At 63.1% G+C, this 57,671-nt stretch carries 51 protein-coding genes, 1 tRNA gene and 1 pseudogene (1 of these 53 running past the window's edge); 31 read left to right on the forward strand and 22 right to left on the reverse strand.

Features of this window, described 5'->3' with window-relative positions:
• Both CR492_RS16450 and CR492_RS16455 read right to left on the reverse strand, forming a co-directional pair.
• A pseudogene (locus CR492_RS16450) lies at positions 1-806 on the reverse strand (family 2A encapsulin nanocompartment cargo protein cysteine desulfurase); the annotation flags it as partial.
• Positions 793-1,719: a family 2A encapsulin nanocompartment shell protein gene (locus CR492_RS16455; RefSeq protein WP_102844824.1), complete on the reverse strand. Its 927-nt coding sequence runs from the start codon at positions 1,717-1,719 to the stop codon at positions 793-795. The pseudogene CR492_RS16450 and the gene CR492_RS16455, both read right to left, overlap by 14 nt.
• A gap of 406 nt (positions 1,720-2,125) precedes the next feature.
• On the opposite strand from CR492_RS16455, the gene CR492_RS16460 reads away from it, so the two are divergent.
• Positions 2,126-2,203, forward strand: a tRNA-Pro gene (locus tag CR492_RS16460).
• Positions 2,204-2,564: 361 nt separating this feature from the next.
• Here the strand turns inward: CR492_RS16460 and CR492_RS16465 are convergent.
• The 3 genes from CR492_RS16465 to CR492_RS16475 all read right to left on the reverse strand — a co-directional run bounded on the left by CR492_RS16465 (position 2,565) and on the right by CR492_RS16475 (position 5,830).
• Positions 2,565-2,828 (reverse strand): hypothetical protein, encoded by a 264-nt coding sequence (locus CR492_RS16465; RefSeq protein ID WP_146030305.1) that lies wholly within the window; start codon positions 2,826-2,828, stop codon positions 2,565-2,567.
• A gap of 384 nt (positions 2,829-3,212) precedes the next feature.
• Positions 3,213-5,099, reverse strand: a complete 1,887-nt coding sequence (locus CR492_RS16470) for a hypothetical protein (protein ID WP_102844826.1) — start codon at positions 5,097-5,099, stop codon at positions 3,213-3,215.
• A gap of 386 nt (positions 5,100-5,485) precedes the next feature.
• Positions 5,486-5,830: a HesB/IscA family protein gene (locus CR492_RS16475; RefSeq protein WP_102844875.1), complete on the reverse strand. Its 345-nt coding sequence runs from the start codon at positions 5,828-5,830 to the stop codon at positions 5,486-5,488.
• A gap of 129 nt (positions 5,831-5,959) precedes the next feature.
• Between CR492_RS16475 and CR492_RS16480 the strand changes: the two genes are divergently transcribed.
• From CR492_RS16480 to scpB, 5 genes are all read left to right on the forward strand, one after another.
• Entirely contained in the window at positions 5,960-7,177 is a 1,218-nt protein-coding gene (locus tag CR492_RS16480) for a deoxyguanosinetriphosphate triphosphohydrolase (RefSeq protein WP_102844827.1), read from the forward strand.
• Positions 7,178-7,321: 144 nt separating this feature from the next.
• Positions 7,322-9,094 (forward strand): arginine--tRNA ligase, encoded by a 1,773-nt coding sequence (gene argS / locus CR492_RS16485; RefSeq protein ID WP_102844828.1) that lies wholly within the window; start codon positions 7,322-7,324, stop codon positions 9,092-9,094.
• Positions 9,095-9,393: 299 nt separating this feature from the next.
• Positions 9,394-10,761 carry an SPOR domain-containing protein gene (locus tag CR492_RS16490; protein WP_180982583.1) on the forward strand — a complete coding sequence of 456 codons (1,368 nt, stop codon included), beginning with the start codon at positions 9,394-9,396 and terminating at the stop codon, positions 10,759-10,761.
• A gap of 146 nt (positions 10,762-10,907) precedes the next feature.
• Entirely contained in the window at positions 10,908-11,702 is a 795-nt protein-coding gene (locus CR492_RS16495) for a segregation and condensation protein A (RefSeq protein ID WP_102844830.1), read from the forward strand.
• A 23-nt stretch (positions 11,703-11,725) separates the two neighbouring features.
• A complete protein-coding gene (gene scpB / locus CR492_RS16500) occupies positions 11,726-12,472 on the forward strand; it encodes an SMC-Scp complex subunit ScpB (protein ID WP_245412135.1) in 747 nt (248 codons plus the stop codon).
• 11 nt (positions 12,473-12,483) lie between these two features.
• Here scpB and CR492_RS16505 read toward each other — a convergent pair whose 3' ends face one another.
• The 9 genes from CR492_RS16505 to CR492_RS16545 form a co-directional block, all read right to left on the reverse strand.
• Entirely contained in the window at positions 12,484-13,515 is a 1,032-nt protein-coding gene (locus CR492_RS16505; protein WP_102844832.1) for a cysteine synthase A, read from the reverse strand.
• 193 nt (positions 13,516-13,708) lie between these two features.
• Positions 13,709-14,410, reverse strand: a complete 702-nt coding sequence (gene aqpZ, locus CR492_RS16510) for an aquaporin Z (RefSeq protein WP_102844876.1) — start codon at positions 14,408-14,410, stop codon at positions 13,709-13,711.
• A 425-nt stretch (positions 14,411-14,835) separates the two neighbouring features.
• Positions 14,836-16,068, reverse strand: a complete 1,233-nt coding sequence (locus tag CR492_RS16515) for a molybdopterin molybdotransferase MoeA (RefSeq protein ID WP_102844833.1) — start codon at positions 16,066-16,068, stop codon at positions 14,836-14,838.
• Between the two features lie 2 nt (positions 16,069-16,070).
• The gene (moaC, locus tag CR492_RS16520) at positions 16,071-16,598 is read right to left on the reverse strand and encodes a cyclic pyranopterin monophosphate synthase MoaC (RefSeq protein WP_102844834.1); all 528 of its coding nucleotides are present in this window, start codon (positions 16,596-16,598) and stop codon (positions 16,071-16,073) included.
• Positions 16,595-17,425: an indole-3-glycerol phosphate synthase TrpC gene (trpC, locus tag CR492_RS16525; protein WP_102844835.1), complete on the reverse strand. Its 831-nt coding sequence runs from the start codon at positions 17,423-17,425 to the stop codon at positions 16,595-16,597. Before trpC ends, moaC begins: the two co-directional genes overlap by 4 nt.
• Entirely contained in the window at positions 17,422-18,471 is a 1,050-nt protein-coding gene (trpD, locus tag CR492_RS16530) for an anthranilate phosphoribosyltransferase (RefSeq protein WP_102844836.1), read from the reverse strand. Before trpD ends, trpC begins: the two co-directional genes overlap by 4 nt.
• Before the next feature lie 10 nt (positions 18,472-18,481).
• A complete protein-coding gene (locus CR492_RS16535; RefSeq protein ID WP_102844837.1) occupies positions 18,482-19,087 on the reverse strand; it encodes an anthranilate synthase component II in 606 nt (201 codons plus the stop codon).
• 102 nt (positions 19,088-19,189) lie between these two features.
• Positions 19,190-20,707, reverse strand: a complete 1,518-nt coding sequence (gene trpE / locus CR492_RS16540) for an anthranilate synthase component I (protein ID WP_102844838.1) — start codon at positions 20,705-20,707, stop codon at positions 19,190-19,192.
• A 10-nt stretch (positions 20,708-20,717) separates the two neighbouring features.
• Positions 20,718-22,628, reverse strand: coding sequence for a peptidylprolyl isomerase (locus CR492_RS16545; protein ID WP_102844877.1), 1,911 nt, complete (start codon positions 22,626-22,628; stop codon positions 20,718-20,720).
• 141 nt (positions 22,629-22,769) lie between these two features.
• Between CR492_RS16545 and tpiA the strand changes: the two genes are divergently transcribed.
• The 4 genes from tpiA to CR492_RS16565 all read left to right on the forward strand — a co-directional run bounded on the left by tpiA (position 22,770) and on the right by CR492_RS16565 (position 27,144).
• Positions 22,770-23,561, forward strand: coding sequence for a triose-phosphate isomerase (tpiA, locus tag CR492_RS16550; RefSeq protein WP_102844839.1), 792 nt, complete (start codon positions 22,770-22,772; stop codon positions 23,559-23,561).
• A gap of 218 nt (positions 23,562-23,779) precedes the next feature.
• Positions 23,780-24,145 carry a preprotein translocase subunit SecG gene (gene secG, locus CR492_RS16555; RefSeq protein WP_102844840.1) on the forward strand — a complete coding sequence of 122 codons (366 nt, stop codon included), beginning with the start codon at positions 23,780-23,782 and terminating at the stop codon, positions 24,143-24,145.
• 135 nt (positions 24,146-24,280) lie between these two features.
• Positions 24,281-25,909 (forward strand): CTP synthase, encoded by a 1,629-nt coding sequence (locus tag CR492_RS16560; protein WP_102844841.1) that lies wholly within the window; start codon positions 24,281-24,283, stop codon positions 25,907-25,909.
• Positions 25,910-26,073: 164 nt separating this feature from the next.
• A complete protein-coding gene (locus CR492_RS16565) occupies positions 26,074-27,144 on the forward strand; it encodes an aldo/keto reductase (RefSeq protein ID WP_102844878.1) in 1,071 nt (356 codons plus the stop codon).
• A gap of 6 nt (positions 27,145-27,150) precedes the next feature.
• Here CR492_RS16565 and queF read toward each other — a convergent pair whose 3' ends face one another.
• Positions 27,151-27,612, reverse strand: a complete 462-nt coding sequence (gene queF / locus CR492_RS16570) for a preQ(1) synthase (RefSeq protein ID WP_102844842.1) — start codon at positions 27,610-27,612, stop codon at positions 27,151-27,153.
• A gap of 195 nt (positions 27,613-27,807) precedes the next feature.
• On the opposite strand from queF, the gene CR492_RS16575 reads away from it, so the two are divergent.
• The gene (locus tag CR492_RS16575; RefSeq protein ID WP_102844843.1) at positions 27,808-28,389 is read left to right on the forward strand and encodes a TetR/AcrR family transcriptional regulator; all 582 of its coding nucleotides are present in this window, start codon (positions 27,808-27,810) and stop codon (positions 28,387-28,389) included.
• 51 nt (positions 28,390-28,440) lie between these two features.
• Here the strand turns inward: CR492_RS16575 and CR492_RS16580 are convergent, their stop codons facing one another.
• Positions 28,441-29,226, reverse strand: a complete 786-nt coding sequence (locus CR492_RS16580) for a lytic transglycosylase domain-containing protein (protein ID WP_102844844.1) — start codon at positions 29,224-29,226, stop codon at positions 28,441-28,443.
• Between the two features lie 384 nt (positions 29,227-29,610).
• Between CR492_RS16580 and eno the strand changes: the two genes are divergently transcribed.
• The 10 genes from eno (at position 29,611) to CR492_RS16630 (ending at position 41,048) form a co-directional block, all read left to right on the forward strand.
• Complete coding sequence (eno, locus tag CR492_RS16585) at positions 29,611-30,894, forward strand: phosphopyruvate hydratase (RefSeq protein ID WP_102844845.1); 1,284 nt, start codon at positions 29,611-29,613, stop codon at positions 30,892-30,894.
• A gap of 119 nt (positions 30,895-31,013) precedes the next feature.
• Positions 31,014-32,249 carry an MFS transporter gene (locus tag CR492_RS16590; protein WP_102844846.1) on the forward strand — a complete coding sequence of 412 codons (1,236 nt, stop codon included), beginning with the start codon at positions 31,014-31,016 and terminating at the stop codon, positions 32,247-32,249.
• Positions 32,246-33,502: an anion transporter gene (locus tag CR492_RS16595; protein WP_102844847.1), complete on the forward strand. Its 1,257-nt coding sequence runs from the start codon at positions 32,246-32,248 to the stop codon at positions 33,500-33,502. Before CR492_RS16590 ends, CR492_RS16595 begins: the two co-directional genes overlap by 4 nt.
• Positions 33,503-33,535: 33 nt before the next feature.
• Positions 33,536-33,856, forward strand: a complete 321-nt coding sequence (locus tag CR492_RS16600; RefSeq protein WP_102844848.1) for an FtsB family cell division protein — start codon at positions 33,536-33,538, stop codon at positions 33,854-33,856.
• A gap of 186 nt (positions 33,857-34,042) precedes the next feature.
• Positions 34,043-35,077: a pyruvate dehydrogenase (acetyl-transferring) E1 component subunit alpha gene (gene pdhA / locus CR492_RS16605; RefSeq protein WP_102844849.1), complete on the forward strand. Its 1,035-nt coding sequence runs from the start codon at positions 34,043-34,045 to the stop codon at positions 35,075-35,077.
• Positions 35,078-35,130: 53 nt separating this feature from the next.
• Positions 35,131-36,519, forward strand: a complete 1,389-nt coding sequence (locus tag CR492_RS16610) for a pyruvate dehydrogenase complex E1 component subunit beta (protein WP_102844850.1) — start codon at positions 35,131-35,133, stop codon at positions 36,517-36,519.
• 100 nt (positions 36,520-36,619) lie between these two features.
• The gene (locus CR492_RS16615; RefSeq protein WP_102844851.1) at positions 36,620-37,945 is read left to right on the forward strand and encodes a pyruvate dehydrogenase complex dihydrolipoamide acetyltransferase; all 1,326 of its coding nucleotides are present in this window, start codon (positions 36,620-36,622) and stop codon (positions 37,943-37,945) included.
• Positions 37,946-37,969: 24 nt separating this feature from the next.
• Positions 37,970-39,412 carry a dihydrolipoyl dehydrogenase gene (lpdA, locus tag CR492_RS16620; RefSeq protein ID WP_102844852.1) on the forward strand — a complete coding sequence of 481 codons (1,443 nt, stop codon included), beginning with the start codon at positions 37,970-37,972 and terminating at the stop codon, positions 39,410-39,412.
• A gap of 94 nt (positions 39,413-39,506) precedes the next feature.
• On the forward strand, positions 39,507-40,496 hold the full coding sequence (gene lipA, locus CR492_RS16625; RefSeq protein ID WP_102844853.1) for a lipoyl synthase: 990 nt from the start codon (positions 39,507-39,509) through the stop codon (positions 40,494-40,496).
• A gap of 93 nt (positions 40,497-40,589) precedes the next feature.
• Positions 40,590-41,048, forward strand: coding sequence for a type II toxin-antitoxin system RatA family toxin (locus CR492_RS16630; protein ID WP_102844854.1), 459 nt, complete (start codon positions 40,590-40,592; stop codon positions 41,046-41,048).
• A gap of 4 nt (positions 41,049-41,052) precedes the next feature.
• Here the strand turns inward: CR492_RS16630 and CR492_RS16635 are convergent, their stop codons facing one another.
• On the reverse strand, positions 41,053-41,544 hold the full coding sequence (locus tag CR492_RS16635; RefSeq protein WP_102844855.1) for a CinA family protein: 492 nt from the start codon (positions 41,542-41,544) through the stop codon (positions 41,053-41,055).
• Positions 41,544-42,758: a bifunctional 2-C-methyl-D-erythritol 4-phosphate cytidylyltransferase/2-C-methyl-D-erythritol 2,4-cyclodiphosphate synthase gene (locus CR492_RS16640; protein ID WP_102844879.1), complete on the reverse strand. Its 1,215-nt coding sequence runs from the start codon at positions 42,756-42,758 to the stop codon at positions 41,544-41,546. The genes CR492_RS16635 and CR492_RS16640 overlap by 1 nt, the downstream gene beginning before the upstream one ends.
• A 175-nt stretch (positions 42,759-42,933) precedes the next feature.
• Here CR492_RS16640 and dusB point away from each other — a divergent pair, with 175 nt between their 5' ends.
• The 10 genes from dusB to hflX all read left to right on the forward strand — a co-directional run bounded on the left by dusB (position 42,934) and on the right by hflX (position 54,440).
• A complete protein-coding gene (dusB, locus tag CR492_RS16645) occupies positions 42,934-43,917 on the forward strand; it encodes a tRNA dihydrouridine synthase DusB (protein ID WP_102844856.1) in 984 nt (327 codons plus the stop codon).
• Complete coding sequence (locus CR492_RS16650; protein ID WP_102844857.1) at positions 43,917-45,062, forward strand: two-component system sensor histidine kinase NtrB; 1,146 nt, start codon at positions 43,917-43,919, stop codon at positions 45,060-45,062. The genes dusB and CR492_RS16650 overlap by 1 nt, the downstream gene beginning before the upstream one ends.
• A 106-nt stretch (positions 45,063-45,168) precedes the next feature.
• Positions 45,169-46,644 carry a nitrogen regulation protein NR(I) gene (gene ntrC, locus CR492_RS16655; RefSeq protein WP_102844858.1) on the forward strand — a complete coding sequence of 492 codons (1,476 nt, stop codon included), beginning with the start codon at positions 45,169-45,171 and terminating at the stop codon, positions 46,642-46,644.
• Between the two features lie 164 nt (positions 46,645-46,808).
• Complete coding sequence (locus CR492_RS16660) at positions 46,809-49,076, forward strand: sensor histidine kinase NtrY-like (protein WP_102844859.1); 2,268 nt, start codon at positions 46,809-46,811, stop codon at positions 49,074-49,076.
• 10 nt (positions 49,077-49,086) lie between these two features.
• Positions 49,087-50,454: a sigma-54-dependent transcriptional regulator gene (locus CR492_RS16665; RefSeq protein ID WP_102844860.1), complete on the forward strand. Its 1,368-nt coding sequence runs from the start codon at positions 49,087-49,089 to the stop codon at positions 50,452-50,454.
• A 12-nt stretch (positions 50,455-50,466) separates the two neighbouring features.
• Positions 50,467-51,036: a chromate transporter gene (locus CR492_RS16670; protein WP_102844861.1), complete on the forward strand. Its 570-nt coding sequence runs from the start codon at positions 50,467-50,469 to the stop codon at positions 51,034-51,036.
• Positions 51,037-51,044: 8 nt separating this feature from the next.
• A complete protein-coding gene (locus CR492_RS16675; protein WP_102844880.1) occupies positions 51,045-51,584 on the forward strand; it encodes a chromate transporter in 540 nt (179 codons plus the stop codon).
• Positions 51,585-51,600: 16 nt separating this feature from the next.
• Positions 51,601-52,461: a D-amino-acid transaminase gene (locus CR492_RS16680; RefSeq protein ID WP_102844862.1), complete on the forward strand. Its 861-nt coding sequence runs from the start codon at positions 51,601-51,603 to the stop codon at positions 52,459-52,461.
• Between the two features lie 213 nt (positions 52,462-52,674).
• Positions 52,675-52,926 carry an RNA chaperone Hfq gene (gene hfq / locus CR492_RS16685; protein ID WP_102844863.1) on the forward strand — a complete coding sequence of 84 codons (252 nt, stop codon included), beginning with the start codon at positions 52,675-52,677 and terminating at the stop codon, positions 52,924-52,926.
• Positions 52,927-53,036: 110 nt separating this feature from the next.
• Positions 53,037-54,440, forward strand: a complete 1,404-nt coding sequence (hflX, locus tag CR492_RS16690; RefSeq protein WP_102844864.1) for a GTPase HflX — start codon at positions 53,037-53,039, stop codon at positions 54,438-54,440.
• Here hflX and mazG read toward each other — a convergent pair.
• The 4 genes from mazG to CR492_RS16710 form a co-directional block, all read right to left on the reverse strand.
• Entirely contained in the window at positions 54,413-55,291 is an 879-nt protein-coding gene (gene mazG / locus CR492_RS16695; RefSeq protein ID WP_102844865.1) for a nucleoside triphosphate pyrophosphohydrolase, read from the reverse strand. The genes hflX and mazG overlap by 28 nt on opposite strands.
• Before the next feature lie 104 nt (positions 55,292-55,395).
• Positions 55,396-56,046, reverse strand: coding sequence for a cold-shock protein (locus CR492_RS16700; protein WP_102844866.1), 651 nt, complete (start codon positions 56,044-56,046; stop codon positions 55,396-55,398).
• Between the two features lie 364 nt (positions 56,047-56,410).
• The gene (locus CR492_RS16705; protein WP_102844867.1) at positions 56,411-57,208 is read right to left on the reverse strand and encodes an MBL fold metallo-hydrolase; all 798 of its coding nucleotides are present in this window, start codon (positions 57,206-57,208) and stop codon (positions 56,411-56,413) included.
• Positions 57,205-57,671, reverse strand: the 3' portion of a protein-coding gene (locus CR492_RS16710) for a TatD family hydrolase (RefSeq protein WP_102844868.1). Its footprint extends 337 nt past the window's final position; 467 of the gene's 804 nt are visible here — the last part of the coding sequence; its start codon lies off the right edge, out of view; its stop codon occupies positions 57,205-57,207. Before CR492_RS16710 ends, CR492_RS16705 begins: the two co-directional genes overlap by 4 nt.

Here is a 57,671-nt window from a genome sequence, read left to right on the forward strand (position 1 = left end):
GTGGGGGAGCTGCTTGCGGGGGCGTTCACGGCAGGAGCCGCCGTAGCCGCGGCGGCGGGAAGCGAGGCGTCCGGCGGGCCGCTAGAGCGCAGCGATCCCGTTTCCGGAAGCACCGGCGCATCGGACGGCTTTGCGCCGGAATGCGGAACGCCCTGCCGCGTCGCGCCGGCGTGGCTATCGCGCCCCTCAAGGAAATAGAGCGCCTCGCCGGGCAGAGAATCATCGTCAGCGGAATAACCGGCGCCGCCGAGCGCCGGATGGGTCAGGGATGTCGAGTCCGTCAACGCGCCGGGCAGGGCGGCGAGCTCCGCCTCGCTGGGGACGGCTTCCGATTGGCCGCCATATCCTGACGGCGCTGTCACGGAAGTAGCGGCCGGCGATCGGGGCTGCGAATAGGCCGCGGGGGCAAAAGCGAAGACCGTGGACGCGGCTGTCGGCAGCCCGATGTTGGGGGCCGACGCCGGCTGGCCGCCGGAAGGAAATCCGGGCGAAGATGCGAAGGCGGGGGAGACCGGAGCGTAGGGCGGCGCTCCGGCCTGTGCCGCAATATGCGAGGGCGCGACCGAGGCGAGCAGGGGATCGGGCTGCGGCGGAGCAGGTGGGAAGCGCGCTTCCGGCGCGCCCGTCGCGGGGACGTCGGCGGCGAGGGCCGGCTCTCCGGGAGAGGCCTTGAACAGAGCGTTGGCGAGGGCCGCGATCATCGCCGGATCCGGTACGGACGGCGCCGCGCCGCCCCATTGCGGCGCTGGCGATGCTGGAACAGGCGTCAGAGCCGCTGCCGCGGCGGCAGGCTCAGGCGTAGACATGATAGCGGTCGATCTCCACGCCTTCCAGAACGCCGAGGGCGTCCGGCGTCAGAATCGCCGACGAGCAGTAGAGCGAGATCAGATAGGAGGCGATCGCCTTGCGGTTGATGCCCATGAAACGCACCGAGAGGCTCGGCGCGACTTCGCCCGGAACGCCCGGCTGGAACAGGCCGACGACGCCTTGCTTGCGCTCGCCCGTGCGGAGAAGCAGAATCTTCGTCTTGCCGTCGACGAAGGGCAGCTTGTCGCTCGGCACGAGCGGCAGGCCGCGCCAGGTCAGAAACGCCGTGCCGAACAGATTGAGGGTTGGCGGGGGCACGCCGCGGCGCGTGCATTCGCGGCCAAAGGCCGCGATGGCCTTGGGATGAGCAAGAAAGAAGGCCGGCTCCTTCCAGACGAGCGCAATGAGTTCGTCGAGATCGTCCGGCGTCGGGGCGCCGCCGCGCACGCTGATTCGCATATTGGGCGCGGCGTTGGGGATCAGGCCGTATTCCGGATTGTTGATGAGTTCGCTTTCCTGCTTTTCTTTGACTTTTTCAATGAGCAGACGGAGTTGCTCCTGAATCTGGTCATAGGGCTGGTTGTAAAGGTCTGTGACGCGCGACTGGACATCGAGGATGGTCGTCACCGCGTTGAGGAAGTATTCGCGCGGGGCCGCATCGTAATCGACGAAGGTTTCGGGCAGATCGGTATCGCGCTCGCGGCTCGGGCTGCATTCGACGTCGCCCTCGCCGTCGGTTTCCTTGACCCGGTTCAAACGATAAATGCCGGCCTCGACTGGAACCCAGGGGAGAAAAGACACGAGCCACCGCGGCGTAATGCCGGACCATTGCGCTCTGGTCTTGGTGGCGTTGGCGAGTTGGCGCGCGGCGGGCTCGCTTAGCGTCCGGCGAACCTCGGTTTCATCAGCCATAGAAAATTCCTCCTGCTGCAACCGATGCGGCGTCGCGTTGCAAGCTGAACAGGCTGTAGCACCGCTTCAGGAGAATTTTGTTCTTTTTTGCATTATTGAATCTGAATATACGAATTCCAGCTTTTCAATAGTGTTATCGACTTACACTTTCGTTAGCATATATTTTTTATGGAGCTAATGTTGTTTTATTTTTGCGGCAGATACATCGCAATGTAAATTCTTTATCTAAGTTTAGCGCCAATTTTGCCTTTGCTTTCTTTGAAGAAAGCCCATTATCTGGCCGTCCGTGTTCGATGGTGGCCCACGGCGACGGGCGGACCTTGGCGGCAAGGCTTATTGGGTCGCCTGAAGACTGACCGATCAGGCGTTGCGCCGGCCGAGGGCTTTATCTATAAGACGCGGCAGTCGGAGTGTAGCGCAGCCCGGTTAGCGCACTAGTCTGGGGGACTAGGGGTCGTGGGTTCGAATCCCGCCACTCCGACCATCATATCAATAGTTTAGCGTCGAGTTGTCGCCGCTAACATCAACTGGGGCGCGCTCGGGCGCTTCCACCTTAAATTTCGGTCCCTTCCGCCCCTAAGACCGCCCGCACTTGCGCCCGATTGCCCGGGCGTTTATTTGCTCGCAGGACGCAATGTCGGCGCTCTGCCGCTGTTATGCAGTCCTCGAAGACCTCGAACCGGACGCTACCGCCAAAAGAGAGCAGGGCGCTCCTCAAAACATCCTGAGACGGGACCGTTGCGACGGCTCTCAAATCGGGAGCCTATCGGGCGACAAGGATCCATTTGGTCGGGTCGCGTTCCAACCGTCGAATTTTGAAAATCAAATTTGGTTCGATGGTCCGATCACCGCAGCAATGTCACAGAGGCTCTTTCTCCGTCCTCGTCCTTGTAGATGATTTCGTCGCCGCAAATCAGTACGTCCTCGGCCGGAAGCCACAGCCGCGTATCGACGGTGACGCCGCCCTCGACCTGATAGACATGGCCCGACTGCATCACCAGAATTTCCCCGCCGTCGGACACGGTCTCGAGCGTATCCTCATCACAAGCCGCGAAAGCTGGAGCGGCGAAGGCGACTGCGCTGAGGACGATGGCGGCTCGAGCTATCATAGCGTCATCTCCAAAGGGCTTCACAAATGGCGACCGCGCCACGCCGAGCTTCCCGCTCTGGGTGCACATCGACCGTCGCTCCGCCCCTCATCATCAGACTCCGTGCGGGGCTTCGGCGAGTTGCCGCCAGCGAGTTTCCTGCTGAAAGCGATCCCAGTCGACGACCGCCTCGCCCAAGCGCCCGGGCCGCGCTCACCTCATCGACGCCACTTCATCTCTCCGGTAAGGGCTGCTTTGCGCAGTCCGCTCCCGCTCCGCGAGGATAATCGCTTTCCGAAGCGGTGCGACGGTGCACTTGGCGTTCGCTTTGCGGACCTTCTCACCAAACAACGCCTCGGCGATCGTGAAGAGGGGGGTGATAATCCTTCGGCTTTGTGACGCGGATTAGCGGTTCGCGTAGGCGGTGATTTCGACCTTTTTCAAAAGCTCGGCGGGAGTTGCGACAAACTCCAGATCGGACACGCCGACGCCTTGCGATGAGAGCGCGATCAGATTGAAGCTTTTCGGATCGGCGATGAACTTGGCCAGCTCCGAGCCGACGAGGCGCAGCGCCGGCGCATTTCCCGCAAGAGCGGGCAACAACAGGCTCGCCTTCATCATATCGGCCTGCCGGACTTCATCGACGCTGAGACGCTGACTCTTGGCCTGCGCGGCCAGCGCCTTGTCGACGACGCCTTCATTGACGAGGGTCAAATCCACTTTCTTGACCAACACCCTGCGCGCGGCGGCCGCCGCGACCGCCTCATCATGCGAGGCGATCTCCGGCGTCACGTCGCCGAGCAGCGCGGACAGTTGGAGCGCGCCCATGTCCGCGCCCCGAAGCGAGAAGTCGCTGATCGCGAGTTCGCTCGAGGCCCGCGTCCAGACGGCGTTCAGCCGGCTTGTCAGATCGAGCTGCGAATAGCCCATGGCGACGAGATCGGGCAGGGGTCCGAGCTCGTCGAGCGCGGTTACAAAATGATCGATCGCGACGTTAAGTCCGATGCTCGCCGCCTCATTCGATTCGAAGCTTTTGACGCCGATGCGATCGACTTTGAAGGCGCCGCCTTTTCGCGCCGGTTCGTCTGCGGCGGCGGCGCGGTCGCTCGCGAGGGCCGTCAGCACGATCTCGTCAAATCTAGGCCGCAGATTTTTCTCAAGCAGGGTTTGGCCGTTTTCAGTGACGGTCAAGGGTTCGAGATTGAGCCCTCTGAGGCTGGCGCTATTTAATGAAATACGCCGGGGTCCCCGCTCGAACACAACACCCTCGAGGTCGAGGGCGTCGATGCGGCGCCCGTCAAGGCGAGCCAAAAGCGCCCGGGTCGCCGTAAAATGACCGGGCTCCTGGCCGTTATGTAGTTCCAGTTTGATGTCGGCGGCGGCAAGCTCGTTGATCTCAATCGCGTCGAGCCATTTCAGCGCGTCGGCCGTCGTCGGGTCGAGCTTGGCGGCGGCGCCAGGGGCGGACGCAGTCTTGGCCGGTGGTCTCGCGAGGACGCTGGCGAGGGTGATTGTCTTCAGGTCCAGCCCGAACTGCGCGTTCTCGACATGGGCGCCGTCGATGGCGAGCGAATTATAGAGCGGAAGCTTTTCCGTCGGCTGATCTTGCGTCTCGCTGACCATTCGCGCCGAAAGCCCGAGATCCAGATCCTTGAGGCCGATGCGGCCGTAAGCGCCTTTGACCTCGCCGGTCTTCGGATCCGACAAGGAAAAACTTGCGCCACTGGCGGCGACGTCCGCCGCCTTGCCGTCCTTGACGCCGCTGAGGACGACGTCGCGATAGGTGAAAGTCTGCGTCATCGCCCCGATGCGCGACTCGATCGTCAATTCGGGCATGGTGATCGTCGCGGCAGAAAGCGTCGCGAATCGGTCGGCGGCAGATTGCTTCTCACTGGAATCGAACAGCTTCAGAAGCTCGGCGCTGGAAATCGACGCGCCGGTGAGATCGATTTGCTTGATCTTATAGGTCGAAGAACCCGTGACGATTGTGACGTCCGTCGCGCTGGCGGAGCCTGTCGCGGCGAAGGCGACGGGGATCAGCGTCCAACCAGGCGTGGCGGCGACTTTAATTGCTCCGGCGTGAAACGACAGGCCGTGACCTCGCCAGTCGACGCTGCCAAAGCGAATTTCACCCCGCCACGGCTCGCTGGCGACGCTCTCGATTCCGAGGCTCGGGTTTGCGACAAGAGTCGCGGCGACCGCCCCGTCGAGCGCATGGCGCTCGCCGACATCAACCAGAATCGCTGCGAAACCGGCAAGACCGGCGGCGGCAAGGAAAGGCTGCAGCTTCATAACGCCTCGCAGTTTGCAATGATCGGGTTGCGCAGGAAGATATGTGGATCATGACAATTTTGGACAACAACGATCCAAAATCATGAAAGTGATTTATTTCAAATATTTAGAGCATCATGTCGGTCCGAAAAGCCTGCATCTTTTCGGCGTCGCGATGTGTGGCGAGGGCATTGCCCGAGGGGGTTCCTCTTTGCGGCGAGCCTAACTCCAGGCGAAAGCGCATCTTGCGGCGCCCGCGAGCCGCCTTCAGCCGAAGGGATTATCGAAATGACAAGGACGTTATAAGGCGCGTCAGCCCGATAGCGCGCCTCGGCGAAAAACCCGGTTGACGCGGAATCGTTTCAGTTCTTGCAGATCAGATCGATCAAAATTTGATCGGAACAGCCCTAGACCGCGAAGCTCGACCCGCAGCCACAGGAAGCGGTCGCGGCGGGATTTTCGATCTTGAACATCCGTCCCATCAGATTATTGATGAAATCAATCCGGCAGCCGCGCAAAATCTCCAGCGAGACCGGATCGATCAGCACAAGGGCGCCGTCGCGTTCAAGCACGAGATCCTCGTCGTCGCGCTGCGTCTCGATCTTGTAGGTATAGGTAAAGCCCGAACATCCGCCGCCATCAACGCCGATGCGCAGGAACGAGCCTTCCGGTTCGGTCTTGAGGATCTCGGAAATCCGCAGCGCGGCGTTTTCGGACATTTCGACGGGCGCGTCGACAGCGGTTTCGCTCATGATCAACCTCAAACAGCTTGGACGGATTGGGCGCCAGCGCGCCGCATGCTTGCCTCTCGGCTGAATAAAGAACATAGGTCGCCGCGTTCATAACTGCAACGAGCTTAGTCGCTGCGCGATCGGGCCCTTATGCCAACTTCACCCTTTCGCCCCGTCCGCGCCGCTTATGCGGCCGACGCCGACGCCAGCCGCGGGCGGCTGTTCGGCGAACCCGAATCTCCGTCCCGGACGGAGTTCCAGCGCGACCGCGATCGCATCATCCATTCGACCGCGTTCCGGCGTCTGGCGCATAAAACGCAGGTTTTCATTCCTCATGAGGGCGATCATTACCGCACGCGCCTCACGCATTCCCTCGAAGTCGCCCAGATCGCGCGGGCGCTGGCGCGCGCGCTTGGCCTTGACGACGATCTCGCCGAAGCGATCGCGCTTGCGCATGATCTTGGCCATCCGCCGTTCGGCCATGCCGGCGAAGACGCCCTTCACGTGATGATGGCGCCCTATGGCGGCTTCGACCACAACGCGCAAACGCTGCGGATCGTCACCAAGCTGGAGCGACGCTATGCCGCATTCGACGGGCTCAATCTGACTTTCGAAACGCTCGAAGGCCTCGTCAAACACAATGGCCCGCTGCGTCTGCCTGATGGTTCGCCAACGCCGCGATTTGCGAAATCGGGCGTTCCTGCCGCGATCCTTGAATTCGACGCGCTTTTTAATCTCGATCTCGCCCACTTCGCCAGCGCCGAGGCTCAAGCGGCGGCCATTGCCGACGACATCGCCTATAACGCCCATGACATCGACGATGGCCTGCGCGCCGGACTGATCGACGTCGCCGATATTGCGCAGGCCCCCTTTCTCGGCGATCTCGCCGCTGAAGTCGCGGCGCTGCGCCCCGGCCTCGAACCGGCGCGCTTCGTTCACGAGCTGGTGCGCCGCCTGATCACGCGTTTCATCGAGGACGCGATCGACGAAAGCAGGCTGCGCCTCGGAGCGGCCGGCGTCGCCAGCGCCGAAGATATCCGCGACGGCGCAGCGCCGATGGTCGCCTTCTCGCCGGCGATGACGCGGCTGGAGGCGGAGATCAAGCAGTTCCTTCTGCATATCCTCTATCGGCGCGAGCCGCTCAATCGCATCCGCGCGCAGGCGGCGGAGGTGATCTTCAATCTGTTTCCGCATTTTTTCGCAAAGCCGACAAGCATGCCGACGGATTGGGCGGCGGCGGCGCAAGCGGCGGGCGGCGACGACACGCGCCGCGCGCGGGTCATCTGCGATTACATTGCTGGCATGACCGACCGTTACGTGCTGCAGGAGCACCGCCGCATTTTCGGCGCGGCGCCGGAGCTGCGCTAGGTCCATTCGCTGAGCGTCAAGGGTGCTTTTTCTCGGGATATCGCGCCTTGCAAGCTTATCCGATAAAAGCCAATCGGACTGCCGCTCCCGTCGCAAGCTTTTGCCGTGGAGCTGGCGAATATTGCGGGATGAAGAACCAAAGCCATGAACATTTACGCCGATTTCCATCATCGCATCGCCGCAATCCTTGAGACCATCGTCGCCTCGGGACGCCTGCCGGCGGAGCTTGACCTTAATCGCTTCGTCGTCGAGCCGCCGCGCGACCCCTCGCATGGCGATCTCGCGGCCAACGCCGCCATGGTCTATGCGAAAGAGGCGAAGGCGTCCTTCTCCAATCCGCGCCAGCTCGCAAGCGAAATCGCCTTCGCGCTGGCGGAGGACCAGGACGTCGCGAGCGCCGAAGTCGCGGGACCGGGCTTCATCAATATTTTGCTTAAGCCCGAAGTGTTCGGCCGCATCCTGCGGCGAGCGCTCGAACTTGGCGCCGATTTCGGCAAGGGCGCGGCCAAAGCCGCCGGCAAGGTCAATGTCGAATATGTTTCGGCCAATCCGACCGGCCCGATGCATGTCGGTCACGGGCGCGGGGCGGTTTTCGGCGACGCGCTGGCGAATCTTCTGGAATTTTCCGGGGCCGACGTCACGCGCGAGTATTATATCAACGACGCCGGCGCGCAGGTGGATGTTCTCGCCCGCTCGGCCCACTTGCGTTATCGCGAGGCGCTCGGCGAAGCCATCGGCGACATTCCCGAGGGACTTTATCCTGGCGACTATCTGAAAAGCGTCGGCGCGACATTGGCCGCGCGCTTTGGCGACAGCCTGCTCGAGCGCCCCGAAACCGAGTGGATCGAGCAGGCGCGGGCGGCGGCGATCGAGGGCATGATGGCGATGATCCGCGACGATCTCGCCGCGCTCGACATCACCCACGCGATTTTCTTTTCGGAGCGTTCGCTGACCCGCGGCGAGGCGGGCGATCAAGTCGCTGCGGCGATCGCCGCGTTGCGCGCCGACGGGCTCGTCTACGAGGGCCGTCTGCCGCCGCCGAAGGGGCAGCCGGCGGAGGATTGGGAGGACCGCGAGCAGACCCTGTTCCGCTCGACCGCCTTCGGCGACGACGTCGACCGGCCATTGCTGAAGTCAGACGGCGGCTATACCTATTTCGCCTCGGACATCGCCTATCACAAGACGAAGATCGATCGCGGCTTCGCGCTGCTGATCGACGTCTGGGGCGCGGATCATGGCGGCTATGTCAGCCGGATGCGCGCCGCCGTCGAAGCTTTATCGCACGGGCGGGCGAGCCTCGACGTCAAGCTGTGTCAGCTCGTCAAGCTCATGCGCGCCGGCGAGCCGGTGAAGATGTCGAAGCGCTCGGGTGATTTCGTCACCTTGCGCGAAGTCGTCGACGAAGTGGGGCGCGACGCCGTCCGCTTCATGATGCTGTTTCGCAAGAATGACGCGCCGCTGGAATTCGATCTCGCCAAAGTTATCGAGCAATCGAAAGATAATCCGGTGTTCTACGTCCAATATGCGCATGCGCGCGCCAGATCGGTGTTGCGACAGGCCCATGTCAGCATTCCCGAGCATAGGCTCACGACGGCCGCCTTCGAAGAGGCCGATCTCGGGCTTTTGGTCGACCCGGGCGAGCTTCATCTGATCAAGCTAGTCGCGCAATTTCCCCGTGTAATCGAGGCGGCGGCCGGCGCCCATGAGCCGCATCGTCTCGCTTTTTATTTGCACGAACTGGCGTCCGCCTTGCACGGGCATTGGACTCGCGGCAAAGATCAGCCACAATTACGATTTCTTAATGAAGAAATGCCAAATCTAACCATTGCAAGGCTTGCTTTGGTAAAGGTATTGGCGGGGGTATTGTCTGCTGGCCTTGGAGTTTTGGGGGTCAGCGCTCCAGACGAGATGCGCTAGAGCCTATTCTGGCCGGGTCGGCAGCATCCCGCCGACCTTGCTAGGCTCAAGGTTTCGACTTCGGCGTGAATTCTAGACCGCTGCAGGTTCATCTCAGGGAGAACGCTAGCCGGGCAAAGTCGTGTAGATGGCGTCGACGCGCGGACTATTGCATTCAAGACACCAGGATCCGCGCCGGCAGAGTTGGTAAAGACGGGTTCGCCCCCGCGGGGCGACCCACAGTAAGCGTATCGAACGCGGGCATGTTTTGTCCCGCGCTCTGTCCGCTTGCAGAGTGGCGGCGGGAGGGTAGGATGAGTATGCGTGAGACTGTTGCTAAGCGGCGCCCGATGATCGACCTCGAGCAATTCGAGAAGCGCCTGCGCCAGACGAACCCTCCAAGCCGGACCGACGATGATCCGCTTGCCGAACTCGCGCGCTTTGCCGGCGATCGGGATGATCCCTACAAGGCGGTTTTCGAGCATAAAGCCGCCCGCCCCACGATCGAGGATCGTGATGCGCAGGGCGGCTATGAGACGCAAGCCGAGCATGACTCATGGCCGCAGGCGGAGCCGGATCCCTTCGACCCCCGTCACCCCTATGCCAGCGCCGCCTATGCCCCAGAGAGCGGAGACTTTCCGCATCCGGGCGAGCGCCAGCGCGACCGGGACGAAGGAATTTCCAATTATTCGGCGCCCTTCGACCAGACGCAGGAATGGCGCTATCAAGAAGAAGCGCCTTACGCCGCTCCGGACTATGAGGCGGAGCCACGGTCGCGGCGCCCGCTCTATATCATGGCCGCCATCATCATCGCCGGCATAGGCGGGATCGGCGCGACCTTCGCCCTCAAGGGCGGATCGTCGTCCCATACGATCGCCTCCATCAAGGCCGTTGACGGGCCAGTCAAGGTCCAGCCGGAAACGACCGGAGGCGTCGACTCGCCGAACCAGAACGCCTCGATCCTCGACCGGACGCCCCAAGCCTCTCCGGTCGCCGTCGCCGATGGATCCGAGCAGCCGGTGGACCTCTCCCGGATGCCCGACCGCGCGCCGCGCGTCATCGCCATGAACGGGTCCGGTTCGGGCGCGGCCAGCGTCGCCGCGCCGCCGCCGCCGGGACGGGCGCAAGCCCCACAAGGGGGCGAGGAACGCAGCATCGCCAATCTGATCGAGCCCAAGAGAGTCAAGACGGTGTCGGTGCGGCCGGACGGCAGCGTGATCGCCAATGATCCCATCGCCGCGGCCGCCGCAGCGCCGGCTCCAGAGCATCACTCGGCTACGGTCGCCGCCAAACCGGCGACGCCGAAAACGACCACGCGCGCCGCGACGACGCCGAAACCGGCCGCGCCCGGCGACGTCGCCATCAATGCGGCGGCCAAGCCGGCGGGCAAGGCGCGGGCGATCGAGGTCGCCAGCGCCGATGCGCAGGCGGCGCCCGCAGCCGGCGGCGGCTATGCCGCCCAACTGGCGGCGCCGACCTCCGAGGCCGAGGCGCGCGATATCCAGGGCAAGCTGATCAAGAAATATGGCGCGCAGATCGCCGGCTTCCATCCTTCGATCCGCAAGGCGGTGAGCGGCGACAAGACGGTCTATCGCGTCCGCTCCGTCGGGCTTTCGAAGGAGGACGCGACGAGCCTCTGCCAGAAAGTGCAGGGCGCGGGCGGGGCCTGCTTCGTCGCCAAGAACTGATTACAGCGACGGTGCGCCCATCGGCGTTCCTCATGCGAGACGAGCGTGCTGTGGACAGAATGAGCTGAACGGCAAGGCGTGTTGCGGCGTCGGTTCAATCCGGTCAATCTAATTGACTTGATCGAATCATCGAACGGGGCGGCCTTTTGGATTTTGATTTCGACCCAAAACCGGACGAAGGAGACGAGGAGCGCTCCTTCGTCGTTGACGTCGAAGGGTTCGAGGGGCCGCTCGATCTCCTCCTTGATCTCGCGCGCCGCCAAAAGGTCGATCTTGAAAAGATTTCCGTGCTGGCGCTCGCCGAGCAATATCTAGAATTTGTCGAGGCCGCCCGAAGCCTCCGCCTTGAGCTGGCGGCGGATTATCTCGTCATGGCGGCCTGGCTCGCCTATCTGAAGTCTCGGCTTTTGCTGCCGCGCGCGGATAAGGGCGAAGAACCGGAAGTCGAAGAGTTGGCCGAGGCGCTGCAGCTGCGACTGCGGCGCCTCGATGCGATCCGCGCCGCCGCCGAGGCTCTCGTCGCGCGCCCGCGGATGGGCCGCGACGTGTTTTCGCGCGGGCGTCCGGAACTCGTCGATCCCGACGGCGCGCCGCGATGGCAGGCGAGCCTCTTTGATCTCCTCGCCGCTTATGCGCAGCGCCGCCAGAAACACGCGCTGACGCGCGTGACCCTGAAGCAGCGCTTCGTCTGGTCGCTGGCGCAGGCGCGCGAGGAGCTTGAAAAGCTGATTGGACGCGCGCTCGACTGGACCGATCTCGACGTTTTCCTGATCGAATTTTGCACAACGCCGGAAACGCGGCGGACGATCCGCGCCTCGACCTTGTCCGCTTCGCTCGAAATGGCGCGGGAGGGCTCGATCCTGCTCCGTCAGGACGCGCCCTTCGCGCCGCTGTGGATCAAGACGCTGGCGCCTGACGCCGGACCGCAATCGACGCCATGACGGGAAGGGATCTACAAACGCAGATGGGAGACATCGCAAGACTCTTCCAGACCGAGGCCGCGGCGGAGCCGGATCCGTCCGCGTCGGCCAATGCGCAGCTCGTCGAAGCGATGCGGATCGCCGAGGCGATGATTTTCGCAAGCCCGGAGCCGCTCGCCGAGCAGGAGATCGAAAAGCGCCTGCCGCGCGGCGTGGCGATCGCCTCCGTTCTCGATCACCTGAAAGCGAGCTACAGCGCGCGCGGCGTCAACCTCGTGCGCGTCGGCGGCAAATGGATGTTTCGCACGGCGACCGATCTTGCCTGGCTGCTCGCCGGCGGCGAAGGCGAGCAGAAGAAGATGTCGCGCGCCGCGCTGGAGACGCTGGCGATCATCGCCTACCACCAGCCGGTGACGCGCGCCGAGATCGAAGACATTCGCGGCGTCGCCATCTCAAAGGGGACGCTCGACGTGTTGCTGGAAACGGGCTGGGTCCGGCTGCGCGGGCGCCGGCGCGCGCCGGGACGTCCGCTGACCTATGGCACGACGCAGGAGTTTTTGATCCACTTCGGGTTAGAAGCCGTCGGCGACCTGCCAGGGCTTGAAGAATTGAAGGGCGCCGGCCTGTTTGACGGGCGGCTGCCGTCGAGCTTTTCCATCCCGCAGCCAAGCGACGACGACGCCCTTGCCGCCGATGAGGATCCGCTGGAGGATGATGCGGACGCGGCGGACGCTGAGGAGGAGGCGGCTGAGCCGGATCCGGCCGGATCGCACCAGCCAATCGATGACTGACGCGCGTCCCCTCAAAGAAAATCCGGCTTGATCTGCAATGGGCGTTCCAGCCAGCCGGGCGTCGGCAAATTTTTGGAGCGTAGAAACTGCGGGTTGAACAACTTCGACTGATAGCGCGCGCCTGAATCGCACAGGATTGTCACGATGGTGTGGCCGGGGCCGAGCTCCCGCGCCAGCCGTATCGCGCCCGCGACATTCACGCCGGACGAACCGCCCAGCAGCAAACCCTCGTTCTCGGCGAGGTCGAACACCAGACGCACCGACTCCTCATCGCCAATCTGATAGGCGAAATCGATGGGCGCGCCTTCGAGATTGGCGGTGATGCGGCCTTGACCGATCCCCTCGGTGATCGACGAACCGGAGGATTTAAGCTCTCCGGTTGTATAATAGGAATAAAGCGCCGCGCCTGGCGGATCGGCGAGCGCGATCTTAACGCCGGGATTCCTGGCCTTCAGCGCCATGCCGACGCCGGCCAAGGTCCCCCCGGTGCCGACTGCGCTGACGAAACCGTCGATTCGCCCCTCCGTCTGCGCAAAAATTTCCGGCCCCGTGGTCTCGAAGTGCCCGTGGCGATTGGCGATATTGTCGAACTGATTGGCCCAGATGGCGCCTGCGGGGTTTTCCTTGGCAAGCCGTTCGGCGAGGCGGCCGGAGAGTTTCACGTAATTGTTCGGGTCGGCGTAGGGAACTGCCGGAACCTCGATGAGCGCTGCGCCCTGCAGCCGCAGCAGATCCTTCTTTTCCTGGCTCTGCGTATCGGGAATGACGATCACGGTCTTGTAGCCGAGCGCGTTGGCGACGAGGGCGAGGCCGATGCCGGTATTGCCCGCCGTGCCTTCAACAATCAGTCCGCCCGGCTGCAGCGCGCCGCGTGCAACCGCATCCGTTACGATCGCCAGCGCGGCGCGATCCTTGACCGAGCCGCCTGGGTTTTGAAACTCCGCTTTGCCCAGAATCAGGCACCCTGTCTCTTCCGACGCGTGCCGCAATTTGATGAGCGGCGTGTCGCCGATCGCCTCAATGACCGATTTTGCAAATGCCATTTTGCCTGATGTCTCGCTCTTACAAAATCGCGCGAATTAGCCTGAGCCGGCCGCAGATAAATCCATTAAAATCATAAACTGAGGCAAGCTTGGCTGTCGAGCATTGTCGGCCGCCTTGTAGCTTTTCAATGTAAAAAAGCCTGCCGGGCCAGAGGCGCGGCAGGCTCAGAAGATCAGCGGATTGCGCCTCCGCTCAAGCAGCGGGCTTGTACAGCACCCGGGAGACGATTCCGGCCAAAACGGCGCCGGCGATCGGCGCGGCCCAGAACAGCCACAACTGTGAAATATATTCGCCGCCGGCAAACAGGGCCGGGCCGGTGCTGCGCGCGGGGTTCACCGAAGTATTGGTGACGGGGATGGAAATCAGATGGATCAGCGTCAGGGTGAAGCCGATGGCGATGCCGGCGAAGCCGGCCGGCGCCGCCGGCGAGGTCGCGCCATGAATAATCAAGAGGAAGAAGAAGGTGAGCAGCACCTCGATGACGAGACAGGCCAACAGCGAATAATGGCCCGGGCTCAAGGCGCCATAGCCATTTGAGGCGAAGCCGCCGAGCTTGAACTCCGGGTGGCCGCTTGCGACGACATAGAGGACCGCGGCGGCGGCGATCGCGCCCGCGACCTGCACGACAATATAGGGCACGACGTAATTCGCGGTAATCCGGTCGCCAGCCCAAAGACCAACGGTCACCGCCGGATTAAAATGTCCGCCCGAGATCGGGCCGACGGCGTAAACCATCGTCAGGACCGTCAGGCCGAAAGCCAGCGCAACGCCGGCGAAGCCGATTCCAAGTTGCGGAAACGCCGCGGCAAGCACAGCGCTTCCGCAACCCCCGAAGGTCAGCCAAAATGTGCCCAGAAATTCGGCCATCAGCCGTTGAGACATCGAAAAATTCATGATCCCACCCCAATCATCCAAGTTCTCTGTTACAGCGGCCGTCTTCGTCGGCGCTCATTCTTCTCTCGCCCGCACCTCGAAGCCAATGCCCCTTGTGTTTCGAAGCTGCAATGTTGGGAGACGTCCCGACGTGATTGACCAACCCTCGTTCACAACAGCCGCAAGCCAGGAAACCTTGCTTGACGGCGCTAAGTCTAGACTGGGAACGGCGCACGGCTAAATGGCCCGCGCAGAAGCCGAAGACTTGAAGAGTTTGCAGGCCCAAGGATTGATAATGCGTTGCTTCGGTTGAAACTAAAACCGTCTATAGTTGGATAATACTGACTCGGGGCGTTGAGCGGGACTCAATTGGTCAGAGGCAATGCGGTTTGTCAAATGCCAGCGGTTCAAAATTCGGCAGCATCAAGCCAATGCATTGCTGTCGCTTAACTAAAGCCGGGCATACGCAAAATCCGACACGGCGCGCGGGCTTCCGCGGCTGGGGCATGCGAGGGACGAATCACAAGACATTCGGCTCGGGCAAGCACGCTGAGCAGCGATGAATCCTGCGCGTCGAATGGCGTCGCGACGGGCATGCCGTCGCCATCGCGCGCCAATGTCGCGCGCATAAAATCCTGTCTCGCGTCATTGGCCCGAACCGGTGCGCCAAGCCGCGCGGCTTCGCTTGAGTCTTTTGCTGCCGATGGATCGCCCGAAAGCGCGCGGACCAGCGGGCATAGAAAAAGGATCGCGCAAACCGTCGCCGACACCGGATTGCCGGGCAGTCCGACAACCGCCGTAGCGCCAAGCCTCCCATGCACCAGCGGAGCGCCGGGCCGCAGCAGAATGCGCCAGAAATCAAGCTCCATGCCGCGCTTGAGAAGCGCAGGCCGGACCAGATCGTGATCGCCGACCGAGGCGCCGCCGCTCGTCACCAGCACATCGCATTCAGCGTCGAGAGCGACGCCAATTGCGTGTTCGGTGGCGGCGAGATCGTCGCGGACGATGCCGAAATCGACCGGCTCGCCGCCGGCCCATTCGACTAAGGCGGACACGGTGAAACCGTTGGAGGCGACGATCTCATCGACGCCGACGGCTGCGCCGGGAGCCACGAGTTCGTCGCCGGTCGCAAGAATGCCGACGCGGGGACGCCGCGCGACGAGCAACTCGGCATGATTCATCGCCGCCGCGAGCGCGATCGCTCCCGGGCCAAGACGCGTTCCTGCCTTCAGCAACGTCGCGCCTTCGATAAAATCGAGCCCCGCCTTCCGAACATAGAGGCCGGGCGGGACGCCGCGAAGCGGTTCGATCAGCCCATCGACGACGCGCGCGTTTTCCTGGATGAGAATGGCGTCGGCGCCGTCCGGAACCCGCGCGCCGGTAAAGATCCGCGCCGTCTCCATCGGTCCGACCTTTCCCGCGAAAGCATGCCCGGCGGCGCTCTCGCCGATCTGCTTCAACCTGGCGGGCAAGCTTGAAAGATCGGCGGCGCGGACGGCGTAGCCATCCATGGCGGAAACGGGGTAGGGCGGCTGTGTCCTGCCTGCAGCGAGGTCCGCGGCAAGGGTGCGGCCGAGCGCCCTTGCGAGCGGGATCATCTCGCGTGGACGATCCGGGGAAACGCCTGCGAGGATGCGCGCCTTCGCCTCATCAACCGTCAGGGACGAGCGCCCGCTCATGGTCAGGGGCCCTTGACTTCGGAAGGCTTGGCCGGCTCGGCGTCGTCACGACGCCATTCGCCCGATTTTCCGCCGGTCTTCTGCAAAAGTTGGATCGCCTCGATCCGCATGCCCCGGTCGACCGCCTTCAGCATGTCGTAGAGGGTCAGGCAGGCGACGGAGACGGCCGTCAGCGCCTCCATCTCGACGCCGGTCTGCCCCAGCGCCTTCGCGCTGGCGCGCACGATGACGCCCGGCAGACTGGCGTCGGCTTCGAGATCGACGCCGACCTTCGTGAGCTGCAGCGGATGGCAGAGCGGAATGAGCTCATGGGCCTTCTTGGCCGCCATGATGCCGGCGATCCGCGCCGCGCCGAAAACATCGCCCTTGCTGGCGTTGCCCGACAGTGCAAGCGCGAGCGTCTCCGCGCGCATGACAATGCGGCCGGAGGCGATGGCGACGCGCTCGGTCGCCGCTTTGGCGGAGACGTCCACCATCACCGCTTCGCCGCCCGAGGTAAGATGCGTGAGGCCCGATTTGGCGACAGTCATAATCCGTGCGCGTGCTTGCCGTAGAGGGGCGGCAATTTGCCGATGAGCAGATCCTTGGTCGCCGCCTCGACGTCTTTCTGGCGCATCAGGCTTTCTCCGACGAGAAATGTCGAAACGCCATGCGCCTTGAGGCGCAGACAATCCTGATGCGAGACTATTCCGCTTTCGCTGACGGCGATGCGATCAGACGGAATTTTCTCAGCCAGCCGTTCGGTCAGTTCGAGGCTCGTCTCGAAGGTTCGCAAATCCCGGTTGTTGACGCCGACGAGTCGCGTCTCGAGCCGCAGCGCGCGGGTGAGTTCGGCCTCGTCATGCACCTCGACGAGAATGTCCATGGCAAGATCATGCGCCGCCCGCGTCAGCTGGCCCGCCTCCTCGTCATCGACGCAAGCCATGATGATCAGGACGCAATCCGCGCCATTCGCCCTTGCTTCATAGACCTGATAAGGATCGAACAGGAAGTCCTTGCGAAGACATGGTAAATTCGTTGCAGCGCGAGCTGCCTCAAGGAAGCTAAGATCGCCCTGGAACGAGGGGCCGTCGGTCAGCACGGAGAGGCAGGCTGCGCCGCCTTCGTCATAGGCGCGCGCCAACGCCGGCGGATCGAAATCGGCCCGGATCAGACCTTTGGACGGGCTCGCCTTCTTGATCTCGGCAATCAGGGCAAGCTGATTGACCGCGTGTTTTGCCTCGATCGCCTTGACGAAGCCGCGCGGCGGATCGTGGTCATGCGCCTTACGCTCGAGCGTCTCGAATGGCATTCGCACTTTGGCCTGCGCAATCTCGCGGCGCTTGTAGAGCGCAATGCTCTTTAAGATATCGGTCATGGACAAGATCCTGCGGCGACGGCGGGAAGGCTCGCCCGGTTCGAAGCTTCAACGAGTTTCAACAGGGTAGACGCTGCGCGGCCGTCGTCAATGGCGGCTGCCGCCAGCCTTGCGCCCTCGCGGAGATCGCCCGCGCGGCCGGCGACGATGAGCGCCGCGGCGGCGTTTAGGACAGCGATGTCACGATAAGGCGATTTTCGCCCCTCGAGCACGGCTTTCAGGGCGGAGGCGTTGAAGGCTGGAGAGCCGCCCTTGAGGTCCGCAAGCGCCGCGCGCTTGAGACCGGCGTCTTCCGGTGTGATGTCGAATGAGCGAATCGCGCCATTCTCCAGCGCGACCACATGCGTCGGACCGGTGGTCGTCGCCTCGTCGAGCCCGTCGGCGCCGTGAACCAGCCAGACGCGAGTCGAGCCAAGCGCGCGCAGCGCCTCCGCCAGCGGCTCCAGCAATTCTTTCGCATAGACGCCGAGCAGCTGATATTTGACGCCGGCCGGATTTGCGAGCGGGCCAAGGATATTGAAGATGGTCCGCGTTCCTAGCTCCGTGCGCGCCGCAGCCACATGGCGCATCGCCGCATGATGGGCCTGAGCGCTCATGAAAGCGACCCCGGCGGCGCCAAGACAGGCCTCGACCTCGGGTGCGCCAAGACCGATTTTAACGCCAAGCGCCGACAGCACGTCGCTCGCGCCCGACTGCGACGAGGCGGCGCGGTTGCCATGCTTCGCCACCGGAACGCCGCAAGCGGAAACGATCAGCGCGGCGAGGGTCGAGACATTATAGGTCGAATGCCCATCGCCTCCCGTGCCGACGATATCCATCGCGTCGGCAGGCGCTTCGATCCGAAGCATCCGCGCGCGCATGGCGGCGACTGCGCCGACGATCTCCGCGATCGTCTCGCCGCGAACCCGCAGCGCCATCAAGAAGCCGCCGAGCTGGGCCGGCGTCGCCGCCCCCTCGAAAATAAGGTCGAACGCCTGCGTCGCCTCCGCCTGCGTCAGGCTGGCGCCCGTCGCAAGTTTGGCGATCAACGGTTTCATGGCGTCCAATATTCAATCCTCATACGACGGCGACGCGGCGCGTTGCGTTCCAGCGCGCGGCGAGGGTGAGGAAATTGTCAAAGATCCGCAGTCCATGCTCGGAGGCGATGCTTTCGGGATGAAACTGGACTCCATGCGCCGGAAAACGCCGATGCGACAGGCCCATGATGAGCCCATCCGTCTGCGCCGTCACCTTGAGGTCCGCCGGGGCGGTTTCGGCGCGAACGACCAGTGAATGGTAGCGCACGGCGCGGAACGGCCCATTGATGCCGTGAAACAGCGCTTCGCCCTGATGCTCGATGGTCGCGATCTTGCCATGCACGGGGGCTGGCGCGCGCACGATTTCGCCGCCATAGGCCTCGCCCAGCGCCTGATGTCCGAGGCAGACGCCAAAGATCGGGATAGTGGGCGCCGCGGCCTTGATGAGGTCGAGGCAGATCCCCGCCTCAGGCGGCCCGCAGGGCCCCGGCGAGAGCACGATTCCGTCAGGGGCGGAGGCCAGGATTTCTTCGACGCTGACCTTGTCGTTGCGATGGACAGTAACGTCCGCCCCGAGGCTGCCGAGGCAATGCACGAGGTTCCAGGTGAAACTGTCGTAATTGTCGATGAGCGTTATGGCGGTCACGGGCTTTAGTCCGTCTCGTAAACCGCTCTTTTGCGGCGCGGGGTCGGCAAGGTCAAGGAGGATCGCCCGAGACGGTGAGGCGTTGCGCAAAGCGGTCGTCGTCTACTGTCCGCGTTTGGCCCGCGACGCGAAACGTACGGCCTCCTCGGCGGCGCGGAACAGAGCTTGCGCCTTGTTGACGCATTCGCGCTGCTCATAGGCCGGGTCGCTGTCATAGACGATGCCTGCGCCCGACTGCACATGCATCACGCCGTCCTTGACCATGGCGGTCCGCAAGATGATGCAGGTGTCCATCTCGCCGGATGCGCCGAAATAGCCGATGCAGCCGCCATAGACGCCGCGCTTGTCGGTCTCCAGTTCGTCGATGATCTCCATGGCGCGAAGTTTGGGCGCTCCCGAAACGGTGCCGGCCGGGAAGCCGGCGCTGAGAGCGTCGATCGCGTCATGCGTCTTCGAGAGCCGGCCCTCGACGTTCGAGACGATGTGCATGACATGGCTGTAGCGTTCGATGGCGAATTGCTCCGTCACCTTGACGGAGCCGATCTCGGCGACGCGGCCGACGTCGTTGCGGCCAAGATCGAGCAGCATCAGATGCTCGGCGCATTCTTTCTCGTCGCCAAGAAGGTCCTGCGCCAACGCATCGTCCTCGGCCTTGGTCTTGCCGCGCCAGCGGGTGCCGGCGATGGGCCGGATCGTGACCTTGCCGTCGCGCAGCCGGACCAGAATTTCAGGGCTCGAGCAGACGATCTGGAACGGTCCGAAATCAAGGTAGCAGAGGAAGGGCGAGGGATTGACCCGGCGCAGGGCGCGGTAGAGCGCGAAAGGATGCAGCCCAAAAGGGGCCGAAAAGCGTTGCGACAGCACGACCTGAAAAATATCGCCGGCGCGGACGTAATCCTTGGCGCGCGCGACCATCTCGTGAAACCGCGCCTCGCTGGTATTTGACGTCGGCGCGACAGTCGAAAGTGCGGGATCGGCCGCGACCCAGTCATGTTGAAGCGGCCCCTCCAGCGTCACGCTCACCGCGTCGATCCGCTCGCGGGCATGGTCATAGGCGGCAAGGAAGGCAACGCCGGGGGCAGGGCGCAGCGGCGTCACGACGAAAATTTCCTCCCGGACGGCGTCAAACACGACCATCACCGTCGGGCGCATCATCATGGCGTCCGGCGCGCCGAGCGGATCTGGCTTCGGCGCGCCAAGCTGCTCCATCTGGCGCGCCATATCATAGCCGAGATAGCCGAAGACGCCGGCCGCCATCGGCGGCAGCTCCTCGCTGGCGTCAATGCGGGATTCTGCAATCAGCGCACGCAACGCATCGAGCGGGGGCTCCGCGCAGGGCGAAAAACGATTGGGATCGCTCAAGGCGAATCGGTTGATTTCGGCTCTGTCGCCGAAAGCGCGCCAGACGATATCGGGGTCGAGGCCGATCATGGAGTAGCGGCCCCGCGTGGCCCCGCCTTCGACGGATTCCAGCAGGAAGATGCGTCCGACGCGCCCCGCCGACAGCTTCAAAAAGGCGGAAACCGGCGTTTCGAGATCGGCGATCAGGCGCGCCGAGACCAGGCAGGGACGACCGGCCGCATAGGCGCTCGCGCAATCCGCATGAGCTGGAAAATCCATCGCCGTCGTCTCAGTAAAGGTCAGCTGAGCCGCCCGTCGCGGCCGCGAGCGCCTGCGCGTTGATCTTCACCCCGAGCTTGTTTTGCAGCGTCCCGAGATATTGCGTCACCAGATCATCGGAATAGGATTTCTTCACTTCATTCGCCAAGGAGACGAGCGTTGCGTCAGCGAAATCGATCGGCGGCGCGGTTGCGCCGGCGACCTTGAACACGAGCCGCTCGCCGGCGTCGAGCCGCGTCGAGCCGACGCCGCCGACTCCGACGTTGAACGCCTGGGCGACAGCCGGCTGCGGAAAATCATCGCCTCCGCCGCGCCGCACATTCTGCGCCCGCTTGACCGCAAAACCGCCTTCGGCGGCGACCTTTGCCATGGGCTCGCCGGACTCGAGCCGCTTTGTCAGTTCGATGGACTTGGCCGTCATCAGCTTCGCTGTCTCGTCGTCGCGCCAGGCCTTTTCGACGGCGGGTTTCGCCTCCTCGAAGCTCTTCTGCCGCGCCCTGTCTATTTTGCCGACCTCGAACCATTGATAGCCGCCCTGCGGCAGGCTCAACGTTTCGTTGTCAACGCCAAGATCGGAGGCGAAGGCGGCTTTCAGCAATGCCGCGCCGTTTGCAAGATCGGCGATCGGGACGCCGGCCGCATCCTTGCCGCCGGCGTCAACTGCCGGAATGACGCGGACCTCGAGACTGGCGCTCTTTGCCGCCTCGGTCAGCGTTTTGCCGGACGCGCGCTGATCCTCGATGGCGTCATGCAGGCGCGCGATTTCGCCGCGCGCCCTTGTCGTGGCGATCTCTTTCTTGATCTCGTCCTTGACGTCATCGAACGGCTTTGCGCTCGACGGCTGGATAGCGGCGACGCGAATGAGCACGCTGCCGAATTGCGTCTTGACGGGCGCGCTGACCGCACTCTCGGGAAGGGCGAAGGCAACGTCTGCGACAGCCTTGTCGATCAGCTGGCTCCGCGTCACGAGACCGAGCGAAACATCCTTCATGGTCGAGCCCTGCTGGGCGACGACGTCCTCGAAGCTTGCGCCGCCATCGAGTTTTTCGCGCGCAGCCGCCGCGGCGGCAGGGTCGGAGAAGAACAGCTGATCGATCTGGCGCTTCTCGGGCGAGCCATATTTTTCGCCCTTGATTTCATCGTAACGGCGCAGCGCGTCGGCGTCCGAAACGACGTCCAGCTTTGCAACGCTCTCCGGGGTCAGGGTCAAGGTGACAAGGGCGCGGTATTCTGGTGCGGAATAGCCGAGTTTGCGATCCTCGAAATATTTGCGGAGTTCATCGTCGGACGGCAAAGCGACCTCTCCGGCAGCGGCGGCTGGCAGCACAAAATATTCGAGCGTGCGCGTCTCGGACTGGTAGCGATGAATCAGTTCAAGCATGGCTTTGGGCAATTGCAGGCCGTTCGTCATGGAATCGATCAGCTCCTGACGCAGATAGACGCCGCGCTGCTCGCGCACAAAGGCCTTTTCGGTGAGGCCATTGTCACGCAGCAGCTCCTCGAAGCGGGCGCGGTCGAATTGGCCGGTCGGCCCCTTGAAAGAAGGGTCGGCGGCAATCGTGCGCGCGATCTCGGCGTCGCTCATCGCAAGGCCAAGCGCATGCGTCTCCTGATCGAGCACCGTCTCGCTGATGAGCCGGGAAAGAACCTGGCGATCGAGGCCGTAGCGCTTGGCTTCATCATTGGTGATGGCGCGCCGCGCCTGCCGCTGCGCCCGCTGCAATTCAGTCTGGTAGGCGAAGCGGAAGGCCTCGGTCGTGATCTGTTCGTTGCCGACTTCGGCGAGCTTATTTGCGCCAAAGCCCCGGAAAATATCGCCGATGCCCCAGACCGCGAAGCTCAGAATGATGAATCCGAGCACGATCCCCATGACCGTTCGGCCGATCCAGCCCTGTGTCGCGGCGCGCATGGCGTCAAGCATTTGGTTATTATCTTTCCCGAGAGAGCTCGCGGCCAAGCTTGGGCCAAACATTTACAAATTCGGGCGGGACTATAAGAAGGTGCGCTATCGCTTGCAACGCGTCTGCGGCTCATCGTGAGCCTTAAAGCCGGAAGCTTGACAATGACAAACGGACCCTCGCGGTCGGAACGCCGTCCCCTCGTCGCCGGCAACTGGAAAATGAACGGTCTGCGCAAGGATCTTATCGAGGCGGAGAAAATTTGTGCGGCGACGGCCGCCGGCGAAGCCGGCGAGGCAGAGGTTGTGATCTGTCTGCCGGCGACTTTGCTGATTTCCGCGGCGCCCGCTTGCGAGGCGGCGGGGGTCGGGCTCGGCGGCCAGCATTGCCATGGCGAGCCGAAGGGGCCGTTTACCGGCGATCTCTCGGCGGAAATGCTGAGGGACGCCGGCGCCTCCTATGTCATTCTCGGCCATTCCGAGCGCAGAGCCGGCCACAATGAAGGCAACTCCGCCGTGCGCGAAAAAACACGCGGGGCTTTCCGGGCGGGGCTGACCGCGATCGTCTGCGTCGGCGAGACACGCGGGCAGCGCGAGGCGGGCGACGCTTTGCCGATCGTCGGCTCGCAGCTCACTGGCTCGATTCCCGGCGAGGCGACGCCGCAAAACCTCGTGATCGCTTATGAGCCGGTGTGGGCGATCGGCACGGGACTGACGCCGACGCTGCGGGATATCGCCGAGATGCACCGCTTCATCCGCGAGCGGGTCGGCGTCGATCTGCCGCGCATTCGTGACGGGATCCGCATCCTTTATGGCGGCTCCGTCAAACCGAACAACGCGGCCGATCTGATGCGCGTGCCGAACGTCGATGGCGCCCTCGTCGGCGGGGCCAGCCTGACCGCCAAGGATTTTATGGGGATCGCGAGCGTTTATCGCGACTATTGCCTGGCGTCCTGAGCCGATTGTGAGCGCTGGCGACGCGCCCGACAGGCGTCGCGCGAGTTCCGCCGAGGTTCAGCCGCTTTATTTGCTGGCGCCTTCCCTGCCGCCCGTTGTAGAACCCGGCAAATCCAGCGCCGCTGCGGAACGCAGGCGGCGCTGCTGGCATTCCTTAATCCTAAAGACCGAAATCGGGGTCAACGACCCTTGAGGCGTAATCAGGGAAGAGAGTTTCGATGCAGACGGTGCTGATCGTCATCCACCTTATGATCGTCGTGGCGCTGGTCGTGACGGTGCTGCTGCAGCGGTCGGAAGGCGGCGCGCTCGGCGTTGGGGGCGGCGGCGGCTTCATGACCGGCCGCGGACAGGCCAATGTGCTGACCCGGGCGACGGCGATTCTCGCCGCCCTTTTCTTCGCAACGAGCCTTGGGCTGACGGCGCTCGCCAAATATACGCAGGGGCCTGCGTCGATTCTGCAGCATATCCCGGAAGCCTCGCCAAATGCGCCGGCGGCTCCGGCCACAGGCGGCGGCCTGCTCGATCAGCTGAAGCAACTCGAAGATCAGCGCCAGTCCGCTCCCCCGGCTGCGCCGCCGCGTTGACGGTCAGCCTCGTCGTCTGAGCAGCCAAACCCGCCGCGCCCGGGCGCTGCCGGAAAGATCTTCACTGTGGACGATCCGAGGAGGGAGCGGAATAGGCTTCCTCTTGCGGCGAAACTCGGATAGAGCTCAAAGCCCATGGCGCGGTACATTTTCATCACCGGCGGCGTGGTCTCCTCGCTCGGCAAAGGCTTGGCTTCGGCGGCGCTCGGCGCATTGCTTCAGGCCCGCGGCTATACCGTCCGCCTGCGCAAGCTCGATCCCTATCTCAACATCGATCCGGGGACGATGAGTCCCTATCAGCATGGCGAGGTTTTCGTCACCGACGACGGGGCGGAGACCGACCTCGACCTCGGTCATTACGAGCGCTTCACCGGCCGCCCGGCGCTGCGCGACGACAATATCACGACTGGGCGGATCTATCAGGAGATCATCGCCAAGGAGCGCCGCGGCGACTATCTCGGCGCGACGGTGCAAGTGATCCCGCATGTCACCAATGCGATCAAGGATTTCGTCCTTTCAGGAACGGACGGCGTAGATTTCGTGCTGGTCGAGATCGGCGGCACGGTCGGCGACATAGAGGGCTTGCCGTTCTTCGAGGCGATCCGCCAGCTCGGCAATGACCTGCCAAGATCGCATGCGATCTATATCCATTTGACCTTGCTGCCCTTCATCCCGAGCGCCGGCGAACTCAAGACCAAGCCGACGCAGCATTCGGTGAAGGAATTGCGATCGATCGGCATCCAGCCGCACATTCTCCTCTGCCGCACGGACCGCACCATTCCGCGCGAAGAGCGGCGCAAGCTCGGGCTTTTCTGCAACGTGCGTGAAAGCGCCGTGATCGAGGCGCGTGACGTCGAATCGATCTATGACGTGCCGCGCGCCTATCACGCCGCCGGCCTCGATCAGGAGGTTCTGGCCGCGTTTGGCATCGAGCCGGCGCCAAAGCCGGACATGAGCCGCTGGAATGCGGTGATGGAGCGCGTCCACAACCCCGAAGGGGAGGTGACGATCGCCATCGTCGGCAAATATACCGGCCTCAAGGACGCCTATAAGTCGCTGATCGAGGCGCTTGCCCATGGCGGCATGGCGAACCGGATCAATGTCCGGATCGACTGGATCGAGTCCGAAGTGTTCGAGAGCGACGATCCTGCCGTCTACCTCGACCATGTGCATGGCATTCTCGTTCCCGGCGGTTTCGGCCAGCGCGGCGCTGAGGGCAAGATTCTCGCGGCACGCTTCGCCCGTGAGCGCAAGGTGCCCTATTTCGGCATCTGCTTCGGCATGCAGATGGCGGTGATCGAGGCGGCGCGCTCGCTCGCTGACGTCAAGGAAGCGAATTCAACCGAATTCGGTCCGACGAAGGAGCCGGTCGTCGGCCTGATGACCGAATGGATGCGCGGCAATGAATTGCACATCCGCGCCGCGGAGAGCGATCTTGGCGGGACGATGCGGCTGGGGGCCTATCGCGCGAGTCTCGCGCCGCATTCAAGAATTGCTGCGATCTATGGCGCGACCGAGATCTCCGAGCGCCACCGCCATCGCTATGAGGTGAACACCGCCTATCGCGAGAGACTGGCCGAAAACGGCCTCATCTTCGCGGGCCTGTCTCCCGACGGTCTGCTTCCCGAGACTATCGAACTTCAGGATCATCCCTGGTTCATCGGCGTGCAATTCCATCCGGAGCTGAAATCGCGCCCGTTCGAGCCGCATCCCCTCTTTGCAAGCTTTATTGCGGCGGCGCTCGAACAATCGCGGCTCGTCTGATCCAGCAGGACGGCAAAGACGATCCAGCTCCTTCGAGCAAATCAGCTCCTAGAGCATTTTCGGCAAAAGTTGCAGACTTTTGCGATAAGAAAATGCGTTGAAACAAAGAGATAGAGCCTTTTCACGATTCCATGAATTATGAAAAGGCTCTAACGGAGGTCGTCATGGAGTTGCGTCAGCTCGGCCGCACCAATCTCAATGTGCCGGCGATCTGCCTTGGCACCATGACCTGGGGCCAGCAGAACACCGAAGCCGACGCCCATGCGCAGATGGATTATGCGCTGGAGCAGGGGGTCAACTTCTTCGACGCCGCCGAGATGTATCCCATTCCGCCGAACCCCGAGACCCAAGGGTCGACCGAGCAGTTCATCGGCAGCTGGTTCAAGGCCCGCAACAATCGTGACAAAATCATCCTCGCGACCAAGGTCTCGGGCCGCGGCCAGGCCAATTGGCTGCGCGGCGGCGTGAAACCCTACAGGCTGTTCGGGAAGCCGACGGAGCTTAATCGCAAGAACATCTTTTACGCCGTCGATCAATCGCTGCGGCGGCTCCAGACCGACTATATCGACCTGTACCAGCTGCATTGGCCCGATCGGCCGGTGCAGCTGTTCGCGGACCGCTCGACGACGTTCCGCCAGCCCGCCAAGAGGCCCGAAAATCCAATTCCCGAGACCGTCGAAATTCTCAGTGAACTCGTGAAGGCCGGCAAGATCCGCCATTTTGGCGTCTCCAATGAAACCGCCTGGGGAACCATGCGCTTTGTCGCCGCGGCGGAAGCCGGCAAGGGCCCCCGCGTCGTCTCAATTCAAAACGCCTATAATCTGCTGAACCGGACGTTTGAGATCGACCTTGCTGAAATCGCCATGCGCGAACAGGTCGGCCTGCTTGCCTATTCGCCATTGCTGCAAGGCTATCTTAGCGGCAAATATCAGGGCGGCGCGCGACCGCCGGGGGCGCGAACGACCTTGTTTGGCCGCGCGCAGCGCTGTGAAAAGCCCGGCGTCGAAGAAGCCATCGGCAAATATCTAGTGATCGCAAGGGAATTCGGCCTCGACCCGGCGCAAATGGCGCTGGCCTTCGTGACCTCACGCCCATTCGTGACGTCAACCATCATCGGCGCGACGACGATGGAGCAGCTGAAGATCGATATCGGCTCGACCAAGGTGACGATTCCGCCCGAGGTCGAAGACAGGATCAATGCCGTACATCAGACGAGCGGCAATCTCGCGCCGTAAAACGCGTCAGCCGCGGCCGCGATACGGCGGCACGCCCTGGTCCGGCAGCCACAGGCCAGGGGGCGGCGCTCCCGTCGACCAGAATACGTCGATCGGCATGCCGCCGCGCGGATACCAATAGCCGCCGATGCGCAGCCAGCGCGGCGTCAGCACGGCGACGAGATCCTTGCCAATCCGCACTGTGCAGTCCTCGTGGAACGCGCCTTCGTTGCGGAAGGAGCCCAGATAAAGCTTCAGCGACTTTGATTCGACGATCCATTTGTCCGGCGCATAGTCGATGACAAGGAGCGCGAAGTCGGGCTGTCCCGTGACCGGGCAGAGCGATGTGAATTCGGGTGCGGTAAAGCGGGCGAGATAAAGCGCGTCCTCATGCGGATTCGCCACCCGTTCGAGCGTCGCCTCCTCCGGCGAGCGCGGCAGGGCGATGCTTGCGCCGAGTTGGCTCGCGCCATCGTGAATTTTTACCATATGGCCTCTTTGAGAAGGGAAGGGCGGCGAAACCCATCCCGGTTGCCCCCTTCTGATCTCGCGAACCGCTGTGTGCTTTCAAGCCCAATTCTGCGCCGCCGAACGAAATCGACTCTTGAGAATCATGATAACAACTATTGACATCTGTTATCGCGATTCATATAGAGCGATATCAAATCGCGGGAGCCGCATCCGATGAACGAAAAGCCGCTCACGCCCGATGCGATCCTCGATGCGACAGAAGCCGCGCTGCGCCGGTTCGGGCCGACCAAGACGAGCGTTACGGACGTCGCCCGCGCGCTGAATGTCAGCCACGGCGCGCTCTACCGGCATTTCGACGGCAAGGCGGAGTTGATCGACGCTGTGGTGGCGCGTTGGCTTGAGCGACTCGGTGGCCCACTCGCCGTCATTGCGGCGGAGAGCGGCCCGGCTCCCGAGCGGCTGCGGCGCTGGTTCGATGTGCTGATCGCCTCGCAAACGGCCAAGGCGCAAAATGATTCGGACCTGTTTCAGGCCTACGCCGGCCTCTCGCGCGCAAATCGATCAATTGTCGCCGCCGAGATGGAGCGGCGCGCGACGCATATCGCCAAAATCCTCGACGACGGCGCGAAGCAAGGCGCTTTCGCCGCCATCGATCCTGGCGGCGCGGCGCGGGCGATTTTGCATGCGACGGTTCAATTCCACCATCCGCTGCACGCGGACGAATGGCTCCGTACCGAGGAGTCGCTGAATTTCGACGCGGTATTCCGATTGGTGCTGCGCGGTTTGACACGATAGCAGGCGCCCGCCCGGAGCATTTTGCAAAGAGACCCGAAGCCCCCGGAGCGCTCAGCGCGAGGCCACTTTGCGCCATTTCGCCTCGATGCGGCGGGTGATCGCGGCGATTCTGGCCTCATGCGCCGCCCAGAACGCCCGGCTGACCGCCTCGGTCCGGATCCGCGGCGCGCGCCGCATGGCGCTTCGCATGCGCGGCCCGGCCGGATCGACGATCATCGGAACCGAGGCCCCAGCGGCAAAGGGCGAGCCGATGGCGGCCAGATGGGCGCGCGCGCGGCCGCAATAGATGACCGAAAGCGCCGACATCTGCTCCTCGCCATGGCCCGCGCGATATTTCATCAGGGCCCGGCAGAGGTCGCCGCCGGCGAGGCGCCAGGCTTCGGCAAGATAGGCGACGCCATAACGGATATTGACTTCCGGCTGCGCGAGTTCCGCGCCGTCGCCGCGAAAGCCGAGCATGGCGGCGGTTTCCGGCCGCACCTGCATCAGGCCGATCTCGCCGACGCTGCCCATCGCGCCCGGATCATATCCGCTTTCAATCGCGATCACGGCGTCGGCGATGTCGGACGGCAGACCCGTCTTCTCCGCCTCGCGACGCAGCAGCGCGCGAAATTTCTGCCGCGGTCCGGCGACCTCGGGGTTAGCTGCGTTTTGCCCGGCGGATTCTCGAGCCTGGCCTTTACCATCACCATCCGGCCCGCCTGCGCCAAGACCGGCCGGGCGCGCGAGCGGCAGCGGCGTTGGCGCAGGGGCGTTCTCGGGAGTCGATGCGGCGACCGCGGCGCAACAGGACGCGCACAAAAGAGCTATCGCAAAGGCTGTTCTGTGCGCCGCCATCTTCTGCTCGATCCCAACTGCGCGCCAAGCCGTACGCGAGGAGTCCCCATGCTAGAAGAAGAACCTTGAACAAAGGCTTTGCGCACGGCAAGTTTTTCGCGAGCCGTTCGGCGAGGCGGCCGTCTCGATCAATGGCCTTTCGCTCCAATTGGCGCGCGTCCCGTTGGAAGATGTACGGCCCCGCCACTCCGTCGCGCCAATGTTTTTCCCGCCTGTGCTTAAAAAAATCCACCCGCGGGGTCGAGGCCCAGCCCTTTCGTCCAGCGAAGCTTCGTCGTAAAACCCTTTGCAAAATCGGACCAGTCCGTAAATCGACCGTCCAAAATCACGCCTGACATCACGCCCAGCTCAATCCCCAAAACCGAACATGCCCAAGGAGCCGTCATGACTGCGATCATCGATATTGTCGCGAGAGAAATTCTGGACAGCCGCGGCAATCCGACCGTCGAGGTTGACGTTACACTGGAGGATGGCTCGCATGGCCGCGCCGCCGTGCCGTCGGGCGCCTCGACGGGCGCGCATGAGGCTGTCGAATTGCGTGACGGTGACAAGTCGCGTTATGGCGGCAAGGGGGTCCTCAAGGCTGTCGAAAGCGTCAACCGGGATATTTTCGAGGCGCTCAGCGGTCTTGAAGCCGAAGATCAGAGCCGGATCGACGAGATCATGATCTCGCTCGACGGCACGCCGAACAAGAGCAAATTGGGGGCGAACGCCATTCTGGGCGTATCGCTCGCCGTCGCCAAGGCGGCCGCCGACGCTTCGGCGCTGCCGCTCTACCGCTATGTCGGCGGCGTTCAGGCCCATGTGCTGCCGGTGCCGATGATGAACATCATCAATGGCGGCGTGCATGCCGACAATCCGATCGATTTCCAGGAATTCATGATACTGCCGGTCGGCGCCCCTTCGATCGCGGAAGCCGTCCGCTGGGGCTCCGAGGTTTTTCAGCTGCTTAAAAGCTCGCTGAAGAAGGCGGGGCACAACACCAATGTCGGCGACGAGGGCGGCTTCGCCCCCAATCTGCCTTCGGCCGAGGCGGCGCTCGATTTCTGCGTGCAGGCGATCGAAGCCGCCGGATTCAAGCCCGGCGTCGATATGTTCCTCGGCCTTGACTGCGCCTCGACGGAGTTCTTCAGGGACGGCGCCTATGTCTATTCCGGCGAGGGCGTCACCCGCTCGCCGCAGGAACAGGCGAATTATCTCGCAAAGCTGAGCGCCTCCTATCCGATCGCAAGCATCGAGGACGGCATGTCGGAGGATGACTGGGCTGGCTGGAAGGCGGTCACGGAAATGATCGGCTCCAAGGTGCAGCTCGTTGGCGACGATCTGTTCGTCACCAATGTCACGCGGCTCGAGGAAGGCATCAAGAAGGGGATCGCCAATTCGATCCTCGTCAAAGTCAATCAGATCGGGACGCTCACCGAAACGCTGGCCGCCGTCGATATGGCGCAGCGGGCCGGCTACACCGCGGTTATGTCGCACCGCTCGGGCGAAACGGAGGATTCAACCATCGCCGACCTCGCCGTCGCCACCAATTGCGGGCAGATCAAGACCGGCTCGCTCGCCCGTTCGGACCGCACCGCGAAATACAACCAGCTGATTCGCATCGAGGAAGAACTCGGCTCGCAGGCGCGCTACGCCGGATTGAAGGCGCTTAAGGCGCTCGCGTAATACCAGGCAAACGATTCCTCCAGCCGCCGCTTCGTCATTGGCGGCGGCTGGAAATTTTAAGCCGGAACCCGCGCGGTCCTTAGGACTTAGAGCGTCAAGCTAACGGTTCTGGCGGTCCCATGCGCACACGATATACGCTCGACGCCCTGAATTTCTTCCTGGCCGACGTCCGCGATGGGCTTGGGCCCTATCTCGCCATCTATCTCCTCACCGAACGACACTGGGCCGAGGACAAGATCGGTCTTGTGATGACCGTGGCCGGTCTTGCGGGCATCGTCGCGCAAACGCCGGCGGGCGCGCTGACCGACGCCAGCCGCGCCAAGCGCGGGATCATCATCGTCGCCGCTCTGGTGGTGACCGGCGCCTCGATCCTGCTTCCCTTCATGTCGTCATTTGCGCTCGTCGCCGCCTCGCAGGCGGCGGCCGGGGCCGCTGCGGTGTTTTTTGCGCCGGCGATCGCGGCGATCACGCTCGGTCTCGTCGGACCGAAGAATTTTACGCGCCGGGTTGGCCGCAATGAATCGTTCAATCATGCCGGCAATGCGGCGCTGGCCGCGGTGGCCGGCCTTTGCGCCTGGCGTTGGGGGCCGATGGTGGTGTTCTACCTGATGGCCGTGATGGCCCTGCTTTCGATCGCAAGCGTACTTACCGTGGACGCCAAGGCAATTGACCATGATGTGGCAAGGGGGCTGATCGACGGCGCCGAAGCTTCAGGCGAGAAACCGTCTGCCCTCAAGGCTCTGCTCTCCTGTAAAGGCCTTTTGATATTCTGCATTTGTTGCGTGATGTTCCATCTCGCCAATGCCGCCATGCTGCCCTTGGTCGGACAGAAACTCGCTCTGCAGGATAAGAATCAGGGCACGGCCCTCCTATCGGCCTGCATCGTCGCCGCGCAAATCGTCATGACGCCGATGGCGGCGCTGGTCGGTTTCAAGGCCGATGTCTGGGGCCGCAAGCCGCTTTTTCTGGCCGCCTTCGCCATTCTGCCGCTGCGTGGCTTTCTCTACACGCTCTCCGATGATCCCTATTGGCTTGTCGCCGTACAGACGCTCGATGGGGTAGGCGCCGGGCTCTATGGGGCGCTTTTTGTGATCATTGTCGCGGATCTGACGCGCGGCACGGGCCATTTCAACCTGGCTCAGGGCGCCGTTATCACAGCACAGGGGATCGGCGCGGCGCTCAGCACGACCCTGGCCGGATTGATCGTCGTCCACGCCGGCTATTCGGCGGCGTTTCTCGTCCTCGGCGTGATAGCCGCCGGCGGCTTTCTCCTTTACCTCTTCGCCATGCCGGAAACGCTTCATTCCGATCGCCGGAAAGCGGCGCAAATTCCTTCCGTAGCCGTCGCGCGATGAGCCTTGCCGGCGTCGACTGGCGCGCGATCGACTGGCGGGCGATCGCAGCGATCGCGATCTTCCTGGCGACGCTGGCTGGCGTCGCCGTCGGCGGCGCGCCCGGCCTGCGGATGGACCGCGCCGGCATCGCGCTTGTCGGCGCGGCGATGATGCTTCTCGTCGGCCCGCAAAGTTTCGAGGACTCGCTCAAGGCGGTCGACCTCGACACGATCACATTGCTTCTCGGCATGATGATCATCGTGGCGCAGCTGAGGATTTCGGGTTTCTTTGATTTCGCGGGCAGGTTCGTGTTGAAGCGAGCGCATGGTCCGCTGACGCTGCTCGCCGCCCTCGTCCTGGTGACGGGATGTCTGTCGGCATTCCTCGTCAATGACGCGGTCTGCCTCGCCCTGACGCCGCTGGTCCTTGAAGCGACGCGCAAGCTGTGCCGCAATCCCGTTCCCTATTTGCTGGCCGTCGCGATGGCCTCAAATTCCGGCAGCGTCGCGACCTTTACCGGCAATCCGCAGAATATGATGATCGGCGTCGCCTCGCATATTCCCTATGCGCAATTCGCCTTGAAACTCGCGCCGACCGCGCTCGTGGCGCTGCTTCTGACGTTCAGCCTCATCGCGCTGCTGCATCGCGCTGAGTTTTCGACGAAATTCGCTGACGCCGAAGCGCCGGCCAGGACGCCCCTGCATCGCTGGCAGATGGTCAAGGCGTCGCTGATCACCGCCTGCGTGATCGCCGGATTTTTTACCGGCGCGCCGGTGGCCAAGGCGGCGATCATCGGCGGATCGCTGCTCCTCGTCTCACGCGCCGTCAACCCGAGAAAGATCTACGCCGAACTCGACGGCTCGCTTCTCTTGATGTTCGCCGGGCTGTTCATCGTCGTGTCGGGCGCTGAAAAAGTCATGTTGACGCCAGCGACCTTGGCGGCCCTCGCGGGGCTTCGCCTCGACAATGGCTGGATCCTGTCCGGCGTCGCCGCCGCACTCTCCAATCTCATCAGCAACGTTCCCGCGGTGCTGGTCCTAAAGCCCATTGTCGAGGCGCTGCCGGACGCCAATCAAGCCTGGCTCATCGTAGCGATGAGTTCGACGCTCGCCGGCAATCTGACGCTTGTCGGCTCGATCGCCAATCTTATCGTCGCGGAGCGTGCGAAGCGGTCGGGCGTCGCCATCTCCTTTCTCGATTATTTCAAGGTCGGTCTTCCCCTAACGCTGCTGAGCCTTGGCTTTGGAACCTTTGCGCTGGAAGCATGGCGTTAATCATTCGCTAACCTTGGTCGGCGACTGTTCGGCATGGTTATCCGCAGACGACTTCGCGCCATTCTTTTTCCGCTTCTGCTTTATTGCGTCTCGGGCGCCGCGGGCGGCTATTTCGTCTGGCACGCCCTGAACGGAGAGCGCGGACTCAAGACCAACGACGAATATCAGATCAAGATCGCCGGGCTCCAGAATGAGATCGACGGCCTGCGGACGGAGAGCGCTCTTTGGCGCCGCCGGATCGCACTCATCAATGGCGCCATCGTCGACCGCGACCTCCTCGACGAGGAAACCCGGGCGCTGATCGGCCGTGCCGACAAGAACGATCTTGTCGTCCTGCTGCCGCCCGCGCAGTAGCCTGCCCCGCCAGGGTCTCTAGCCGGAAAGCACTATTGTTCTCCGCTTGCCGTCCGGGCCGGGGAGCGCTACGCCAGCCTCATAAATTGATTAAAATCATTTGGCGCGCTCCGCTCGCTTTCGGCGTCAAGCTGCGCTAGCTTGCCTGCCGGAAACGCCGAGACGCCAATCCAGGAAGGGTACGCGATGGCCGACGCATCAAGCTCCGTCCGCACCGAAACACGATCCCGGAAAGGGACTGAATCGCCGCCGGCCCCGCCAGTATTCAGCAAAGAGCAGGAATTCAAGGCCTATCGCGAGATGCTGCTGATCCGGCGTTTCGAGGAGAAGGCGGGCCAGCTCTACGGCATGGGCCTCATCGGCGGATTTTGCCATCTTTACATCGGACAGGAGGCCGTCGTCGTCGGCGTGATGATGTCGGCAAAGCCGGGCGATCAAACCATCACCAGCTACCGCGATCATGGCCATATGATCGCATGCGGCATGGATCCCAAGGGGGTCATGGCCGAGTTGACCGGACGACGGGGCGGCTTGTCGAAAGGCAAGGGCGGCTCGATGCACATGTTCTCCAAGGAGAAGCATTTCTACGGCGGCCATGGCATTGTCGGCGCCCAGGTGCCGCTCGGAACGGGCCTCGCTTTCGCCAACCGGTACCGCTCCAACGGAAATGTTTCCTACACATATTTCGGCGATGGCGCGGCCAATCAGGGACAGGTCTACGAGAGCTTCAATATGGCGGAGCTCTGGAAACTGCCGGTCATTTTCATCGTCGAGAACAACCGCTACGCGATGGGCACCTCGGTCAAGCGCTCATCGGCGATGAGCGATTTTTCCAAGCGCGGCCAGAGCTTCAATATTCCCGGCGAACAGGTTGACGGCATGGATGTCCGCGCGGTCAAGGCGGCCATCGAACGCGCCCGCGACTGGTGCGTCAACGGCAACGGCCCGATCATCCTCGAGATGCAAACCTATCGCTACCGGGGCCACTCGATGTCGGACCCGGCCAAATACCGCTCCAAGGAAGAAGTGCAGAAAATGCGCGAGGAGCATGATCCTATCGAGCAGGTCAGGGCGCGCCTGCTGCGGGACCACAATGTCTCCGAGGACGAGCTTAAGGCGATCGACGCCGAGATCCGCGCGATCATCGCCGAAGCAGTCGACTTCGCCTCTCACGACCCCGAGCCCGATCCGGCCGAGCTTTGGACCGACATTCTGAAATAAGACGCTTTCGCAAGGCCCGCGGCAAGCGGGCGAGAAAGGTTCAGGAAATTCCGATGGCGACCAACATTCTGATGCCCGCGCTTTCGCCGACGATGGAGCAAGGCAAGCTCGCAAAATGGCTGAAGAAAGAGGGCGATTCCATCCGCTCCGGGGACGTTCTCGCCGAAATCGAAACCGATAAGGCGACGATGGAGGTTGAAGCCGTCGACGAAGGCACGCTTGCCAAAATCCTGATCCCGGCGGGCTCCGACAATGTCGCCGTCAACACGCCAATCGCCATTCTCGCTGGCGAAGGTGAGGACGCCACGAAGGCGAGCGTTCCGGATGCCGCGCCGGCGGCCGCGCCCGCGTCGAACGGAGCGGGCGCCGAGCCGCAGGCGGCAAAGCCCGCGACGCCTCAACCCGCGGCCGCGGCTGCGCCTGCGATCTCGCGTGCGCCGGAATTTCCCGAAGGGACCGAAATGGTCTCAACGACCGTGCGCGAGGCGCTCCGCGACGCCATGGCCGAGGAAATGCGCCGCGACGAAAGCGTCTTCGTCATGGGCGAGGAAGTCGCCGAATATCAGGGCGCCTATAAGATCACGCAAGGTCTGCTGCAGGAATTCAGCGATCGCCGCGTTGTCGATACGCCGATTACCGAACATGGATTCGCGGGCCTTGCAGTCGGCGCGGCGATGGCCGGGCTGCGGCCGATCGTCGAATTCATGACCTTCAACTTCGCCATGCAAGCGATGGATCAGATCATCAACTCGGCCGCCAAGACGCTTTATATGTCGGGCGGCCAGATGGGCTGTCCGATCGTGTTTCGCGGCCCGAACGGCGCCGCCGCGCGCGTGGCCGCGCAGCACAGTCAGGATTACACCGCCTGGTTCTCCCATGTTCCGGGCCTCTATGTTGTCGCGCCCTATAGCGCCGCCGACGCCAAAGGCCTTTTGAAGAGCGCCATCCGCGACGCCAATCCGGTGATCTTCCTCGAAAACGAAATTCTCTACGGGCAAAGCTTCGACGTGCCGAAGATCGATGACTTCCTCGTGCCGATTGGCAAGGGCCGCATCGCGCGTCCGGGCAAGGATGTGACGATCGTCTCCTTCAGCATCGGCATGGTCTATGCCCTGAAGGCCGCCGAAGAGCTCGCCAAGGACGGGATCGAAGCCGAGGTCATTGACCTGCGCACCATCCGTCCGATGGATGCCGAACTCATCATCGATTCGGTAAAACGGACCGGCCGCTGCGTCACCGTCGAGGAAGGCTGGCCGCAGAGCGGCGTCGGCGCGGAGATCGCCTCCATTCTAATGGAGCACGCCTTTGATTATCTCGACGCGCCGGTGGCGCGCGTCACGGGCAAGAATGTGCCGATGCCCTATGCCGCCAATCTCGAAAAGCTCGCGCTTCCGAACGTCGGCGAAGTTGTCGCCGCGGCGAAAGCCGCCCTGTACGTCTGATTTTCCGTCCCGGCCCCGCAGTCCTTTTCCCGCAAGGGACGCCGTCCGCCAGACCTGATCTGATCGAAGCCGGCGTTCAGCTCGAGATCAAGAGCCTCCCATGCCCGTCAACATTCTCATGCCCGCCCTTTCGCCGACCATGGAAAAAGGCAATCTCAGCCGATGGTTGAAAAAGGAAGGCGACAAGATCAAATCCGGCGACGTGATCGCTGAAATCGAGACCGACAAGGCGACGATGGAAGTCGAGGCCGTGGACGAAGGAGTCCTCGCCAGGATTGTCGTCCCGGACGGCACCGCCGACGTCCCCGTGAACGATGTGATCGGCGTCATTGCCGCCGATGGCGAGGACGTCTCGGCTGCCGCGGCGCCCGCCGCCGCCAAACCCGCGCCTGAGGGGCCGGCGTCCACCCCCGCACCATCCGCGCCACAAGCGGCCACGCCAGCCCAGGCGCCCGCCGCCCTGAACGGGCAGGCCGGCCCGCGCCTGTTCGCCTCGCCGCTCGCGCGTCGAATCGCCAAGGAGTCGGGGCTCGATCTCTCCGGCGTCGCCGGCTCCGGCCCGCATGGCCGCATTGTCGAACGCGACGTCAAGGCGGCGCTGGCGCAGCCAAGGCCACAAATCGCCAAGGCGCCGGCGGCGCCTGCCGCGCCGTCGCCGGTTGCGCCGTCGCCAGCTCCAGCGCCGGCCTCGGATGAAACCATCCGCAAATTCTACGCGCCCGGCTCCTATGATGAAGCGCCGCATGATTCGATGCGCAAGACGATCGCAAGGCGCCTCGTCGAGGCGAGCCAGACGATCCCGCATTTTTATCTGTCGGTCGACTGCAACCTCGACGCTCTGCTCGCGCTGCGCGAAACGGTCAATGCGCAGGCCGCACGCGACAAGGACGGCAAGCCGTCTTACAAAATCTCGGTCAATGATTTCGTCATCAAGGCGCTTGCGCTGGCGTTGATCCGCGTGCCGGAAGCCAATGTGACCTGGACCGAAGCGGCCATGCTGAAGCACAAACACGCCGATGTCGGCGTGGCGGTCTCTATTCCCGGCGGCCTCATCACGCCTGTGATTCGTTCGGCCGACACAAAGTCGCTATCCGCCATTTCGAATGAGATGAAGGATTACGCCGCCAGAGCCAAGGCGCGGAAATTGAAGCCGGAGGAATATCAGGGCGGCTCCTCTTCGGTGTCGAACCTCGGCATGTTCGGCATCAAGAATTTCAATGCGATCATCAACCCGCCGCAGTCCTCGATCCTCGCGGTCGGGGCGGGCGAGAAGCGCATCATCGTCAAGGACGGCGAGCCCGCGGTCGCGACCCTGATGAGCGTCACGCTTTCGACTGACCACCGCGCGGTCGACGGCGCGCTCGGCGCCGAACTGATTGACGCTTTCAAATCCCTGATCGAGCATCCGATGTCGATGCTCGTTTGAAATCATTTCTTTTGCGAGATCCTCATGGCTGACCCCTATGACGTTCTGATCATCGGCGGCGGGCCTGGCGGCTACGTCGCCGCCATCCGCGCCGCCCAGCTCGGCCTCCGGACGGCCGTCGTGGAGCGCGAGCATCTCGGCGGCATCTGCCTCAACTGGGGCTGCATCCCGACCAAGGCGCTGCTGCGTTCGGCAGAGATATTCCACTACATTGACCACGCCAAGGATTACGGGCTGAAGGCCGGCGGCAAGGCCGAGGCGGACGTCGGAGCCGTCGTCAAGCGCTCGCGCGCGATCTCGGCGCAGCTCAACGCCGGCGTCGGCTTCCTGCTGAAGAAGAACAAGATCGACGTCATCTGGGGCGAGGCGACGATCACGAAGGTCGGCGAAGTTACCGTCGCCGCAACCAAAAAAAACATTGTTCAGCCGCAAAACCCAATCCCGAAGGGCGTTTTGGCCGAGGGCGTCTATCGCGCCAAAAACATCATCATCGCGACGGGCGCGCGGCCCCGCGCGCTGCCGGGGCTTGAGCCCGACGGCAAGCTGATCTGGACCTATTTCGAGGCGATGAAGCCCGACGCCTTCCCCAAAAGCCTCATTGTCATGGGGTCGGGCGCGATCGGAATTGAGTTCGCCTCTTTCTATCGCACGCTCGGCGCCGAAGTGACCGTCGTCGAAGTGTTGCCGCAGATCCTTCCCGTCGAGGACGCGGAGATCGCCACGCTCGCTCGCAAGCGATTCGAAAAACAGGGCATGAAGCTTCTAACCTCGACCAAGGTGACGAAACTCGAGAAGAGCGGCGACGGCGTCACCGCGACGATCGAGGACGCCAAGGGGGCGGTGCAGACGCTAAAAGCCGAACGCGTGATCTCGGCCGTCGGCGTCGTTGGCAATGTCGAAAATCTCGGCCTTGAGGCGCTGGGCGTCGCCGTCGATCGCGGCACGATTAAGATCGACGATTACGGCCGCACAAACGTCGCCGGAATCTACGCCATCGGCGACGTCGCCGGGCCGCCGATGCTGGCGCATAAGGCCGAGCATGAAGGCGTCATCTGCGTCGAATCCATCGCCGGCAAGCATCCGCACGCCATGGACAAGCTCATGATTCCGGGCTGCACCTATTGCAATCCGCAAATCGCGTCGGTTGGCCTCACGGAAGCCAAAGCCAAAGAAGCCGGTTTCGCGCTCAAGGTCGGGCGCTTTCCCTTCATCGGCAACGGCAAGGCGATTGCGCTCGGCGAGCCAGACGGCCTCGTCAAGACGATCTTCGACGCCAAGACCGGCAAGCTGCTCGGCGCCCATCTTGTCGGGGCGGAAGTCACCGAGCTGATCCAGGGGTTCGTTGTCGCCATGAATTGCGAGACAACGGAGGAAGAGCTGATCAACACGGTGTTCCCGCATCCGACGCTGTCGGAAACCATGCATGAGAGCGTGCTCGACGCCTATGGCCGCGTGATCCATACGTAATAGGCCGCGGGGTTGGACAGTCGCCCGCGATCCGCCCATATTGACATCACAGCGAAACGCTCCGCCAGCCGGCGCGGGCAGGGCAGGAAGACTTATGGCCTCGGACTCCGACCTCCTCGACACGAAGCCGCTCGACGCAAAGCCGGCAGAGACGCGCCATCCTGAAAAAGCGCACCGGCCGGATCAGCCGACGCTGCGCAAGCCCGACTGGATCAGGGTCAGAGCGCCGGGCTCGCCGGAATGGTCGGCGACCAACAAGATCGTCAAGGAGCATAAGCTCGTCACCGTCTGCGAGGAGGCCGGCTGCCCCAATATCGGTGAATGCTGGGCGAAGAAGCACGCGACCTTCATGATCATGGGCGACACCTGCACAAGGGCCTGCGCCTTCTGCAATGTGAAGACGGGACTGCCGCGCGCGCTGGATCGCAATGAACCGCAGCGGGTCGCCGACGCCGTCGCCAAGCTCGGTCTGTCCCATGTCGTCATCACTTCGGTCGACCGCGACGATCTTTCCGATGGCGGCGCGCGCCATTTCGCCGAGGTGATCGTGGCGATCCGCAGCCTCAGCCCGAAAACGACAATTGAAGTGCTGACCCCTGACTTTCTGCGCAAACCCGGCGCGCTCGAAATCGTCGTCGCCGCCAAGCCCGACGTCTTCAATCATAATCTTGAGACGGTCGCCGGAAAATATCTCGGCGTGCGGCCCGGCGCGCGCTATTTCCATTCGCTCCGGCTGTTGCAGCGGGTCAAGGAGCTCGATCCGACACTGTTTACGAAATCGGGGATCATGCTCGGCCTTGGCGAAGAACGTCATGAAGTGCTGCAGCTGATGGATGATCTGCGCAGCGCCGACGTTGATTTCATGACGATCGGCCAATATTTGCAGCCGACCAAAAAACACCATGCAGTTGCGCGTTTCGTGACTCCGGACGAGTTCAATTCCTATGCGGAGCTCGGCCGCGCCAAGGGATTTCTTTTGATGTCTTCCTCGCCGCTGACGCGCTCCTCGCATCATGCCGGCGAGGACTTCGCCAAGCTTCAGGCGAAGCGCCAGGCGCTTGCGCCGGAGCGAGGCAATAGCTAAATCCTGCAATCAGGTTGGGCGGCGCCAAATGCGATCCGACCTCGATTGGCGCCGGCTGTTCAGCCTGCCCAGCGCTTCCAGTCATGAAGAGACATGCCGTCTTTCCGCACCACCCGAAAAGTTCGCCATAGCGCGAGGGAAATGTTCGATCTCGTGGCGGATGTCGAAGCCTATCCTCAATTCGTGCCCTTGTGCCTCGACCTGAAGCTCCGCCGGAAGACGGAAGATGCGGGCGTCGTGACGAAAGTCGCACAGATGACGGTCGGCTATAAGGCGCTCCGCGAAACGTTTACGAGTCGCGTGGCCTGCGATCCGCAAGCCCTTCAGATCATGGTCTCTTATGTCGACGGCCCGTTCCGGCGGCTCGAGAATCGGTGGTCGTTTCGAGACGAGAGACCCGGCGCTTCGGTCATTGAATTCGAGATCGCCTATGAGTTCCGCAGTCCGGCGCTCGGGCTCTTGATGGGCGGCGTGTTCGACAAGGCGTTCCGTAAATTTGCCGAAGCCTTTGAACAGCGCGCCGACTATGTTTACGGCGCGTCCTTGACATAGCGCTTTAACGCGCAGCCGCCTCCAGAAGGTCAAGCGCGACGGCGACAGCGGCCATGCGGATTCCATCGCGGCCAAGATCGCCGAAGCGTCGCTCCAGGATCCTTGGCTCGGCGCCGCGACGGGCGCAGCCAAAAAAAACCAGCCCCACCGGCTTTGCAGGCGAGCCGCCGCCGGGCCCAGCGATTCCCGTGACCGATACCGCGACGTCGGCCGGCGAATGCGTCAGAACGCCCGCCGCCATAGCGGTGGCGACTTCCGCGCTGACCGCGCCGACGCGCTCGATCAACGCAGCCTCGACGCCGAGGCTTTCCACCTTCGCCGCATTGGAATAGGTGACGAAGCCGCGCTCATAAACGTCGGAGGAGCCCGGAACCGCCGTGACAAGCGCCCCGATCAGGCCGCCCGTACAAGATTCGGCGCTGGCGAAGGTGAGGCGGCTTTCCCGATAGAGCGCGATGAGGCCGGTGGCGCGGGCGAGCAGGGCGTCGGCAAACATCAGAGCGGCAAACGCACGGTGGCGACGGCAAGGGCCGCGACGCCTTCCTCGCGTCCCGTGAAACCCAGACGCTCGCTGGTCGTCGCCTTCACCGCGACGCGGTCGAGGGAAATACCGACGATCGCGGCAAGGCCGGCGCGAATGGCGTCCCGATGCGGCCCGATCTTCGGCCGTTCGCACACCACGGTCGCGTCGATATGGGCGATCATTCCGCCGCGCGCGCGCACCCGCGCCGCCGCTGCCGCGAGGAAGATCTTCGAGGCGGCGCCGCGCCATTGTGGATCGGAGGGCGGAAAATGACTCCCGATGTCGCCGTCGGCGAGAGCCCCGAGCAGGGCGTCAGTGACCGCGTGGCTTAAAACGTCGGCGTCAGAATGACCGACAAGTCCATGATCATGCGAAATCTTAACGCCGCCAAGCCAGATATGGTCGCCGGCGCCGAAGGCGTGGACGTCATAGCCTTGTCCCATTCGAATGTCGGCGAGATCGCGAATGAGCCTGCCTTCGGCGGCGGCGAGATCCTCGGCGCTCGTAATCTTCATATTGTTGGCGTCCCCCTTGAAGACAAAAACGCGATGCCCGGCCCATTCGGCGATGGCCGCGTCATCGGTCAGATCGGCGGCTCCTGCCGCGGCGGCTTTCCGGTGCGCGTCGAGGATCAGGCTGAAATCGAACGCCTGCGGCGTCTGCACGGCCCGCAGACGCGCGCGCGGCGGGGTGGCTGCGATGCAGGCCTCACCATCAATTTCCTTGATCGTATCGGTGACCGCAATTCCGGGGATCGCGGCGCCATATTCTTTTGCTGCCTCGATCGCGCGAACAATTAATGCATCAGTTGCAAAAATACGTGCAGCATCATGAATTAGAACGATATTCGGACACATTATTGGATCGACGGCAAGCGCCTCCAGCCCGGCGCGCACGCTGTCCTGCCGGCTCGCGCCGCCGAAGATGGGCGCCATCAACTGGCTTCGCGCCGCCGGATCGAGACCGGCGATCGCCTCGCTATAAAGATCGAGATCGTCGGCATGGATGACAGGCGCGATGATCGCGTCCGGCGCGGCGCGGCCCAGCGCATTGAGGCTGCGGGCGAGGACGGTAAGGCCGGCTACCTGCCGATATTGCTTTGGCGCTCCGTCGCCGGCGCGCGACCCGCGCCCGGCCGCGACGACGACGATGGCAATCTTGGCAGGCGGAAGGGCGGGAAATTTCATCGACGGTCCAGATTTCGTGCGGCTGTTCCTCTCGCGTTTCGCAAGCGGCGTCAAATGCGAGCCAAACTGTTGCGAAAGGTTCAAAAAAGAGGATTGCCGCGCTGCACAAAATGACTATGATATAGGCATGAGCGCTACTGCTGATAAATTAGGCACGACTGGGAGAGGCGCTATATTGCGAATTGGATCTGTCGCCGTTTCCGGATGCGCTTTTCTCGCTCCGATGTCCGGTGTGACAGACATTGCGATGCGTCGCATCGCCCAACGCTTTGGCGCATCGCTTGTTTTTACCGAGATGGTGGCGGCGGAAGCCTACGCGAAAGGCGACGCCGAGAACCGGCTGAAGGCGGAAGGGCGCGGCGTTGATCCTCATGTCGTGCAAATCGCCGGCTGCGACCCACAGTCAATGGCTCGCGCCGCGCGTATCGCCGCCGACTCCGGCGCCGCAATCCTTGACATCAATATGGGCTGTCCCGCGAAGAAAGTGATCAACGGCTATTCCGGCTCGCATCTGATGCGCGATCTGCCGCTCGCGCTGGATCTGATCCGCGCCACCGTTCGCGCGGTCGACATTCCCGTGACGCTCAAGATGCGCCTTGGCTGGGACGAAGCCTCGATCAATGCGGCTGAACTCGGCCGTCTCGCCGAAGCTGAGGGGATCGCCATGCTGACGGTTCACGGCCGTACGCGCAGTCAATTCTATAATGGCAAGGCAGACTGGCGCGCGATCCGCGCCGTCAAGGAGGCGGTCTCGGTTCCAGTCGTCGCCAATGGCGATTGCGCCAGCCTCGCCGACGCGGCGCGCATGATGGATGTGTCCGGCGCCGATGCGGTGATGATCGGACGTGCGGCGATCGGCCAGCCCTGGCTCGTCGGCATGATCGCCGAACGCCTCGCCACGGGCGTGGCCGGCGCGGAGCCGTCGCCAGCGGAAAAAAGCGAAGCGGCGCAGGAACATTACGAGGGCGTGCTGCGGCTGTTCGGGCGCGAACAGGGAATGCGTCACGCCCGAAAACATCTTGCAGCCTATGCCGAGCGGTCCGGATCGCCCGCCGCGGATGCTCTGCGCGCAAGGCTGGTGACCGCGAACGATCCCGAAACGGTGCGATCCATTCTGGGCGAGATATTCGATTTTCCCTTACGCGCGGAGGCGGCATGATGGCGGTGCTATTGGCTCCTCGTTCCCATGAGGCCGCGGCGCGCCCAACGGCGCTCGATCCGGCCAGGATGCTTGACGCCTTGCCGCATCCGGTGCTGGCTGTCGCCCCCGATGGAGCCGTCACCGACGCCAATGTCGCTGCCGAAACCTTCTTCGCGATGAGCCGAGAGGCGATGCGGCAGCATCGCCTGAACCAGCTGGTAGCGTGCGGCTCGCCGCTGCTGCAATTCGTTCAACAGGTCAATGAAAGCGGAGCCGCCTTCAACAGCTACCGGATCGATCTGACGCTGGCGCGCGGCGGCGCCGAACTGCTCGTCGACATTTTCGTCGCGCCGCTGCCGGAAAGCCAGGACGGCGTCGTCGTCATGCTGCAGGAGCGCTCGGTCACCGAAAAAATGGAGCGCCAACTGACGCATCGGGGCGGCGCGCGCTCCGTCGCCGCCATGGCGTCGATGCTCGCGCATGAAATCAAGAACCCGCTGTCGGGCATCAGAGGCGCGGCGCAACTGCTTGAGACCGAGGCCAATGATTCCGACAGGGCGCTGACCCGCCTGATCTGCGAAGAGACCGACCGGATCGTCAAACTTGTCGATCGCATGAGCGCCTTCTCGGATGGACGGCCCATCGAACGCGAAAGCGTCAATATCCACGCGATCCTCGACCATGTGAAGAAAGTGGCGCAGGCGGGCTTCGCGCGGCACATCCGCTTTCACGAAAATTACGATCCCTCGCTGCCGCTTGTTTTCGGCAACAGGGATCAGCTCGTGCAGCTGTTCCTCAACCTCGTCAAGAACGCGGCCGAGGCCATCGAGGTTGGAAAGGACGGCGATATCGAGCTTTCGACGGCGTTCCGCCCCGGCGTGCGCATGCAGATCCCGGGCGAGAAAGCCCCCGTCAGCCTGCCGCTCGAATGCTGCGTCCGGGACAATGGCCAGGGCGTGCCGGCGGACGTCATGCCTTACCTGTTCGATCCCTTCATCACGACCAAGGCTAGCGGAAGTGGCCTTGGTCTTGCATTGGTTGCGAAGATTATCGGGGACCACGGCGGCGTGATCGAATGTGAGTCCGCGATGCGGCGCACTACTTTCCGGGTTCTCATGCCGATGTATTCGCCTCCCGCGCAGGCGGATGGGGCGGACGCCTGAGAACGGATCGACTCGACGCAAGTCCCGAGAAGCTCAAAAGCGCGCAGCGACAGGGTTGCGGCGCTGGCGCTTATCCGCTTTCGCGCCTGAACAAAAGGCTAACGCAATGGCGACCGGAAATATCCTGATTGCAGACGACGACACGGCGATACGCACCGTGCTCAGTCAGGCTCTCTCGCGTGCTGGCTATGACGTACGCGCCACAGGCACGGCGGCGACGCTCTGGCGCTGGGTCCAGTCGGGCGACGGCGACCTCGTCATTACCGACGTCGTCATGCCGGATGAAAACGCCTTCGAGCTTCTGCCGAAGATGAAGAAGCTGCGGCCGGAACTGCCAATCATCGTGATGAGCGCGCAGAACACCTTCATGACCGCGATCAAGGCGTCCGAGCGCGGCGCCTATGATTATCTGCCAAAGCCGTTCGATCTGCGTGAATTGGTGTCGATCGTCGGTCGCGCGATGAGCGAGCCGAAGAACCGCGTCAAGGTCGAGCGCAATGAAGAACTCGAGGGCATGCCCCTCGTTGGGCGCTCGCCGGCGATGCAGGAAATCTACCGCTCGCTGGCGCGGCTGATGCAGACCGACCTCACTGTGATGATCAGCGGCGAATCGGGCACCGGCAAGGAGTTGGTCGCGCGCGCCCTGCATGACTATGGCAAGCGCAAGAAGGGCCCCTTCGTCGCGATCAATATGGCGGCCATCCCGCGCGATCTTATCGAAAGCGAATTGTTCGGGCATGAGAAAGGCGCCTTTACCGGCGCCAATCAGCGCTCGGCGGGCCGCTTCGAACAGGCCGAAGGCGGGACGCTGTTCCTCGATGAGATCGGCGACATGCCGATGGAGGCGCAGACGCGGCTGTTGCGCGTGCTGCAGCAGAGCGAATATACGACCGTTGGCGGCCGCATGCCGATCAAGACCAACGTGCGGATCATCGCCGCGACCAACAAGGATCTCGCCGTCCTGATCCAGCAGGGCCTGTTCCGCGAGGATCTGTTTTTCCGCCTGAACGTCGTGCCGCTGCGCCTGCCGCCCTTGCGCGAGCGCGTCGAGGATATTGGCGACCTCGCCCAGCATTTCTTCGCGCAGGCGGCCAGCGAAGGCCTGCCGCTGAAACATATCGAGCCCGAAGCGCTCGACCGCATGAAGCGCTACCGCTGGCCGGGCAATATCCGCGAGCTTGAAAATCTGACGCGAAGGCTCGCTGCGCTCTATCCGCAGGAGGCTGTGACCGGCCAGCTTATCGATATTGAGCTTGCCAGCAACGGTCCCTCACTGGCGCAGGGGCACGCCGCGTCCGTGGCGGGCGTTCGGCAGCACGATCAGTCGGACCGCGGCCCAGGCCTTGCCGCCGCCATGGAGCGCCACCTCGCCGAGCTGTTCCGCGGTCATGGCGACAGCCTGCCGCCGCCCGGCCTCTATCATCGCATCCTGCGCGAACTGGAATATCCGCTGATTTCGGCGGCGCTGGCGGCGACGCGGGGCAATCAGATCAAGGCCGCCGAGCTTTTGGGGCTCAATCGCAATACGCTGCGCAAAAAAGTGCGCGATCTCGACATTCGCTTGATGCGCTCGCCGCGCTGATCGATTCGCGCAGTCTGTCTGAAATGCGCAAAATTCGCTGCTCATTGCGGCGACTTGCCCGCGGTCGCGCCTCGTGGCCGCGGAAATGTCGCAATCGCGCAACACCGTGGCATAATGGCAACTTCCTTTTCGATGGATTTCTGCCTCGGCCCGGCTGATAGAAGATGCGCGACAGGTTGGAAGCACCAAAGATTCAGGGCGCATCGCGCAGCCAGCGGCGCTTTACCGTCCGCTATGGACCAGCTGTCGTCATACTGGTCCTGCTGATTGCGCTCGGCAGCTTCCTCGTCTTCGCCGGCTTCACGCCGATCCCCCCGAGCGACGCGGTCCTGCTTGGCCTCCTCATCGCCAATGTGGTTGGCATCTTCGTCGTTCTTTGCTTCATCCTGATCGAAGCCTATTCGTTGTTCCGCGCGCGCCGCGCCGGGGTCGCCGGCGCGCAGCTCCATATCCAGATCGTCGCGCTCTTCTCGATCGTCGCGGCGGCGCCGGCGCTGCTGATGGCCTGGGTCGGCTCGGTCACGCTCGAGCGGAGCCTCAATCCCGGCTTCATGCATGATGGGCGAGCCTTCGTTCAGACGACGATCGACGCGGCGCGGCTGTTTCGTGAAGCGCAATGCAAATCGCTGCTGCAGGAAGCACGGCTGACCGCCTCGGACCTTGATCGCGCCAAGCTGATGTTCGAGGTCGACAGGCCGCTATTTCGTGAATTCTTCACCTCCCGCACGCGCTTTCTCGGCTTCACCGCCGCAGCGCTCATGAAGCCGGACGCATCGATCATCGAAAAGATCGATACGGGAGCTGCGGTCGGGACGACCATCGTCCGCCCCGAGCCGGCGGATTTCGACGACGCCAAGAAAAACGAGCCGCTCTGTCTCATCCTTGATGAGGGGAGAACCTTCGCGGCGGTCCGGGCGATGATTTCCTTTGAGAATACCTTTCTCTACGTGGCGCGTCCGGTCGACCCCTTCACAGTGGAGTTCCCGCGGCAAGCGGCGCGTCTCGTGACGCTTTACGACGCCTTCGACAGCCACAGACGCAGCATCCAGATCGCCTTTGCGACGATGTTCATTCTGATCGCATTGATCATGTTGTTGTCGGCGACGTGGCTTGGGCTCTCTTTTGCCAATCGTCTCGTCGCGCCGATCCGGCGCCTCATCGCCGCGACCGATCAGGTCTCGTCCGGCAATCTCAATGTGCAGGTCGCAGTGCGCAAATCGGAAGGCGATCTCGCCCATCTCGGCGAGACCTTCAACAAGATGACTTCCGAACTGCGTCTGCAGCAGAACCGCCTGATAGCGGCGAGCAGCCTCATCGATGAGCGCCGGCTGTTCACCGAGGCGGTCCTTTCCGGCGTTCCCGTCGCGGTCGTCAGCGTCGGCTCGAAAGGCGAGATCACAGTGCTAAACCCCTCGGCGGCGCGACTCGTGCAGCCGGACGGGGAGGGCGTTAAATCGATCCTTGGCCAGCCGCTCGACAGCGTCCTGCCCGAGATCCGGGAGGTCTTTGCCGAAGCGCGCGCCGGCCAGTCGCGCATGGCGCCGGCCGAGATCTCGATCGTGCGCGGCGGGCTGGAGCGACTGTTCAGCGTCTCCATCACCACCGTGCCGACCGGCCGCGGCGGCAGGAGCTATATCGTCACGCTCGACGACATCACCGATCTCGTCGGCGCGCAGCGTACCGCCGCCTGGGCCGACGTCGCCCGCCGCATCGCCCATGAAATTCGCAATCCGCTGACGCCGATCCAGCTTTCGGCCGAGCGGCTCAAGCGCAAATATGGGCGGCTCATCACGCAGGACCGGGACATCTTCGATCAATGCACCGATACGATCATTCGCCAGGTCGACGACATTAAACGCATGGTCGACGAGTTTTCCTCCTTCGCCCGAATGCCGAAGCCGCGCGTTGAAAACAATGATCTTGGCGAATGCGTGCGCCGCGTCCTGTTCCTGATGCGAGTCGCCCATCCGAACATCGTCTTCGAGGACAGCCTGCCCGAGGAGCCTCTGCATGGCCGCTTCGACCGGCGGCTTCTGTCACAAGCCTTGACCAACATCGTAAAGAACGCGACTGAAGGCATTGAGACCGAAGTGGCGTCGAGCGGACCATTCGAAGGCCATATCGGCGTCGCGCTTTCCGCCTCGGAGGACATGGTGGTTATCGACGTCGTCGATAATGGGAAGGGGTTCCCGAAAGACAACCGGCAGCGGCTGCTTGAGCCCTATATGACGACGCGAGCCGAAGGCACCGGACTTGGGCTCCCGATCGTCGCCAAGATCCTTGCCGACCATGGCGGCGGACTTGAATTACGCGACGCGCCGAAAGGGCGGGGCGCATGGGTCCGCCTGTTCTTCCCGCTCGACCACGCGACGCCGGAACCGGCGGACGCTTCAGCAGAAGTTGCGCCCGCAACGGCAACTCAAGACTCGTGAAGGAAATGTCATGGCGAGCGACATCCTCATCGTTGACGACGAGGCCGACATCCGGGAAATCGTGTCCGGGATCCTTTCGGATGAAGGCCATGGAACGCGCGTCGCCAAAAACTCCGACGAGGCGCTGGCCGCCGTCGAAGCGCGCCGGCCGGGCCTCGTCTTTCTCGACATCTGGCTGCAGGGCTCGAAGCTCGACGGTCTGCAAATTCTCAAGATTATCAAGGAGCAGCATCCGATGCTGCCCGTTGTGATGATTTCGGGTCATGGCAACATCGAGACGGCGGTCCAGGCGATCAAGCTCGGCGCTTATGATTTCATCGAAAAACCGTTTAAGGCGGATCGGTTGGTGCTCGTCGCCGAGCGCGCGCTCGAAGCCTCGCGGCTGAAGCGCGAGGTCAGCGATCTGCGCGTGCGCGCCGGCGCGGTCAATAAAATCATCGGCCGCTCGACCGCGATCAATCAGTTGCGTCAGACTATCGACCGTCTCGCCCCGGCCAATTCGCGTATTCTCATCACCGGCGCGCCAGGATCCGGCAAGGAGCTTGCGGCGCGCTCCATTCACGAACATTCGGCCCGCGCGAACGGCCCTTTCATCGTCATCAACGCGGCGACGATCGCGCCCGACACGATGGAAATCGAACTCTTCGGCGTCGAAGGGAGGGACGGCGCGCAGCGCAAGATCGGCGCGCTCGAGGAAGCCCATGGCGGCACCCTTTATCTCGACGAGATTGCCGACATGCCAAGGGAGACGCAGGGCAAGATCCTGCGCGTTCTCGTCGAGCAGAATTTTCAGCGGGTCGGCGGCGGAACACGCGTTCATGTCGACGTGCGCATCATCTCATCGAGCGCTCGCGACCTCGCCGCGCTGATCGAGGAGGGCTCCTTCCGGGAGGATCTGTTCCACCGTCTGGCAGTGGTGCCGGTGCGCGTGCCCTCGCTGTCGGAGCGACGCGAGGACATTACCGACCTGATCGCCTTTTTTATGGACCAGGTGTCGACGACGACCGGCATGCCGAAACGGCTCATCGCCGACGACGCCATGGCCGTGCTGCAATCGCATGACTGGCCGGGCAACATTCGGCAATTGCGCAATAATGTCGAACGGCTGATGATTCTGTCTGCCGGCGACCCTGACGCCGCGATCACCGCCGATCTCCTGCCGTCCGAGATCGGCGCGCTGGTGCCTTCGACGCCGAATGGCGCCGGCGGCGAAAGACTGATGAGCCTTCCGCTGCGCGACGCGCGCGAGGTGTTCGAGAGGGAATATCTCGTGGCTCAGATCAACCGCTTCGGCGGCAATATCTCCCGCACGGCCGAATTCATCGGCATGGAGCGTTCGGCGCTCCACAGGAAACTGAAATCATTGCGGGTCGATTAGCGCGCGCGAGACATGACCACGATTGACGCAAGGGATCATGGGCGTCCTCCGGCCCGGCGCGAACTTTTCATGGCGTTTTTCAAGATTGGCGTCTGTGGCTTCGGCGGCGTCGCCGGCTGGGTTCGGCCAATCCTCGTCGAGGAGCGGGACTGGCTGAGCGATCGCGAATTCGCCGAATTGCATGGCGCCGCCAGCGTGATTCCGGGCGCGAATACCGTCAATCTCGCGGTGATGCTGGGCGATCGCTTTCAGGGACCGGCCGGCTCGATCGCCGCACTCTGCGGCCTGCTGCTCGCCCCGCTCGCCATTCTGATTGCGCTCGCATCGCTGTTCGAACACTTCGGCGACCTCGCCGCCGTCAAGGGCGCGCTCTCGGGGGCCGCCGCGGCGACGGCCGGACTGGTCGTCGGCAACGCCTATAAGCTGCTTCGCGCGCTGAAAAGCGACATTCTCGCCCTGGCGGTCGCCGGAGCGACCTTCGCCAGCGCCGGCCTGCTGCATCTCTCCTTGCTGACGACGCTGCTGCTGGTCGTTCCGGGCAGCCTCGCCCTGTTCGCCGCCGCCCGCCGCCGGCGTCGATGAGCGCGTCTGTGACTGTCTCTCTTGGCCAGATAGCCGCAGCGTTTTTGAGCCTCTCGCTCGGAGCCATCGGCGGCGCCAACGCCACCCTGCCGGAACTGCATCGCCAGATGGTCACGGTCCTTCACCTTATGGACGATCAGACCTTCGCGAGCCTTGTGGCGCTGGCGCAGGCCGCGCCAGGTCCCAATGTCATTGTCATGAGCCTGATGGGCTGGCATGTCGCGGGGCCATCCGGCCTCGCCGTTGCGACGCTTTCGATGATTGGTCCCTCATCCGCGCTGGCTTTTGCGAGCGAGCGCGCGCTGCGGCGCTATTCCGCCAGCGGAGCGGTCGCGATCCTCAAGAAATCGCTGGCGCCGATCGCGGTCGGGCTGATGGGAGCGAGCGGGCTCGTGCTGGCGCGGGCGGCCGATCGCGGCGTCTTGACGCTGGCGCTGACAGGCGGCATGTCCCTGCTATGCGGATTGACCCGGGTTAATCCACTATATGGCATCGCGGGCGGAGCCTGCGCGGGGCTCGCCGGCGCTCTGTTCGGCTTCCCCCTATGACCGTCGCGGAGCGCCTGTGAGCAGAATAACCTATGTCAACGGAGCCTATGTCGCGAGCCGCGACGCGGTCGTTTCAGTCGAGGATCGCGGCTATCAGTTTGGCGACGGCGTCTATGAGGTATGCGAAATCTTCGGCGGCGCCCTGATCGACGAGGCGCGCCATCTTGACCGGCTGGGGCGCTCGCTCAAGGAATTGCGCATCGAAGCGCCCGTCAATCCCGGGGCGCTGAAGGTGATCCTACGGGAGATCCGCACGCGAAACAGGCTGTCGGACGGATATCTCTACATCCAGGTGACGCGAGGGGTGGCCAAACGCGACCATGTTTTTCCTGATCCCCCTGTCAGAGCCAGCCTTGTCGTCTCGGCCAAGGCGATTGCCCCCGAAAAGGGCGAGGCTGCCGCGCGCAGGGGCGTCAATGTTGCGACCATGCCCGATCTGCGGTGGAAGCGCGTCGATATCAAATCCATCGGCCTGTTGGCGAATGTGTTGGCGCGCCAGGACGCCAAGGAGCAGGGCGCCTATGAGGCGTGGCTTGTCGATTCCGACGGCATGATCAGCGAGGGCGCCGCCTCGAACGCCTGGATCGTCGATCGATCGGGAGCGATTGTCACCCGCCAGCTGGACCATTCGATTCTGCGCGGCGTCACGCGGACAACCTTGTTCGACATCATCGCCGCCGAGGGGCTGCGGCTGGAGGAGCGCAAGTTCAGCCTCAAGGAGGCGCTCGCGGCGCAGGAGGCGTTCATCACGGGCGCGACCACTCTCGTCATGCCCGTCGTCGCCATTGACGGCGTGAAGATCGGCGACGGCGCGCCGGGACCGCTGGCCCGCAAGCTGCGCGCGCTGTTCCACCTTGCCGCCGCGCATTCAAACTGATCAAATCGAGACTTAATCGCTGATCGTACCGGCGGCGTGGCGTCTTGCGTCAAGCCGGCGCTCGGCCGATCGAGAAAGAGCGATTGCAAAGGAAGTCGGCAAAAGCTCTAATGTAACTGGGCGACCCGCTTCCCCATGGGACCAGACCGAGACGCGATCGCGCCCCACCCAGAAACGAACCGCGCCCCAACGCGCCAAAAAAGGAATCGCAAGATGGCAGCTGAAAGGCCACAGAATTTGCAGGACACTTTTCTCAATTTTGTTCGAAAAAACAAAGTTCCTTTGACAATTTTTCTGGTCAACGGCGTGAAATTGCAGGGCGTCGTGACGTGGTTTGACAATTTTTGCGTTCTGCTTCGCCGCGACGGCCATTCGCAACTTGTCTATAAGCACGCGATTTCGACGATCATGCCGGGCCAGCCGATTCAGATGTTCGAATCAGGCGAGGACACCGCCGCATCGTGACGCGGGCCGATCGGGGCGTCCGACAATTCTTCCGCTCGCCCCTCACGAAAATCTGATCTCCGCCCTATATCAGCTACGGCGGTTTTCGCCGACCTAACACGCAGGATTTGATGCTGGATAAAAGACCGGGAGTCGACGAAAAGAGCCAAGGCTCCAACAAGACGCGGGCGCTCGTCGTCGGACCCTATCCCAACGAAAAATCTCATGCAAAAACGGGCTCGTCCGGGGGCATTGCGGCCAGATCGCCCGAGGCGCGAATGGATGAGGCGGCCGGCCTTGCGGCGGCGATCGACCTCGACATCGTCGGCGCGATGATCGTCATGCTGGCCAATGTTCGCCCCGCGACTTTTATCGGCAAGGGCAAGGCGCAGGAGATCGCGGATCTCGCGCGGGCCGAAGACATCGATCTCGTGATCATGGACTGCGCGCTGTCGCCCATTCAGCAGCGCAATCTGGAAAAAGCCTTTTCGGCCAAGGTGATCGATCGGACCGGCCTGATCCTTGAAATCTTTGGCCAGCGCGCGCGCACTAGCGAAGGGGCGCTGCAGGTCGAACTGGCTCATCTTGCCTATCAGAAATCACGTCTGGTGCGATCCTGGACCCACCTTGAACGCCAGCGCGGCGGCTTCGGCTTTCTCGGCGGCCCCGGCGAGACACAGATCGAAACCGATCGCAGGCTTATTCAGGAGCGCATGACCCGTATCGAGCAGGACCTCGAAAAGGTAAAGCGCACGCGCGGCCTGCATCGCAAAAGCCGCCGTGACGTTCCCTATCCAGTGGTCGCCCTTGTTGGCTACACCAACGCGGGAAAATCGACGCTTTTCAACCGGATGACACACGCCGACGTCTTCGCCGAAAATATGCTGTTTGCGACGCTCGACCCGACTCTGCGCGCCGTCTCGCTTGGCTCTGGCGCCAAGATCATTTTGTCGGACACGGTCGGATTCATTTCGGACCTACCGCTGATGCTCGTTTCCGCCTTTCGCGCGACGCTCGAAGAGGTTTTGGAGGCGGACCTCATTCTGCATGTGCGCGACATCGCCCATGAAGACGCCGACGCCCAACGGACCGACGTCGAGACGATCCTGCGCGATCTTGGCGTCGATCCGGACGATCATCGCCGCATCCTTGAGGTCTGGAACAAGGCCGACCTGCTCGATGAGGGCGCGCACGACGCAGCGCGCAACGCCGCAAAGCGGAGAGCCGGCCGCGATGGGGCTGAGCCGGTCATCGTTTCGGCGTTGACGGGGCAGGGGCTGGATGAACTTCGCGCGCAGATCGAGGCGCGTCTGGCGATGGATCGTCTGACCTTCGAGATTGAACTTCAGCCCGAAAATGGCGAAGGGCTGCATTGGCTTTACGAGAATGCCGAAGTCCTGCGCCGAAGCGCGGGAGCCGACGGAACGTTGCATATGAAAGTCAGGGTCGGCCCGGAACGCGCCGAATCGATACGCCGACGTTTCATCCCGATGGGGGATAGCGCTGCTCAGGTGGAGGCCGGATCCGCGTCCTGAACCGAAGCGGCTGAATTCACCGTCTCCGGCGCGCGTTCGAGAGCCTTGGCGTCGTTCCAGAGCGCGTCCATTTCAGCGAGCGTCGCTTGCCCAAGTGGGATCTTTCGCCGTTCAAGCTCCTGCTCAATGTGACGGAAGCGCCGCGCGAATTTCATATTGGCGCGACGCACGGCGCTTTCGGGATCGGCCTTGACGTGGCGCGCCAGATTGGCGACCGCAAACAACAGATCGCCGATTTCGTCAGCGATGGCTTCAGGCTCGCCGCTTTCGAGGGCTGCTTCGACCTCCTCGGTCTCTTCGCGAATCTTGTCGAGCACGAGGCGGGCGTCATTCCAGTCGAACCCAACTTCTGAGGCCTTCGCCTGCAGCTTTACGGCCCGGGTAAGGCCGGGCAGGGCCAGCGGCGCCCCATCGAGATAGCTCACCGGCTCCAGACGTGCGGGCGTGTCTGGCATTGCAGCCAGCTTCGCCACTTTTTCCTCGGCCTTGATCCGCGACCAAAGCTTGCCGATCTCCTCGGGCGGGAGATCGCGCGCGTTTGCAAAGACATGAGGATGGCGGCGGATCATCTTCGCCGTGATCGCCTCGACCACGCCGCCGAAATCGAACGCGCCGAGCTCCTCGGCGATGCGGGCGTGAAAAGCGACCTGAAGCAGCAAATCGCCGAGCTCGTCCTTGAGGTCGGGCAGATCGCGCCGGCTGATGGCGTCGGCGACTTCATAGGCCTCTTCGATCGTATAGGGCGCGATGGTCTCGAAGCTCTGGGCGAGGTCCCAGGCGCAGCCGGAGCCGGGCGTCCGCAGCGCCGCCATGATTTCGAGGAGACGCCGGATGTCGGTGGAAGGCTGCATATCAGCGGGGCCGACCGGAATTGCCGCCGTTGGCGGAGCCGCAGGGCAATGCCCGGCGCGCGCTGCGCGCCGGGAGGGTTTCAATAAATCGATCCGAAGAAGCTCTATTCGAGCGAAATCGACAGCGCTTCACGGCCCTTTGGCGTATCGACGACCCGCATGCTGACCGGCTGGCCTTCCGCCAGATTCTGCACGCCCGACGGCCCGAGAATGGAGATATGGACGAATACGTCCTTACCGCCGTCATTCGACTGCACGAAGCCGAAGCCTTTGTTGTCGTCGAACCATTTAACCGTGCCGGTGACCGAGATCGCCGTCGATGGATCGGGGGCGCGGCGGGCAGGGCGCGGCGAATCGCTAAAACGCGGCTGCTGCGGCGCCCGTTCGGCGGCGCCGGCGGTGTCCACTTCGAGCACCCGCGTGACCTGCGCACCCTTCATGCCATTGCTGACATTGACCTTGAGCTTTGCGCCCGGAGGCACGGTTTCATATCCGGCCGCCTGAAGGGCGCCGATATGCAGGAACGCGTCGCCCGTTCCGTTTCCGAGTTCGACGAAGCCGAAGCCCTTGTCGCCCTTGAACCATTTGACGACCGCGTCAATGCTGGGCCCGGAGGTCGGCATGGGCATCTCAGGCGCTCCGCCGAAGCCGCCGCCGCGGGGCGACCGGCTCTGCCGCGGGGGGTCGTAGGGGGACGGCCCATCATCGTCGAAACCACGCTTCTTGGGTCCCCGGAAATCTCTGCCTTTGCTCATGTCAATGCCTATTCGTCTCAGCCTGCGCCGCCGCTTTTTCCTGAACCACGGGACAGCCGACACGCACCAAAAAGCCGGCCGCCAGAGGCGCCAGCTTGAGATCATCACCTATGAAATTCTTTAGGAATGCCCGACGCCCCGTGTCTTCTAAAATATATCAACAGACGCTTCGCTTGGCTACCCTTATCGGAACGAAAAAAGTACGCAGGGAAGAAGCTTTTGAAAGGCCCGAAGGCCGCCATCATGATTCGCATAATCTATATTATGGAACATCAATAAAGATATATGGCTGGCAATGGGTTGCAACAATATCCGGATACCACGCTGTCGCCGGTTCGACCGGACCGAAGATCCACGCCTTCGATCAGGCGATGATCCGCATGCCGTCATAGGCTGGCTCCACATGAGGCGGAAGCTCCGCCGCCAGCCGAGCGAAATCAAGATCGGTATGGAGATTGGTCAGGATGGCCCGTTTCGGCTTCAATTTCGCGATCCAGTCCAATGTCTCGCTCAAGCTGAAGTGGCTCGGATGGCGCGTGTAGCGCAAGGCGTCGACGATCCATAGATCGAGGCCTTCGAGGTGGACGAGGCTTTCGGCGGGAATTCCATTGAGGTCAGGCGAATAGGCAATGTCGCCGAAGCGAAAACCGAGCGCGTCGATCTCGCCATGTTCGAGCCTGAACGGCGTCGCCCGCAGCGGACCGCCTGGGCCGGCGATGCTGACCGGAGCGCCCGGCACGAGGCGATGTTCGGTTAGAAGCGGCGGGTATTGGCTGCCCGGCGGGGTGGCGAAAATATAGTTGAAATTGGAGCGCACGACCGCTGCGGTCGCCTCATCCATGTGAATATCGATCTTGCGCCGCGCCGAAATGACCAGCGGCCGGACGTCGTCAATGCCATGCGTGTGGTCGGCATGGGCGTGAGTCATCAAGACGCCGTCGAGCCGCGTGGCGCCGAGGTCGAGCAATTGTTCGCGCAGATCCGGCGATGTGTCGATGAGAACGGCCGTCGTGCCGCCGTCCGGGCCGGTCTGCTCGACGAAAATGGAGCAGCGGCGGCGGCGATTGCGCGGGTTTTGCGGATCGCAGGCGCCCCACCCCTGTGCGACGCGCGGCACGCCGCCAGAGGAGCCGCAGCCGAGAATCGTGATCGCAAGGCTCATTCGGCCGCGACTTGCGTCACCACGGGGGGTGGCATTTTGCTGAAAAGGCGAAGCGCATTGGCGCTCGTCTCCGCGGCGAGCGTCGCGGCGGAGACGCCCTTGACTTCGGCCAGCGCGCGCGCAGTCGCTGCGACGAAGGCGGGTTCGTTGCGTTTGCCGCGGTGAGGGACCGGGGCGAGAAACGGCGCGTCCGTTTCGACGAGAAGTCGGTCCAGCGGCACCATCGCCGCAATATCCCGCAGCTCTAGCGACTTCTTGAAGGTGACGATGCCCGAAAAAGAGATCGAAAGGCCGAGCGAAAGGCCGGTCCGCGCCAGCATCATGGACGATGTGAAGCAATGGAGAATGGCCTTGAACGGCCCCTTCCCCATCTCGTCCTCGAGTATCCGCGCCATATCGGCGTCGGCGTCGCGGCTGTGTATGACGAGCGGCAGACCGGTCAGCCGCGCCGCCGCGATATGGC

Origin of the sequence: Methylocella silvestris, from assembly GCF_002891535.1 — a bacterium.
Taxonomy (GTDB): domain Bacteria; phylum Pseudomonadota; class Alphaproteobacteria; order Rhizobiales; family Beijerinckiaceae; genus Methylocapsa; species Methylocapsa silvestris_A.

Coding starts and splice junctions, on each gene's coding strand:
- CR492_RS16455 (WP_102844824.1), bottom strand. CDS start 1,719: ATGGCTGATGAAACCGAGGTTCGCCGGACGCTAAGCGAGCCCGCCGCG.
- CR492_RS16465 (WP_146030305.1), bottom strand. CDS start 2,828: ATGATAGCTCGAGCCGCCATCGTCCTCAGCGCAGTCGCCTTCGCCGCT.
- CR492_RS16470 (WP_102844826.1), bottom strand. CDS start 5,099: ATGAAGCTGCAGCCTTTCCTTGCCGCCGCCGGTCTTGCCGGTTTCGCA.
- CR492_RS16475 (WP_102844875.1), bottom strand. CDS start 5,830: ATGAGCGAAACCGCTGTCGACGCGCCCGTCGAAATGTCCGAAAACGCC.
- CR492_RS16480 (WP_102844827.1), top strand. CDS start 5,960: ATGCCAACTTCACCCTTTCGCCCCGTCCGCGCCGCTTATGCGGCCGAC.
- argS (WP_102844828.1), top strand. CDS start 7,322: ATGAACATTTACGCCGATTTCCATCATCGCATCGCCGCAATCCTTGAG.
- CR492_RS16490 (WP_180982583.1), top strand. CDS start 9,394: ATGCGTGAGACTGTTGCTAAGCGGCGCCCGATGATCGACCTCGAGCAA.
- scpB (WP_245412135.1), top strand. CDS start 11,726: ATGGGAGACATCGCAAGACTCTTCCAGACCGAGGCCGCGGCGGAGCCG.
- CR492_RS16505 (WP_102844832.1), bottom strand. CDS start 13,515: ATGGCATTTGCAAAATCGGTCATTGAGGCGATCGGCGACACGCCGCTC.
- aqpZ (WP_102844876.1), bottom strand. CDS start 14,410: ATGAATTTTTCGATGTCTCAACGGCTGATGGCCGAATTTCTGGGCACA.
- CR492_RS16515 (WP_102844833.1), bottom strand. CDS start 16,068: ATGAGCGGGCGCTCGTCCCTGACGGTTGATGAGGCGAAGGCGCGCATC.
- moaC (WP_102844834.1), bottom strand. CDS start 16,598: ATGACTGTCGCCAAATCGGGCCTCACGCATCTTACCTCGGGCGGCGAA.
- trpC (WP_102844835.1), bottom strand. CDS start 17,425: ATGACCGATATCTTAAAGAGCATTGCGCTCTACAAGCGCCGCGAGATT.
- trpE (WP_102844838.1), bottom strand. CDS start 20,707: ATGGATTTTCCAGCTCATGCGGATTGCGCGAGCGCCTATGCGGCCGGT.
- CR492_RS16545 (WP_102844877.1), bottom strand. CDS start 22,628: ATGCTTGACGCCATGCGCGCCGCGACACAGGGCTGGATCGGCCGAACG.
- tpiA (WP_102844839.1), top strand. CDS start 22,770: ATGACAAACGGACCCTCGCGGTCGGAACGCCGTCCCCTCGTCGCCGGC.
- secG (WP_102844840.1), top strand. CDS start 23,780: ATGCAGACGGTGCTGATCGTCATCCACCTTATGATCGTCGTGGCGCTG.
- CR492_RS16560 (WP_102844841.1), top strand. CDS start 24,281: ATGGCGCGGTACATTTTCATCACCGGCGGCGTGGTCTCCTCGCTCGGC.
- CR492_RS16565 (WP_102844878.1), top strand. CDS start 26,074: ATGGAGTTGCGTCAGCTCGGCCGCACCAATCTCAATGTGCCGGCGATC.
- queF (WP_102844842.1), bottom strand. CDS start 27,612: ATGGTAAAAATTCACGATGGCGCGAGCCAACTCGGCGCAAGCATCGCC.
- CR492_RS16575 (WP_102844843.1), top strand. CDS start 27,808: ATGAACGAAAAGCCGCTCACGCCCGATGCGATCCTCGATGCGACAGAA.
- CR492_RS16580 (WP_102844844.1), bottom strand. CDS start 29,226: ATGGCGGCGCACAGAACAGCCTTTGCGATAGCTCTTTTGTGCGCGTCC.
- eno (WP_102844845.1), top strand. CDS start 29,611: ATGACTGCGATCATCGATATTGTCGCGAGAGAAATTCTGGACAGCCGC.
- CR492_RS16590 (WP_102844846.1), top strand. CDS start 31,014: ATGCGCACACGATATACGCTCGACGCCCTGAATTTCTTCCTGGCCGAC.
- CR492_RS16595 (WP_102844847.1), top strand. CDS start 32,246: ATGAGCCTTGCCGGCGTCGACTGGCGCGCGATCGACTGGCGGGCGATC.
- CR492_RS16600 (WP_102844848.1), top strand. CDS start 33,536: ATGGTTATCCGCAGACGACTTCGCGCCATTCTTTTTCCGCTTCTGCTT.
- pdhA (WP_102844849.1), top strand. CDS start 34,043: ATGGCCGACGCATCAAGCTCCGTCCGCACCGAAACACGATCCCGGAAA.
- CR492_RS16610 (WP_102844850.1), top strand. CDS start 35,131: ATGGCGACCAACATTCTGATGCCCGCGCTTTCGCCGACGATGGAGCAA.
- CR492_RS16615 (WP_102844851.1), top strand. CDS start 36,620: ATGCCCGTCAACATTCTCATGCCCGCCCTTTCGCCGACCATGGAAAAA.
- lpdA (WP_102844852.1), top strand. CDS start 37,970: ATGGCTGACCCCTATGACGTTCTGATCATCGGCGGCGGGCCTGGCGGC.
- lipA (WP_102844853.1), top strand. CDS start 39,507: ATGGCCTCGGACTCCGACCTCCTCGACACGAAGCCGCTCGACGCAAAG.
- CR492_RS16630 (WP_102844854.1), top strand. CDS start 40,590: ATGCCGTCTTTCCGCACCACCCGAAAAGTTCGCCATAGCGCGAGGGAA.
- CR492_RS16635 (WP_102844855.1), bottom strand. CDS start 41,544: ATGTTTGCCGACGCCCTGCTCGCCCGCGCCACCGGCCTCATCGCGCTC.
- CR492_RS16640 (WP_102844879.1), bottom strand. CDS start 42,758: ATGAAATTTCCCGCCCTTCCGCCTGCCAAGATTGCCATCGTCGTCGTC.
- CR492_RS16650 (WP_102844857.1), top strand. CDS start 43,917: ATGGCGGTGCTATTGGCTCCTCGTTCCCATGAGGCCGCGGCGCGCCCA.
- ntrC (WP_102844858.1), top strand. CDS start 45,169: ATGGCGACCGGAAATATCCTGATTGCAGACGACGACACGGCGATACGC.
- CR492_RS16660 (WP_102844859.1), top strand. CDS start 46,809: ATGCGCGACAGGTTGGAAGCACCAAAGATTCAGGGCGCATCGCGCAGC.
- CR492_RS16665 (WP_102844860.1), top strand. CDS start 49,087: ATGGCGAGCGACATCCTCATCGTTGACGACGAGGCCGACATCCGGGAA.
- CR492_RS16670 (WP_102844861.1), top strand. CDS start 50,467: ATGACCACGATTGACGCAAGGGATCATGGGCGTCCTCCGGCCCGGCGC.
- hfq (WP_102844863.1), top strand. CDS start 52,675: ATGGCAGCTGAAAGGCCACAGAATTTGCAGGACACTTTTCTCAATTTT.
- hflX (WP_102844864.1), top strand. CDS start 53,037: ATGCTGGATAAAAGACCGGGAGTCGACGAAAAGAGCCAAGGCTCCAAC.
- mazG (WP_102844865.1), bottom strand. CDS start 55,291: ATGCAGCCTTCCACCGACATCCGGCGTCTCCTCGAAATCATGGCGGCG.
- CR492_RS16700 (WP_102844866.1), bottom strand. CDS start 56,046: ATGAGCAAAGGCAGAGATTTCCGGGGACCCAAGAAGCGTGGTTTCGAC.
- CR492_RS16705 (WP_102844867.1), bottom strand. CDS start 57,208: ATGAGCCTTGCGATCACGATTCTCGGCTGCGGCTCCTCTGGCGGCGTG.